We start from the raw sequence: 57,671 nt of genomic DNA, 5'->3' as shown, positions 1-57,671 counted from the left end.
CGTCAGCGGCGCGGAACACAGGGGACATAAATAATGCATAGTGGACTCTTATCGTTTAACTAAATTTTGGCAAGAAAGGTTTACGTTTCGTCTTCCATCAATCGATCAACCATCTGGATCAGTTCAGGTGGGGCAAGCAACTCATAACACTCTAATTTTCTTAATAACTTATCTGTGTTATCAACATCATTAGCGGCGCGGTTGTAATTAGGACGCTCAAACATATGGGTATAGGTTCTAAATAACCATTGTTGTTTCTGAAGTAACAAGGGATCGAGCCTTAATACCTCATCGGTAAGGCTAGCGTGACATTGGCCAAGCTCCCCGCATAAAAATGCTTGTAATTCTAACCTAACTTGCTCGATTTCGGTCATGTAAATGGCAAGGGATTCTGACGATGCGGCATAGTCGTATTGTCTTGCTAACAGCGCTTTGGCGACCATCAGCGCTTTAGGCTCATGTAAAACACGTAAATCGGCTTCTAAAGGTACTAACTCAAACTTTGAATCTGCTTGTAAGGCAAAGGTTAAGCAATTCTCTGCGCCTAAACGATTAGTCATATCTAAAGTAAAAGATACGCCCCGTCGCAATTCTGCTGCGCAAAATTTTGCAGCAGTGCCCATACGCGTATAAAGCCGAAAACCTTGCCCAAGGCTCCGAGTAATCGGTGTATTAAAGGCCTGTGCACTTTGCGGTAATGATTCAACCTTAAGACCCATAAACGGTTGAAAGCGGATAGCAATATTTTGCGGGGTTCCGGCTTCAGCAATAACGACGACCTCTAGCAAAGGCGCACTGATCGCCTGTAACACAATAAAATCACTGATATCGTCGGGTAACCGCAACGTGAGTATCGACGCCTTTTCAGCATCAAGCACCATAGGCTCATTTAGAAATTGATGATACATAAGACATTATTCCCCTGTTCAGCCGCGATTGTACCGTCGAATCTTAATGAAGATCACCTATTAAGCCGTTATATTTTCAAGATAATGGCTTAATTGCTTTAATGGTGTAAATGTTCATTCGGGGAATTTCGGTGTTAAGATGTTATTATTCGACAAACTGTCATTTGAATTTAATTTATGTCTAATCATTCTCAGCCAAGCATATTTTGGCACGACTACGAAACCTTTGGGGCTAACCCGGCGAAAGACAGACCCTCGCAATTTGCCGGTATTCGCACGGATTTAGATCTCAATATTATCGGCGAGCCTGAGACATTTTATTGCAAGCAAGCCCCTGATTATTTGCCGTCACCAGAAGCGATATTGATCACAGGGATCACTCCGCAGTTAGCCAATTTAAAAGGCATCCCTGAAACTGAGTTTATGGGGCGTATTCAAGCACTGTTTAGCCAGCCAAACACCTGTGTCGCGGGCTACAACTCACTGCGTTTTGATGATGAAGTGACCCGTTATGGCTTTTATAGAAACTTTATCGATCCCTATGCCCGTGAATGGCAAAATGGCAACTCTCGTTGGGATATCATTGATTTAGTACGCGCGTGTTACGCATTTAGACCCGAAGGGATCAATTGGCCAACCAAGGAAGATGGATCTCCTAGTTTTAAGCTAGAACATTTGACCCAAGCGAATGGTTTAAGCCATGAGAAAGCCCATGATGCCATGTCTGATGTGTATGCAACCATCGCTATGGCAAAACTCATTCGCGAGAAACAACCTAAGTTATATCAGTACTATTTTGACCTGCGCCGTAAGCAAGCGGTGAGCGATCAAATCGATGTGCTCAATATGCAGCCGTTAGTACACGTGAGCTCTAAGATCAGTGCTCGCAATGGCTGTACGACGTTGATTTCCCCCGTGGCGCACCATCCAACCAATAAAAATGCGGTTATTTGCGTTAATTTAGCCATGGATTTAACGCCACTCTTTGAGCTAGATATCGAGCAAATTAAAACGCGTATGTATACGCCAAGAGCCGATCTTGCCGAAGACGAATTACCGATCGCGGTAAAACAAATTCATTTAAATAAGTGCCCTTTTATCACTTCGGCTAAAATCCTCAGCGATGAACATGCCACTCGTTTAGGCATAGATAAAGCATTTGCCAGAGAGCAATATAAACGCCTTAAACTTCACCCAGAACTACGTGAAAAACTGGCGCTATTATTTGAGCACGATGACAGCAGAGCGACCACAGATCCCGATTTGATGCTCTATTCAGGTGGTTTCTTTAGCCAAGCTGATAAAGCGAAAATGGAAATCATCCGTCATACCCTACCGCAAAATTTAGCGGCGCTAGACTTGCAGTTTGATGATCCACGTATCCCTGAAATGCTGTTTCGTTACCGCGCCCGTAATTACCCTGAACTACTCGATTACGAAGAGTCGCAGCGCTGGCGTGAATTCTGTCAAAGTCGCTTAGCCGATCAAGACTACGTACTTAAATTAGAAAATCTGCTGCAAGATACGCAAGCGGATGAGACTAAGCAGAAGTTACTGGCTGCCCTTTGTCATTATTTGCGTGAACTTTAAGTTTAATCAATTCAAGCTTAAGTCTTTTATTTAATAGTCTTAAGCTTGTTTATATTCGTGAATAGACTCACTCTATTAGGCGCATAACTTAAATTGTTTACTATCGAACACACACATTTGCAGCGTATAAACGCGAGCTAACTCGCATTTATGCTGTAACAAAATTACTAGAATGTTCTTCCATGAACTTAACAAATAAGGAATCGGGAAATGCAAGATAGATTTATTCGTAGCATAACCCAACTGCCAACGCCGTTAGCCGATGCTCTCATTCCGATGTTGCACCAGAATTTTGCTGGACACTTAGATGCGCAGCAACTTGCCACACTCACAAGTGCAAGCAAGATGACCGAAGCAGAAGTGTTACTGGCACTGCTGCCGATAGCCGCTGCACTGGCGAAACCGCCTATCAGTGAGTTTTATGTCGGTGCGATTGCCAAAGGAAAAAGTGGCGATATCTACATGGGTGCCAACTTAGAATTACCCGGTGAAGCGCTGTTTCATTCTGTGCATGCAGAACAAAGCGCTATCAGCCATGCATGGCTCAGCGGTGAAAGCCAAATTGTTGATATCATAGTCAATGCCAGCCCTTGCGGCCATTGCCGTCAATTTATGAATGAGCTGGTTGAAGGAAGTAAGATCAGCATTCATCTACCCGCACAGGAAAGCCATCCACTGGCTTATTATTTACCCTATGCCTTTGGCCCAAAAGACTTAAATGTCACTTCACCTTTAATGGCAAAGCAACAAACTGAATTTGCTTTAGATAGTGCCGATCCTATGATCATCGAAGGTTTAGATCATGCCGGTTTAAGCTACGCGCCTTACACTCAGAGTTTTGCTGCCGTGGTTTTAGAAACACGCGATGGCGCAACCTATTGTGGTCGCTATGCAGAGAACGCGGCATTCAATCCTTCTATGCTGCCGATGCAGATGGCTTTGTCGAATCTCGTTCGCCATAATCGCGAGTTTAGCGATATCAGCCGCGCGGTGTTAATTGAATCATCTCAAGGAAAAATCAGTTTAGTCGGCGCGACTATGGATGCACTCCATACCGTTGCCGCCATCGAACTTGAACACATAGTCATCGATCCCGTGTAACTTCTGCTTCAAATGCCAAGGGTGCTTCAAAATGCCAACGGCGAAATACGTTAATGCGTATTTCGCCGTTGGATTATTCGATTAATACTTCAACATCAAGTGTTCACCCGCTAATGCTGACGGCTAAAACGTCGAAATAGCAGTCCTAAGCTTTAATGTCCAATCCTCAAACGTGACGCATAGTGTTCAAACCTAACTGCCAGTGCTCAAACGCAAACGCTAGTTCTTAAACGTAACGCTGAGTATTCAAACGTGGAAGCTAACTCGGCATAGATGGTTAACATGAACACGATTCTGCAAGGCTACTCACTATCCAGAGTTCTATTTACGCCACTTCTTTTGGCCTGAAGCTCAGCTTTACGCTGCGCCATTCTGGCAAAACAAGCTTGCCGCTCCACATTTGACATAGCGCGCCAGGCTAAAATCTCATCGAGATGCCTAAAGCAACCTAAGCAAATATCTTGCTGATCTAAACAACAATTGCGGATACAGGGATTGGCATTAGGATCATTCTGACCAGACGGCATATTCATTGCCACAGGGTTCAGTGAAGTGGAATCGGCGACCACCGGGGAAACTAAAGATGTCTGCCGTGATTGCGCCGCCAGCGGTCACGACAGCCGTCAGAGTCAATTCTAAGTTCTGGCTGTAGATCACAATCAGCGGACAGCCTTTTGCGAGGGTAAAATCCACCTCGGCTTGATAGAAGCCACCTGTGATCCCAACATCCATAAAGCAGCTGTATTCAGGACCATAATCAACATAGGTCCAGCCAAACACTTGGCTAAAAAAGGCCTTAGAACTCGCAATATCGCGGCTCGGGATTTCCAAATAATTGATGCTGTGTTGAAGGTTCATAGACTTCCTTGCTATTTAATGAGGGACAAAATGATGGGCACAAAATGCATGAATAAAAAATGGGAGCCAAGCTCCCATTCTATTCGCTGCTTTAACTCAGGTTAACCTTGGATTAAGGCTGCGACAAGTCCAATCAGACCACCAAACACCCCGCCCCAGATCACTAACCAACCTAAATGCGTTTGGATCATGTCCTGAACGATTTGTTTCACCATTTGCGGTGTCAGCTCGTTTAACCTTTGTTCCACTATATTGGCAATTTTAGTTTGCAGATCGGCCATCACATTTGGCTGTTCGATTTCTTGTTTCAACAGCTCGTGGAATGCATCACTTTGTGCCATTTCAACTAAAGAGGCTTTCATCTTCACAATAAACGGCTCTTTTAACGGTAATAACGCATCCGTGCCACCAAACATAGACAACATGCCGCCAAAGGAAGATTGCGCGACTGTGCTAATTAAGGCATCGAAAGAAGGCGCTAAATCGACCTTTTCAATCACGGGCGCCAAATCCATTTTGCTGATGCCTTCTTTTTCCGATAGGAATCGTTCGATATTTTCTGTGGTAAAAAACTGCTTCATCATCAGATGAGCAATGCCCGCCTTAAACTCTTCGAAACGAGAAGGCACGACTCCCGAGCCATAGAGTCCGGGGACTTTCTCAAACAACATATAAACCGCAACCCAGTTGGTAATCGCACCCGATAAGGCAAATAATCCGACATTCAGGACAATTGCCGAATGCATCAGGTAACCCACAACCACTAAAGCAGCCGCCAATAAATTTGTTACTAAACTCTTATTCAATCTCGTATCCCCTAAGGTGGCATCGATAAGATGCAAAACTGGCCTATATTAACAAGTTAACGGGAGTCAGGTCTAACACTCAAACCACAGTAAACGAACCCATTTTCAAATCTGTTTTCAGTACTAAGTCTTGGCGCGACAAGCTGCATCCAGCTCATCGCTAAAGCCGCAACGTCACAGAGCCGCTAACGGCCGATAGTCATATGCAAAATAAGTGAATCTCCTTGTAGAACATTAAGTTAATTTAATGCTCACCAAGCTCAAAAATGCAGAAATTTTAATTTACCGCCTGTGAATTATCAATGGGCCTCAACTACACTCAATTTGGATCAGAAACCCGAAATAGGGTTTCCAAATGCAAGCTCAGAATTCAGAGCTTAAACACAAGCCTTAAATACGGGCCTTAAACACAGCCACTGAACATCGGCTCAAATACAAAAGTTAACCACAATAAATTAGGGATGCGCTTATGGAATCGGCTTTTAATACTGCAGGGGCGTTAAGTTGGCATGAACTCACAACCAATAATACCGAAGAGGCCATGTGCTTCTATGCTGAGATTTTTGGCTGGCACTTTAAAACCGTCAAAATGCCCCACGGTCACTATCACATTATTGAAAACGAGGGGATCAGCATTGGCGGAATTACCGACAGTTTAATCCCCACCCTTCCCTCACATTGGACTGGCTATATTACCGTTAACGATGTGGATCAAGTGGCTATCAGTGCCAAAAAACTCGGCGGTGACATTCTGTTTGGCCCTGAAGACATTCCAGAGGTGGGCCGTTTTTGTTGGATAAAAGACCCACAGGGCGCCATTATTGCGGCCATTAGCTATTTAAAACGCTGATGTAAAAACTGACCTAAACATGATGAGTGACTACTCAAGGATACGCCACAGGTTGATACAGATGTAGCTATCAATGTAGGAGATTGGTTGTCATTCAGCAACGACAGGGTTCGGAATAAGTTGTCGTCGGGTAATGCCAAGATTTCATTGATAAAATATAAATAATATCTGGAAACATTAGCGTTAATCGCTAGAATGTTCGCACTTATGGCAGTTTTCCCCTGTCTTATGCATTGGAGCCTTGATATTAATGCTGACCCAGCTATCGCAATTCAAACACACTTTTTTTGCTCTCCCAAGGTACCTGCGTGTGCTTGTTTACCTCACCGCCGTCTACCTTAGCTATGTCTGCACATTAGGTTTAATCCTGCCCTATGCAATAACCACGCTGGCACCCGAAAAACTCTCTGCTTTACTCGGCCGTCCCGTCACCCTCGGGGATATCCGCATCAATCCCTTTAATTTCAAAGTCGAAATCGACCAACTGGCCATTAAAGAAAAAGACGAAAAACCGTTTGCAGGCTTAGCGCAAGTCCAATTCGAAGTGAACTTTTGGCAATCTGTTTTTAATCGCGCCGCCGTTATCGAAAATATACACATACAAGCGCCCTACGCACACATCATCCGCGTGGAGAAAAAAGGCAAAGCTGGATTCAACTTCGACGATATTCTGCAGACCTTGAACGAGCATTCATCCGCGAGCACAGAAACAACACCCGCAGAAGCCAGCGCCCCCGTTCGTGTCCTGCTCAGCCAATTTGTATTAGATGCAGGGCAATTTAACTTCGATGACAAAATTACCCATGCTCAGGTTAATTATCCCAATATCAATTTAAAACTCAGTCAGCTCGATACTGAATATTTGATGTCGGCATTGTCGGCCTCAGTAGCACCAGCCACAAAAGCAAATAAGACTGAAGCCAACCCGACACCAAACGCCCAATCAGCCTCTGACACTGGCTCTGGCTCCCAAGTTATGCCAATTCAGCACAATCACTATGCGATACAACTCAGTGATGATCATGCTGGTGAAATCAGTTTGCAGGGGCAATTCCAACTGTTCCCATTAAAAGTTGCGGGTGACGTCCACATCGCTAAACTGAAACTGACACCCCTGTGGCGATTTATCGACGATCAATTTAAGCCAGCACTTACCGATGGCGAGATCACTGCCAAGACTCAGTATCAAGTGGATCTTGCCGAGAATGGCGAGTTGCAAATCACCAGCAACAATGGCCAGTTTATTGTTGAAAAACTGAACTTTAACGACCAAGAGCGCTCAGTGGTCAAGCTGCCAATCTTTGCCCTCGACGGTATTTCGATGAATCTAAATCAGCAGCAAGTGCACATCAATAAGCTTCACAGTGATGGCCTCACTGTAAACGCCATTTTGAATCAAGGTGGACTCGATCTCGCGAGCTTGTTCATGCCTAAATCCGCCAATTCCATCGATGCTAAGTCGATAGAAACTAAACCGGCAGATGCTAAGCCACTAGAGGCCAAAAATGTTGAGAGCGTACAAGTCACGCAAGTGGAAGAAAAGCCTCAAATAGCTGAGACGGCAACTAATGCAAGCGATACCACAGACAAGCCAACAGAAAGCGAATTAGCCACAGCAAGCGAGAACAATAAAACGGAGCAAAATACTGAGGCCGCCGCAAACATCACAGCTGATGCCACTCATGAAGCCACTGCAGAAGTCGCTTCTGAGGCAGATCCACAACAGACAATCAAGCAAGCGCCAGTAACGGCGTCAACAGACACTTGGTTCGTGCAACTCGATGCGCTCAATATTGAAAACTACGATCTTAATCTGTCGGAGCAAAAGTTAACTGAGACACCGCAGCAATGGCGTGTGTATCCGCTCAACTTTTCAACAAAAACTATCACCAGCACCTTGGCCGAGCCGATTGATTATGCACTGCAACTCAGCATTAATGACAAAGGTACTTTAAGCTCTCAAGGCCATGTCGATGTGACAAGCGAAGCGATAGATGCCGATATTCAACTCGATAAGCTCGCATTAATCCAATTCCAACCGTATCTTGCGCCCTACGTGAATATCCAGCTTAAGAGTGGTTTATTAAGCTCTGCAGGCAAGCTCACGGCTGATGCCAAGGGCAAAGCCATTTACGGCGGCAGTGTTGAGCTCGATGATTTAGCCATTCATGACAAATTGCGTAATGCCCCGCTGGTCAAATGGCAAAAGATGAATATCAATCAGCTCGATTTTGACCAACAAAAAAATCAAATCAAAATCGATCACTTAGCCTTTAGCCAACCCTACGCCAAAGTGGTGATCGCTAAAGATAGAAGCACCAATATCAGCGACCTTATCGTCGAAGCGCCTATTGCAGCTTCAGTAACGAATAGTGCGACAACGAACAGCGCGCCCCCTGCTAAGCAAACCGCAACCGAGCCACAAATGGCGAGCAAGTCAGCAACGCCTGAGCTGAGCCTAGATATTCAAAAAATTAGCTTTAGCCAAGGCTCGGCTTACTTTGCCGATAACTCACTGACTCCGAATTTTGCTTCGGGAATTGAGCTACTTGAAGGCAATATCACTCACCTGTCGTCAACGCCAGGCACTAAGGCCTCGGTCGATATCAAAGGTAAGATAGACAAGTACGCGCCTGTAACCCTAAAAGGCGATATTAACCCTTTGTTAGACATGCCATATTTAGATCTCGATTTGGTCTTCAAAAGTGTTGAACTCACCTCAGTCAATCCTTACTCAGGCACCTATGCGGGTTACTACATAGATAAGGGACAGTTATCACTGTCGCTGAACTACAAACTCGATCAGAACAAGCTCAAGGGCAATAACCATCTAGTCATAGATCAACTGAAACTCGGTAAACCCAGTAATAGTGACCTTGCCACTAGCTTACCTATCACGCTCGCCATTGCGCTGCTACAGGACCGTAACGGCGTGATTGATTTAGGCATGGAAGTCTCAGGCGATTTAGACTCACCCAGCTTTAGTGTCGGCAGCATCATAATGACGGCGATTACCAATGTGATCACTAAAGCCGTCACTGCGCCCTTCACTTTCTTAGCGGGGCTGATAGGTTCAGACGAAAGCTTAGACAAAATCAGCTTTGCCGCTGGTCAATTCAGCCTAAGTGAAGATGAGCAGAAAAGTTTAGACAAACTCGCCAGCGCCTTACTCGACAGACCTATGCTCAAGCTCAGCGTTGAAGGTGAAGTCGATGCCATCAATGACAGCCAAGCCATTGCTGAGCGTATCATGAAGCGTAAATTGGCTAAGTTAGCCAATATCGAGTTCAGTGCGTTACCTAATGATTTAAGTCCAAGCCAATTCCCGACCCAAGGGCCGCTAGCCGATGCGCTAGTGAAGCTCTATGAGCAGGAAGTTAAAGCCGATCCGGCACTAATAAAAGACACAGTTATCGCAGAGGCCAAAGACGCGCAGCTTTCCGATGACGAAATCACCACCCGCTGGCATATCGCTTTATATAATCTGTCGGTAAAAGCGCAGAATGTTAACGATGGCATGTTGGGTAATTTGGCCCAAGAAAGAGCTAAAGCCGTTAAAGCTTACCTTGTGGACGTGAAAGAGATTGCCCCTGAGCGGATCTTCTTGCTCGAAAGCAGAGTGAGTTTGACCCAGAATGTGGCCCAAGTGAGCCTTACCATAGATGTGCAATAGACGCGCAATAACTCAAGCAATGAGTTAATGTTGCTGTGTTTACGATAAAAGAAGCCCGCTAAAGTTTACCTTTAACGGGCTTCTTTCTTATGGTGAAGAGCATGCCTAAAGGTATAGCTAAGCGCATATCTAATTGTTACCGCTAAGCGAATGCGCAGTCTTTGCCACCAAAGAATCTTCTACCTGTTAATCCACACTAAAATGTTGGCCGCGCTTTGTGCCATAGGTTACACTCTGCGGCCTTTATGCAACTGGGATCGCACGCTCGAATCGCTAAATCTCAGTTTCGTCGCGCATTTGCGACGGCGCCATTGACACACGAATCACTTTTCAACACACATTATCATTGAGGTCACTGACATGTTTATCATTCGCTGGATTTTAGGCAGGATCATTCTGTTTTTAAACTTCGTATTTAGCCCTAAAAAGCGCCAACGTCCACTGGCAGAGCAACAACAGATTGATACTCAAACTCAAGCATTGGCCCTGTATCAATATCCAGCTTGCCCATTTTGCGTAAAAGTCCGCCGTGCAATGCGCCGTCAGGGACTCAACATAGTGACCCACGACGCTAAAAAAGCGCCACACAAAGATGAGCTCGTCGCCCAAGGTGGCAAACAGCAAGTGCCTTGTCTGCGTATTGAAGAAAACGGCCAAGTACAGTGGTTGTATGAATCTAAAGAAATCATTAACTACTTAGACCAACGCTTCGCCTAAATCGCGGTGCAACAGTCTGTGTAAATCTCCAAATAAGTGCGCCCAGTACCTTTTTTAATGAACTGTTCAATCGACTTTTCAATGAACTTCCCAATGAACTTTACAATGGGTTTTCCGTTGAAATATCGAGGTTTCGGGCGCAGTTCTTTTATTGCGTTGTTAATCACATCTACTTACGCCACAAATATTCTCGGTCAGAATAATCAAATAACCACTGGGGCTGATACACCACCAATAGCGTTACCGCCATACCATTAAGCAATGCCTCGGGGAACGCCAGCAAAGGGATTAGCATCAAGTAGTCATCCACTAACACATTCCAATCGTAATCCGCTGCAGACCATAACCACATCGCCCAACTCATTTGATGAAACACAGTTGAAAGGCCCGCATTGATAAAACCACCGACGAAGATAAACACGAAAATGTGTTTAGGAAATAAATGGTAACTGCGACTGTATAAAACAAAACACAGGAACAGCGGCACAGCCATGGCGAACAGACTAAAAGCCCCAAAATCAGCGGGCTGTTTCAACACAAAAAGACTAAAAAAAGCGCTCGGCAACAGTAATGCCACGGTCGCAAGACGCCAACCGAACATCAGCATACAGGTCACTATCCCCAGAAAATGCAGATGCAACCCAGTTTGAATACTGGCATTTAACGACCACAGCGCATTGACGCCCACCAGCGTCAGTAACAAGCGTAGCTGCAGGTTTTTATCCCGTCGGATCTGCGCTAACTCTTCTTTTGGCCATATCGCATAGAGCCATAACGCCAAGAGCATAAGGCATATGCCTTGAGTCAGGCTCATATCCCATTCGATTTGCGCCCATTTATTCGACCAAAACGCCAACATTAATCGCCCATCCTTAATCCATTGCGCCAATAGAGTCACACTCAGTCCATCAAGATGCCATAAATCCATGAACTTTAGGGTCATATTAAGGTATTCTGCTGTCAGTTAATAACCTAAGAGTTAAATTTGATTATGCCACTTCGATACCTCAGCCTTGCCATCTTAAGTTGTTTCTCGCTCATCGCCTGCAGCAGTGCCCCCATCGATCCTAGTGAACTTGCCGGAAAATTACGGGATAAGTTAACCACAGACATTAAAGCCGATGGCCTTAAACTCTTCAGCTACACAGCGCGGCTGGTCGATGATAAATCTAACATGGGTGATGCAGACCGCCCTTTCCCGCACGATGCCCGCGTACGTAGCATGCAAGATCCCCGTGAACAACGTCGCGCGATGCAAGATCTACAGGACTCATTAGAAGTTTGGGGACGACAAGTCGAATTAGGTTTAACGAAAACCCTTGAAATGACAGGTTATTGCCGCGAAGGTTATATCGAATTGAGTCGGATTATCGAACCCGGGCGAGGCGAAATTCGTGGTGAATGCCAAGAAGGCGCGACCAATGCCGATAAACAGAAATTTGTGAACTATTAGCGAAGGTTTGAGTAACTCAAATTTGCGTGGCTAAGGTCTGAGCATCGAAAAGACGCAAGATTGGATAAGCACTGTTAATCAGCTAAAAATAGCGAAAACAATAATAAGAGAAGCTCAAAAAGGTAAGCATGCGCGTATTAGACAATACGCGCATTCACATCAGACTAAACTGATTCAGTCAGTGGCACAGCACGATTTTCTAATAACACAGGGATACCTTCAGTGATCGGATAGGCCAGCTTATCTGCCTTACAAATCAACTGCTGCGTCGTTTTATCGTACTCAAGTTTTCCCTTACACACAGGGCAAGCCACTATATCTAACAATTTTTTATCGAATGCCATGGAAGTTTCCTTGTTTAGCTGCAGCCACCTCGCGAAGACGTGCGAGCAGCTGCTCATCAAATTGTGGGGATAGCTTGGCATTGACCGCCAAATACCACCAGTTCTCTTGTGCAAAATCGCGACATTTAACCGCATCTTTTTCTGTCATCAATAGCGGCAAGTCTTGGGCTAAATCACGTAATTGGGTTTTATCGTAGGGCTGATGGTCATCAAAACCCTGGCATAGCGCCAGTTGATAACCTTGAGCGCGCAGCGATTCAAAGAAACGCGCAGGGTTACCAATACCCGCCATCGCAACCAGCGGCTGAGATTTATCGAAACTGTACTCATCGGATATCACATCGCATTTAACGGGCTTCACTTCCGTAGGCGCCAGTTGCATTTCGAACTGCCCTTTTGCTGCTGGGCCACCATTATTGACGATAAAATCCACGGCATCGAGACGCCACGCGCCTTCACGTAGCGGACCTGCCGGCAACAGCAAGCCATTACCTAAACCGCGTTGACCATCAATCACCACCAGCTCAATATCGCGTCCCAGCGCATAGTGCTGCAGCCCATCGTCGCAGATGATGACATCGACACCAAACTCAGCAATAAGTGCATTGGCGGTATCGACGCGTTTAGCGCCAACCACCATAGGCACTTGAGTGCGCGCCACTATCATAGCAGGTTCATCACCCACCTCTGCTGCACTCGCCCCTAAATTAACCGTTTTAACGCCTTGAATATCAACGCCGTAACCTCGACTGATCACACCGGGTGTAAACCCATGCTGGCGCAATAATTCAATCAGATAAATCACGGTTGGCGTCTTACCGCTGCCGCCGACGGTAATATTACCGACAACGATGACAGGCACAGGCATTGCCGTTTGTGATTTGATCCCGAGGCGAAACAAGGCGCGGCGCACATAAGTGATAACCGCGAATAGCCAAGATAAAGGTAACAAGAGCCATCGCAGTGGATGACCCTGATACCAAATTTTATTCACTAAGGCCTGCATCTAGCTACCGAATTGCATTTGGTACAATTTGGCGTACATGCCATTTAATTCCAATAGTGATTGGTGCGTCCCGCGCTCGACGATACGTCCCTGATCCACTACTAAAATTTGATCGGCACTCTCGATAGTCGACAACCTGTGGGCGATCACTACTGAGGTACGGTTTTGTCTGAGGTTGTCTAACCCTTTTTGAATCGCTTTTTCTGACTCAGTATCCAGTGCAGAAGTCGCTTCATCGAGGATCAAGACAGGCGCATCACGCAACATGGCGCGCGCAATCGCAATCCGCTGTCTTTGACCACCGGACAATAACACGCCATTTTCACCCACTTGGGTATCAAGGCCTTGGGGCAGCTGATCAATAAACTCCATCGCATAGGCCAAGGTCGCCGCTTCAATAATCTGCTCGCGCGTCGCTTCACCCGGATAGGCGTAGGCTATGTTGTTAGCAATCGTATCGTTGAATAAGGTCACCTGCTGCGATACCAGAGCCACTTGATTACGCAGCGATTTTAGCGAGTAATCATAGATGCTGACATCATCAAGCAGAATATCACCGGATTCGAGCCCCGTATAAAAACGGGTCACTAGACTCGCGATAGTCGACTTGCCTGAACCAGAACGGCCTACTAAGGCTAAGGTTTGCCCCGGTTTAACTTCAAAATCAACATCTTCCAGCGCTCGGCGGTCTTGGCTGTCGTAGGTAAAACAGACCTTATCGAAACGTAAATGACCCTTAGCGCGCTCGACGGTATAAGTGCCGGTGTCGGATTCTGGCAGCGTATCCAGTAATTCAAACACTGTGGTACAAGCTGCAATACCCCGTTGGAATTCAGCGTTCACTCGGGTTAAGTTTTTGATGGGTTGCAACATGGCCATCATAGCGCCAAGAATTGTCGCGAAGGTACCGGCGGTAAGATCGGCTTTCATGCTGTCTAAGCTTGCCGCATAAAGCACAAAGGCTAAGGCGAATGAGCCGATAATCATGATCAACGGCTGGCTAATGGCTTGCGCCACAGCTAACTTCATATTTTGATGGCGGTTTTGATCGTTCACTTTAGCAAAACGGGTGGCTTCGGTTTCTTGTCCACCAAAGGCCAATACGTTTTTATGGCCCTTAATCATTTGCTCAGTCGTGGCACTCACGCCGCCCATGGCGGTTTGAATTTGCTTAGAAACCTTACGGAAACGACGGCTGACCACAGCAATGACCATGCCCATAATCGGCCCGATCACTAAGATACACAGGGATAACTTCCAAGAGTTATAGAACATCAGCGCCAGCATACCAAACACTGTCACACTGTCGCGGACGATAGAAATCAAAGCGCTACCCGATGCTCTGGCGATTTGCTCAGTATCGAAGGTGACTTTTGAAATCAAGTTACCGGTATTTTCCTTGTCCATGTAACTGACAGGCAGACTCAGATAATGCTCAAACACTTGCTGACGCATGTCCATGATCAAACGCGCACTCATGTATGAAATGCCGTAGGTCGAAACAAAGTTGGCAAAACCGCGCAGGGAAAACATGAGGATAACCACAAGTGGCGCCATCATTAGCACGTCGTTGTTCGCATGGAAACCTTCACTGGTTGGCAATGCTATGCCATTGGTGACCGCAGCGGGTGCGCCGCCGGAAAAACCCTTATCGATAAAGGGGCCGATGAAAGCGATAAAGGCGGCATCGACGAGACCATAAATAATTAATCCCGCAACTGAAAGCATAAACATGCCTTTCATCTGTTTTATATAGCCCAGTAATCGTTTGAAAACTGTCCACATTTCGTCTTTAGGAGATGTTGTCATTGATAACACTAAATTATGGCAAAGTAGGCATTCTACTCTGGATTAATCAAGTCACCAAATCTAAACAGAGAGTTGTACCAAAATGGCGCTAAATCACCACGATAGGTCTTTACCTCTAACTCAGACTGCTGAAAAATCACACTAATCTGCCCTTCTGACCCTGTGGTCAGGCTCCTAATCTCTCGTCGCTGATACCGCTCAACCACTGTGGATTTAGGAAAACCATAGCGATTAGCAAAACCCGCAGGGAAAAGCACTAACTTAGGGGCTACGGCATCGATAAAGGCCTCTGTCGACGAGGTTTTGCTGCCATGGTGCGGCGCCACCAGCACGTCGCTTTGTAACTCGTTTAGGCCACTTAGATCACCGCTCACACTTAGCTCACGGCTTACACCTAATTCACTACGTAATAGTGCTGCTTCGGTTTGTTTTTCAATGTCCCCGGTGAGCAGCAGACTCTGCAGGCCATCATCAATGCGCACCACACAAGAGCCATTATTGCCCGCCAGCACTTGAGGCGGCGAGAGTAAGTTAAGGCGCAATCCTTGCCATTGAATCTGCCTTGGACGGCAATCTTGGCCGCTAAAGCCAGCCACATCTGTGATCACCAAAGCCTTGGGATAAGCCTCCATCAAGACAGGCGCACCGCCTGAATGATCGTTATCGCTATGGCTGATAACAATATAATCAATCTCTTGGATGCCTTTGGCTTTTAAGAAGGGCAATATCACCCGCTCCGCATAACTGAAATCTTCACCAAAGGCGGCGCCCGTGTCATAGATGAAACCCCTGCCATTCTTTTCAATCACCACGGCTAAACCTTGGCCCACATCAAGTAAATGCATGGCCCATCGATGGGTTTGCACGGGAGACCATAGCGTCATACAAAAAAGTAATGCGGGAATAAACAACAAACTCAATAGGCTTAACCAAGCAATATAGTTTTTATGCTTAGGCACATAGCGCCATAACACACCACCAACGAGCGCGTAGAATCCTAAGGCTAATAAGCTGTCAGAGAGTGCTAACCAATGGGCAGGTAATTGCTGGCTGATGTCGAGCAACTGCGCATAGGGCGATAAACTCCAATCACTGAGGCGCAGTACTCCAAGCGAAGAGAGTCCGAAGTGAGATAATCCCAAGGCCGTCCCAAGCCACCAGCAGACAAATCCCGCTATGGCTAAGGGGATCACTACAAAGCTAAACCAAGGCACGGCCAAGATGTTCATCCACAGACTGTGTACGCTCACGCCGCCAAAGAGTGCCGCTTGCAGTAATCCAAGCCCGAGACTTAAGCGCCATTGGATAGCCCAAAACTGCATCATCCCAGTGCGTAAACGCGCCCTTCGAGTCGACGCAGGGGTAAATTCCCTTGGTTGGATTTCTAAGGTGTATAAGATGATACCTAAGGCACAAAACGACAGCCAAAATCCCGCACTTAAACAAGCGAGCGGATCAAGCAGCAATACAATGAACAGGGCGAATAATAAGCGCTCCCACGCCGTAGAAAAGCGCTTTAATAAACTCAACAGCATTAACAGCAGAATCATCACTAATGCACGCTGCGTCGAAATGCCAAAGCCAGCAAGATAGGCATAAAATGCGGCGCCTATGCCAGCGGCGACTAAGGCAAGGGTGATATTACGCCGACTCTGATGTGGCACTAAGCGACTTAAGCCAAACAAAAGGCATGTGTAAATCCATGCTGCTATGACCGAAAGATGCAAGCCAGATATCGCCACTAAATGACCCGTACCTGTCTGTCGTAATGCTTGCCAACGCACTTTTGAGATCAACTGCTTATCACCCAAAAGTAAGGCGAGTAGAATATCACCTTGCGGCAAAGAGGCTAATTCAGGCGTCAATGCGCTTATTAGCTCGTTACGCAGTGAAGGTAAAACCGCAAGTAAATGTGCCTCTATCACTCGCCCTTTACCGACAACATGTTGGCTGATTAATTGTTTCTGCTCGTTATAACCACCTTGATTTAACACGCTAGCAATACTCTTAGGCATCAAGGTAAACTGCCAAACCTGACCGACATCGACTTCTGGCGGATCTTTCCACGTGAGTCGCAATTTTGCATTTGGCCCTAAGATTAAATTTGGTTTAATGACCGATATATCCAAACTTAGCCAGTCGCTGTTTCGACTAACTAGTGATATGATTTCGCCCCTAACCTGTATAGGTTGTTGTAACACTGGAAGATCCTGCCTAGATAATCCTAAGCAAAAACCAGTTAGCCATGCCATTGCAAAGAGTCCACCTGCGCAGACAGGGATTTTTCGGTATAAAATTAACGCCCCAACAGCAAGGTAGGGTATATAACTGACTGGCGGCAGCGAAGGCCACAACATCGCTGATAACAAGATGGCACTAAAGCCAAACATGAATCGATTCATAGTGAATTAAGTTAAGACAGCAATTTCAGCCTATGCCAAAAAAATTAATCAAAAGATTTATGCCTAAGCCTGAAACCTTGCGTGAGCATAAACACTTACGCATGTTCGGACGCTTATTACATAATCCCAATTTGTGGGCGCTAAATCGGAAATCCGCCCCTGGCGCATTCGCCGTGGGATTATTTGTCGCCTGGATCCCTATGCCATTTCAGATGGTAGTGGCTGCGGCTTTTGCCATTCTATTTAACGTTAATATTCCCGTTTCTGTCGCATTAGTCTGGATAACCAATCCCTTAACTATGCCAGTGATGTTTTATGGCGCGTATTTACTCGGCGCTAAGATACTCGGCCATGCGCCGCAAGATTTTGCCTTCGAAGCAAGTTGGCAATGGATTGAAGCCTCCCTTGCCACCATAGGTCCGGCGTTTTTACTGGGATGCCTTGTTCTTGGGGTAATTTTTTCCGCAGTGGGCTATTTGCTGATTAACAATCTGTGGAAATATTCCATTATGTTTAAGTGGCAAAAACGTAAGAATAAATAAGCTCGCCTTTCCTACCGCTTATGCTGATGCAGTTTTAGCCGAAGGCTAGTTAACCTAAGTAACAGCATAAGCGGATCAATGACTTAGCTTATCCTTCATGGCCTAATGTGCATTGCAATCTATTGGCTTCCCTTGCTTTACATCCTGTCGTTTCAATGTCCGCCACCTCACTCCTTTCACGCTTGAGTTTGTCGCTTTTCATGTAAAATTGTACCATCTGTGCAGACTAAGTTTGCGTCTTAAACAGATGCAGCACGAGGAATACTCATATCGAGATATATACATTCATTTTAATTGCAGCTTAAAATATCTGACAGATTTAGTCAGATACTCAAGAGCCAGTTATGTTGAACATTGATGAGCCCGCACATTTACAACCACGAATCGCCTTATTCAGATTAGGCTTTCGGCCTTTTTTCCTGTTTGCGAGTTTATTCAGCGTATTGGCATTAGGGATCTGGGGAGGATTCCTTTCAGGGATCAATCTGTTGCCGCAATCCGTTAATCCACTTTGGTGGCACGGTCACGAAATGATTTTCGGATTTGTCTGCGCCGTCGTCGCGGGCTTTTTATTAACTGCGGTGCAAAACTGGACGGGCCAAGCTGGGATTAAAGGTGTTGGGTTGTTGGGGTTATTCAGTGTGTGGTTATTGCCAAGGCTGTTATTGCTAATGCCGCTAGCGATTCCCTTTACACTTATCATGTTTATCGACTTACTATTTTTGCCGCTAACGGCGTTAATACTCGCCCAAGCAGTGATCCGCGTTCGTCAATGGCGAAACTTTGTGTTTATCCCCATTCTCACCTTGCTCACCCTAATGAATGCACTGAGTTACTACGGCGTTTTAACAAATCAATTTGAATGGATAAACATAGGCTTATATGGCGCAGTTGTGTTAATCAGCATCATAGTCGCACTTTTAGGCGGCCGTGTGATCCCTTTTTTCACCGAGCGCGCCACCCAATGGCAGCGTAAAACTGCGCTGCCAGTGCTCGAATGGCTGAGCTTTATCAGCCTCTTTGGATTAGTTATTAGCTTAATCCTGCAAGAGCAAATATTGCTTCGCAGTATGGCTGGGATTGCGAGTCTAGTTTTATTGCTGCGCTGGCATCGCTGGGGCTGGTATTCCTGCTGGCGCGTTCCCTTACTCTGGTCACTGCATCTCAGTTATGTGTGTATTCCACTCGGTTTAGCGCTTATTGCCTTTGGACTCCCCTTATCCGTTGGCATGCACGCGATAACGATTGGCGGTTTAGCGGGGATGATTTTAGCTATGATGGCGCGGGTTTCGTTAGGCCATACCGGCCGCACGCTGCAACCGCCAAGCATAATGAAGTATGCCTTTGGGTTAATCCTGCTCGCGGCAGTATTTAGAGTATTGGCAGGAGTCATCCCGCTATGGTCAGCATCATTATTACTTGCCGCCATTACATCTTGGGTCATCGCCTTTGGCTGTTTCTGCATCAGCTATGGGCCTATGTTGTGCCAAACCAGAATCGATGGTCGACCCGGTTAGAACATACTGACACTGAGCTTTGCGATGCATTTAGGATTAAACATATCTGTGAATTAAGTCACACAGCGGCGGCTAGCTTTTCCCTATAAGCTGATTTTTACTGTTACTATTTATAAAAACATCAAGTAGGGAATGCCCATGCCATTTTATCACCGATATGGTTCTAAGAGCCTTAAAGCCGTAGAACACTTAGTCCTGTTTGTTATTGCTATTGCCACTATCGTCGCGATAGGCCAAGAAATTGTGCATATTGTTTCTGTCCGTATGGTCGCACTAGCCGATTTACTCCTGTTATTCATTTTCTTAGAAGTCTTAGCCATGGTGGCGAACTACTACGAATCCGGTAAGTTACCCGTGCGTATGCCGCTTTATATCGCGATTGTGGCCTTGGCTCGTTACCTCATTTTAGATATGAAGAGTATGGAAGATTGGCGTATTGCCGCGATATCACTGTCGACGTTAATTTTAGCAGCAACTGTGATCGTCATTCGTTGGGGTCAGTTAAAAATGCCCTATCCTAAAAACCAAGAATACGACAATTAATCAAGCACCTGAGTTGGTGCTATTGAAGGCTTATTCAATAGCACCTGCTGTCCTCGTTTTAAAACTATTATCAAAGACCTAGCTTTCACATTGGTATTCTGCCAAAAAGCAATTATGCTAGTTTTACTGAGATCAATAATTTACGGGGCAATTGAGTTATGGGTGACCATACTACTGGTTTTGAAGAAAAACGCACATCACTGCGAGTGGACATGGAAGCGGAGCGTGTCGCCTTACATTGGGTCGACGCTCAAGGCATGAAGCAATCCGATGAAGGCGTGTGTATTGACTTAGCAAGACGCGGTATTTTATTCGATTATAAACGTCCCTTTGCACTGGGCGAACTCATCGAAGTGACCTTTAATCCCGATACCACACAACAAAACACCGTCAAAGGACAAGTTTGCCGCTGCGCAAAATGCCACGACCAAAGCTACCACATAGCCATGCAACTGCTTTAATTTAACTTAAATTTCGCAGGTTTAATGGGTCTGTTCTACACTCAATGAATTGAACGATTCATGAAGGGGCGTCACTATGATCTTGCTGGTAGGTGGTGAAAAAGGTGGTAGCGGAAAAAGTTGTCTCGCTCAAAATCTTGCCGTTTATATTAAGCAAAAATTTCAAGCAAACGTCCTCATGGTCGATTGTGATCCCCAGCGCACCACTTCAGATTGGATCCAAGCAAGAAATAATGATCCCAGTCTGCCCAGCATTAACTGCATTCAGCTTTATGGCAAAATTCGCAATGACTTACTCAGCCTCAATGAGCGTTTTGATTACGTGATTGTAGACTGTGGTGGCCAGGATAACTTAGCCATGCGCGCAGCCATGTCGGTAGCAACTTATGTTGTGATCCCTCTCAGGCCCAAAAGACGCGATCTTAAGACATTACCCCACATGGAAGACATGCTCAGCACTTGTAAGATGGTGAATCCTAAAATGATCGCCACCATAGTACTAACCCAATGCCCTGCGCTACCCACGCAATTTAAACGTATTTTAGAAGCCAAAGATGTAGTGCAGTCCTTTGGTTTAAGGGTGTTGAATTCTGTCACCTTTTGTCGAAACATTTATGATGACAGTGAAGAAAAAGGTTCCTCTGTGGTCGAAATCGAACCCGATGGAAAAGCAGCCGATGAGATCCGCGCCATAACGGATGAGTTATTCGCCATGCCACCAGAAAATAGCTATGAGCTTAACTGATCTTAAACGTAAGAAACCCAAGCAAATCATCAAGCCGGTTTCTGTCGATGATTTCATTGAAGATGCCAATAACTACGCCTTAGGTAAGGCGAGTTTATTAGCCGCGGCTCAGACTCAAGCGATAGTTAAGGGCTTAGATAAAAAATCGACTAAGATTTATCGCCACGCGACCTTTACCCTGACAGAGAAGAGTATTGCTCAGCTCGATTCACTATCGAAATCCACCAGCATTGCAAAATCTCGCTTACTGCGTATTTTGATCCATGAGTTTAGCCAACTCACACCCGCGCAGCAGGACCAAATTGCCAATAAACGCCACGACGAAACCTAAGTTTCAGGGATTCAAGGAATCAGGACTTCAAGAAACCTGAGTTTCAAGCTTCCTTAAACTCAAGCTAGCTGAACCTAAAGAAATCCAGGCTTAAATCTCATACTGGTACTTCTCGCTTAAGCCACTAAGGTGATGAACCCAATCAGTAAAATCAGTCTCGATAGATGTCGAACTATGGTCAAACGATTGCCACACTCTTATTACAATCTCGTATTACTACTGCGTTCTCGTATGACTGTTACTCCATCGCCAAAATATGTAGGGCCACAATAGGTTAGTGCTCACACTTTCTCCCAGCGGCTAGTTCAATGCCTTGGGGCGTTTCGTCAAACTTACCTTTACCTATCAGTAACTGAATCAATGCTTCAGCACTAAGATCGGCGGCACTACACGTATGATATCGAGCCGCAAAGCCAAACTTTTGTCCCATCAGGGATAATAATTCAGGCTTTATAATAGCGGCCCCTTGCGCTACCATCAGCGCCATAACATCATGACCGTGAACAGAATTGGACATATGTCCTCCTAAAGATGCAATATTATTGTTCTTTATATCCTAACGGTTAAATTTGAACCCTGATCTCGCGCACAGACTTTATAATTGATACCACTGCGCTGACATCTGTGACGATAATGTGAGCCATATATGTCTTTAATCCTATTATTGACCCAACAGATGTCGCTGTACTTAGTGATCGTTTACTTAGTCAGTAAAACGCCGCTGTTTAAACTGTTTGCCGAAACCTCACCGCGTCTGCCACATAAGATTTTTATGTATCTGATTTTTTCAAGTTTCTGCATCATGGCCACCTATTTTGGTGAGCAAACATCAGGCGCGATTGCCAACACCCGTGCTATGGGCGCTGTCTTAGGTGGATTACTAGGCGGACCGATTACCGGTTTTCTAGTTGGACTGACTGGCGGACTGCATCGCTACAGTATGGGCGGCTTTACGGAAATAGCCTGCGCCATTTCCACCACCTTAGAAGGCTTATCCGCTGGGATGATAAGCTTCTACTTAAGACGTGCGGGTAAAAGTGAGCTTATCTACAATCCATTACTCGTTTGCCTAGTGACTTTTTATGCCGAAATGATGCAAATGAGCATCATCTTACTGGTCGCCCGCCCCTTCGATGATGCGTGGGAGTTAGTGCGTCAAATCGCGCCGCCCATGTTGTTAGTCAATTCCGTGGGAGCGGCACTCTTTATGAGCATGATCCGCGACCAAAAAACTATGTTCGATAAACTTTCCTCCAGTTTTTCAACTAAAGCATTAAAGATAGCCGAACGCAGTGTCGGACTCCTATCCAAAGGATTTAACGAAGAAAGCAGCAGCCGTGTCGCCAAAATCGTCATAGAAGAAACCAATGTAGGCGCAGTAGCCATCACTGACAGGGAAAAACTGTTGGCTTTTATTGGCATAGGTGCCGATCATCATCTGCCTGGCACGCTGATTTCATCTAAGATCACCTTAGAGGCGATTAATCAAAATAAAGTCATGTTCGCAGATGGCGTTGAAATGCCTTACTCATGTTCTATTTCAAGTAATTGTCGTTTAGGTTCGAGTCTGGTAATCCCACTGCGCAGTGATACCGAAGTCATTGGCACCATTAAACTCTACGAGCCGAAAAATAAACTTTTTTTGAATATTAACCGCACCTTAGGTGAAGGTATTGCCCGTCTGTTATCAAACCAAATTCTTTATGGCCGATTTGAGCAACAACAAAATCTGCTAACTCAAGCCGAATTGAAATTACTGCAAGCGCAGGTTAATCCACACTTTCTATTCAATGCACTTAACACCATTAGCGCGATTATCAAGCGCGATCCCGATATGTCTAAGCAATTGCTGCAGCAGTTATCTCAATTTTTACGGATTAATTTAAAGCGAACGACAGGCTTAGTGACACTTGGGGATGAGCTAGATCACATCGCGTCCTATCTCACCATTGAAAAAGCGCGTTTTATTGATAAATTACAAGTCAGTATCGCGATACCTGAATCACTCTACCACTGCAAAGTACCGGCCTTTACCCTGCAGCCGATTATTGAGAATGCCGTAAAGCACGGCACTTCGCACATGATAGAGCAAGGGCAGATCAAAGTGACGGGCAAGCTTGAAAATCATGTGTTGGAATTAGAAGTCACAGACAATGCCGGATTATATCAGCCCGTTGAGGGCTCTGAAGGCCTAGGGATGAACTTAGTGCATAAACGCATTCAAAATATTTTTGGCGAACAATATGGTGTTACTGTGGAATGCGAAGCCGATGAATTGACTCGTGTCACCATAAGATTACCTATAGAAAACCCTGAGATATCCAATATGGACACCCGCACGTGATCACTTGTTTAATTGTTGATGATGAACTGTTTGCTCGTGAAGAATTAGCCGATCTTTTGGGGCAAGAACACGACATTGAAATTGTTGGTCAATGCGCTAATGCCATCGAGGCGTTGCAAAGCATAGCCAAAGAAAAACCTCAGTTAATTTTTCTCGATATCCAAATGCCGCGCATTTCGGGCATGGAACTTATCGCTATGCTCGACCCCGATAACATGCCAAAAATTGTGTTTGTTACCGCTTACGACGAATTTGCCGTCAAGGCCTTCGATAACCATGCCTTCGATTATTTGCTTAAACCGATAGATGCCGAGAGACTCAGTAAAACCCTCACTCGGGTGCGTAAAAATCTGACGCCTCAAATTATGGATCCCATTACCCCAAAGCGTCTGGAACATATTCCCTGTTACAGCGGCAATAAACTCAAGGTGATTGCAATCCAAGATGTGGAATATGTGTTCAGTGATTTGAGCGGCATCCATGTGGCCAGTACGAAAGGCAAAGTCCATACCCAATTGACCTTAAAAGTGTTTGAAGAAAAAACCCCACTGGTGCGCTGCCATCGGCAGTATTTGATTTCACCTAAGGCGATTGCCGAAATTGAGCTGTTAGACACGGGCGCCGAAGTCACCACCCACTCAGGGGATAAAGTGCCCGTCTCACGGCGTTATCTTAAGAGCCTTAAACAGCTGTTCGGCTTCCAATAACTCAAGCAAAAAGCCATCTTAGCGGGTATTTTTAGTCACAAGATGGCCAACAACACCCGTCGTTAACATACGATTGCAACCACTCAAGCCCACCTATTACCGCTCACCCTGCATTTTCGACCACTCATTGAGATTGCGAAGTTTTATATCAACAACTTGTTTACACTCGCCAGAACTCAAATGGGGAGATAACAAAAATGATGTGGTTCCTACTCTGTGTCGGTCTGCTGATCGGCGGCTACTTTATCTATGGCGCCTTTGTCGAGAAAGTCTTCGGCATTAACGCTAATCGTCAAACACCCGCTTTCGCTCAAACTGATGGCGTCGACTTTGTGCCTATGTCTAAAGGCAAAGTCTATTTAATTCAATTATTGAACATCGCAGGCGTAGGCCCAATCTTTGGTCCTATCTTAGGTGCACTCTATGGTCCTGCGGCCATGTTGTGGATTGTGGTTGGCTGTATCTTTGCGGGCGCAGTGCATGACTACTTCTCTGGCATGTTGTCAGTGCGCAACGGCGGCCAATCTGTGCCAAACCTTGCGGGTAAATATTTAGGAAAGAGTGCCAAACACTTCATGAACGTGTTTGCTATCGTGCTGTTATTGCTGGTTGGTGTGGTCTTTATCTCTGCGCCTGCAGGTTTACTGGGCAAGCTTACCGGTTGGGACGTCAGTATCTTCGTCGGCATTATCTTCGTCTACTACCTGATCGCAACTGTGGTGCCAGTCGATAAAATTATCGGTCGTCTGTACCCCTTCTTTGGCGCTTTACTGTTCTTCATGTCGTTCGGTCTGGCTTTCGCGATTATCCTATCAAGCGAGCACACCTTACTGCCTAACGTACAAGCGGGCGATTTCTTCCAAAACTTAAATCCAAATGACATGCCACTTTGGCCTGCGCTATTCATCACCATCGCCTGTGGCGCGGTATCAGGTTTCCATGCAACGCAATCACCATTAATGGCACGCTGCGTTGAAAACGAAACCAATGGTCGCTTCGTCTTCTTCGGCGCCATGATTGGCGAAGGCATTATTGCGCTGCTTTGGTGTGCGATTGCATTGTCATACTTCGGCGGTGTTGAAGGCTTAAGTGCGGGCATGTCAGGCAACCCTGCCAACGTGGTCTATGAGGCTTCTACTGGTCTGTTAGGCGCTGTCGGTGGCTTTATGGCTATCCTAGGTGTGATTATCCTGCCGATTACTTCAGGTGATACTGCTTTCCGCTCTGCGCGTTTGATTCTGGCTGAATTTTTCAACATGCCACAAATCTCACTGCCAAAACGCTTAGTGTTAGCTCTCCCACTGTTTGTTATCGGCGGTATGTTGACTCAAGTGGATTTTGGTGTCATTTGGCGCTACTTCGGTGTGGCAAACCAAACCACCGCGGTATTAATGCTGTGGACGGCTTCGGCTTACCTGTTACGCCATAACAAACTGCATTGGATTGCGACTATTCCAGCGATGTTTATGACCACAGTGGTCATCACCTTCCTGCTGAACTCGTCAACCTTAGGTGCAGGCTTACCTATGACGGTATCAACCATAGCGGGCGTGGTCACCACCTTAGTGATTACAGCGCTGTTGATTGTTAAAACCAAAGGTAAAGGTGAGATTGACTTACCAGTAGAAACTGAGCTTAAAGAAATAGTCAAAGACTAACAAAATAGTCCAAATGACCAAGCTAAAACAGGCGCTTTATTGCGCCTGTTTTGCTCATACTGCTCCATCAATAACTGCAGACTCTGGTGTGAGCGAGCAAGGTATTCAGGCTTGACTCGATACCATTGCACACTGTATCAGGCATACAAAACTGTTATACTCACGCCATAGCACACTGCAACATGCATAATATGAATCAATCGAATAACCCGCTCCACGGCATTAAACTGGAAACGATCATCACTTACTTAGTCGAGAAATACGGCTGGGAAGAATTAGGTGAGAGAATTAATATCCGCTGTTTTACTCACGATCCCAGCATCAAATCCAGTTTACGTTTTTTAAGAAAAACAGAGTGGGCGCGGGATAAAGTCGAATATCTTTATTTAAGAGCCAACAAATTACCGTTACCGCCACCTAAAGCCGAAGCGAGCCAAGCCGCTAAAAAGCCTGCGGCAAAAATCGCGACTAAAAAGCCAACTCAAACCGCTCCCGAAAAGCCGGCTAAAAGCGATAAACCCAGCTCAGATGGCACAGTAAATAGCCATATTTGGGGCAATAATTAATCCTCGCCTCTGCTGCCATAAAACGTAAACAGCCCTAGCATAAGGGCTGTACTATCGTGATTAACCTGCTGTGAATCAATTTTCACTAACCTATTTGTACTCACCTACAGCCTTAATCTATTTGTGCTAATCTATTGGCGGCTAATAGCGCTAACAAATAGTTTGTGAACCAATAGCTTGTACTCTTTTTAGCTGAGCAACCAAAATTGACTTCAGTTTTCAAATCGATGGCCGATACTGATTGTGATAGTGACTTGAGTATCAACGCAGTTTGCATCAATGGAGTGTTAAATGAACATTAATGGAATAAACAGTAGCGCAACTAGCTCAGCTTTCACCGCCATATCAAGCGCATATATCGCAGCGACGCCAACCGCAACACAAACAGCAAATAGTGAGCCCTCTGACTCACAAGATAGCCAAGACACTGTCTCCATTTCTAATGCGGGCCGCGCAGCTTTATCCGCAGATGTGGGCGCAACCTTAAGAGACAAAGCCTCAGCCAAAAAGAATGAAGTCGACAATGCCTCATCAGAAGAACCCATGACGTTAATTGATCAGCAGATCCAAAAAATAAAAGAGCAAATCAAGGCACTCCAAGAAATGTTGGCCAAGCTTGAAAATGATGACTCAGAGACCGCAGATCAGCAACGTAAGATGATCCAAGAACAAATAATGCAGCTGAGTAGTCAGATAGCAACCTTGACTGAGAAGAAGATGCGCGAAGCCCAAAAAAAGGAATCGGCTTAAATTAAGCGGTGATAATACTGTGCTAAGTTAACCCATGTTCACAACATCGACATGTTCAAGCGGTTTATATATTCAAGCCGTCTAGTTGACCCTACTTAGATGGGAAAGCTGAACATCAAACGCCAAATGTTCAATCCATCACCACGGCGATAGCTGAATCCAATACGATCAACACCCAGCAATTCGCCCCCAAGGGGCTTAGAAAACGCGAGGGAAAAACCAGCCTCATAACTGCCTGAAACTATGGTATCTTGCTCTATCTCGCTGATAAATCTGAGCTCATTGAAATACCAATAACCCACAGCAAAGATCCTTGGTTGCACCTGCAGATCCCACCATTGCCAGCGCGGCGCTAATCCTAAATCAACGCCAGTTTGTAACACCGCAAATTGATCGGCAAACTTGCCATAGTGCTCACTGTACCCAGCGAAACGTAATCTCGACACCCATACCGCATCTTGCCCAGCTAGGGTGAAATCATACAAGCTACTGATCCCTGAGGCGATAATGGCAACGTTATCGTTTTTATCGAAGTTAGTACCAAAACCGATATCTAAATACCCTTCCATTCGAGTGTTTTCGCTCGCCTGCCAGTGATGCTCAAAACCTGGGGTAATGGTCATAGTGCCTATCGACGACGGTAACTCGCCTTCAGTGATATCTTTGGCTAAATAATCAAAAAAGCCAAAGGAGATAGGTAAACGTAACCAAGTCTGGCTTCCGCTATCTTTCTTTAAATCAAAACTTAACGGAATACTGACCACGGTCGCATTTTGGTTAGCGGCGCGATACACACCAGTGCCGAGATAACTGCCAAAGGCATAAACAGAATTGGGATTACTGCTCGACTCAATCGGATTGCTGCCATTGGCATTACTGCTAGGCACGTGACTGATAGAAACAGGATCGACAGGCAAACCAGCATCATTCGCTTGAGACGCAGATGTAAGTGTCGCAGGTGTAAACGTATTGGCGGGGGATGCACTATTGGCGAAAACGGCAGGAACAATGCTCAGAAATACTAAGCAAGTTAACGACAAACATAATGGCAACCGACTGAAAAAATGGCTCAATTGACTTAAACCTTACTCATTTCTGACTCAATCGGTCGACCCATCATAAATACAAAGCTACTTATTTTCATCCATAAAATGATATTCAGACATCATGTGTCCAAGCTCAGTGGATTTGGTTTTTAAGTAGGCTTCGTTGTAACGATTCTTACCAACTTGCAGCGGTACGCGCTCAACCACTTCGATGCCAAACTCCTTCATTGCTTTCACTTTACGAGGGTTATTGGTCATCAAACGCACATGCTTCACGCCTATCTGTTCCAGCATAGGTTTGATCATGTCGTATTTACGCATATCGGCTTCGAAGCCCAGTTGCTCGTTGGCTTCAACTGTGTTGGCACCTTTATCTTGCAGCTCGTAGGCGCGGATTTTATTCAACAAACCAATGCCACGGCCTTCTTGGCGCAAATAGAGGATAAAGCCACTGCCCGTTTCCGCAATATTTTGCATCGCCGCTTGTAACTGAAAACCACAGTCACAACGCAAGCTAAATAACGCATCGCCAGTTAAACACTCGGAATGAATTCGACCCAACACAGGTTCATCCGCACTGAGCGTACCGAATGTGAGCGCAACATGCTCTTTGCCTGATTCTGTATCTTCAAAACCATGCATGGCAAACACGCCCCAAGGAGTGGGTAACTTTGACGTCGCGACATATTTTATCGACATACTTAACCTTAACGACAACTCTCATTCCATGAGACGAATAAGATCCCTAGAAACAAACGAGGATTAGGCACTTAGCCAACTAAGCGCACTATTCTAAAGTGTTTTTGAACAATCAAGAAATACTTTAGTGTTTTAATCAACTAAACCAAACATGAATGTCATTTTCGATGGGCAGCACGAAGGAATGGATTAAAACGAAGCTGTGCTTAAAGTACTAGGCGCACCAACACGCGATCGACACTCGATCCCGTGTCAGTGACAGCCTAACCCACATTAAAATTTTGCGGGCGCGTATCCAGTGACTTCCTTTAGCCCCATTTCACGGCCGATAGCCGTCATAGGGTGGATCACCACAAGACCTTTGACAGACTTTTTCAGTTTGCCCATGTCCGCTTGTTCATCTTTAGTCAAAGCGCGATGGAAAGACAAACCTTTGATATCTGAACCTTGCTTATTCAATAAGCGGGTTTGTTGGCCTTTCACACTGCCAATTTGCTTAGTGACTGCAGCGATTTCGCGCTTGAACTGGGCAATAATGACGTCATCGCCTCTTTGTTCAGCCGCAGCAAGTTTACGACGAAATTTATCTAATTTATCGTTAAGCTGCTGCAGTTCTTGCTTTAAATTCATTCTGTTACCTTAAATTACCTAAGTTAGCCACAGTAAAATCTTAGCCTGATTATGCTAGCGTCTGTGTCAAGGCCTGAGATTATAGCAGCAAGTTACAGATCCTCGTTACCGCTTTTATAACAAACGAATGATCTGATTGCTGCTACCGCGAAATACGAGACTTGGATCGGCAAGACTTTGTTCAAATTTGCCATCCACCAGCACATCAATATAGGCCAACACGGCGCGCTGTTCATCACTCAACTCATCGATCACATAACCCGTCCACAGCCAAATATCTTTCCCCTTACACTCTGCCTTGACTCGTTTGACGAGCGCCAAAATGGCACTGAGATTGACGGGCAATAAAGGATCGCCCCCCGAGAGCGACAAACCACGGCGTACAATCCGCTTGTCATTGAGATCGGCAATCATCCTATCTTCCATCGTTCTATCAAAAACATGCCCAGAACGGGGATCCCAAGTACTTTGATTGTAACAACCACGGCACTGGTGCTCGCAGCCAGAGACAAACAAGGTCGCACGGGTACCAGGGCCATTGACCACATCGATAGGGAAATATTGATGGTAATTCATTGATAGTACTTCATAGTGCATTTCATCTTTTAACATTGGGACTTATCCCATGCCACGATTTATGCCACGTGATGCCACGGAATAAGTCTAACAAGCAGGATAAAATATTAGTGTTACAAGTGTTTGATCCTACGTTTTACTTCTTCCTGTTTACCATAATTAAAGGGCCGCGCATCTGGGCTGCCTAAGTAACCGCAGACTCGGCGCGTCACTGACACCCGACTTGGCTCATGGTTGCCGCACTTAGGGCAAGTGAACCCTTTACTGGTACAGCTAAATTCGCCAGTAAAGCCACAGTCGTAGCATTCATCAATTGGCGTGTTAGTGCCATAGTAAGGCACGCGGCTATAACTATAATCCCACACATTTTCCAGCGCTTCGAGGTTATGCTGCATGTTGGGATATTCGCCATAACAAATAAAGCCGCCGTTCGCGATTGCGGGATATGGCTGTTCAAAATCAATTTTATCGTAGGGGTTAACGCTTTTTTCCACATCAAGGTGGAAACTATTAGTGTAATAGCCCTTGTCTGTCACGCCTGTGACTAGGCCAAATTGCTTCGCATCCAGTTTACAAAAACGGCTGCAGAGACTCTCACTTGGCGTGCTATACAGACTAAAGCCATAACCTGTTTCAGCCTTCCACGCATCCGTGGCGGCTTTAAGATAGGCAACAATAGCGACGGCTTTGTCCCTTAATTGTGCATCGTCAAATACATGGGTTTGGGTGCCATAGAGTGCATTCATGGTTTCATGCAGGCCAATGTAACCGAGTGAAATCGAAGCGCGACCATTTTTAAAAATTTGAGATACATCATCATCGGCGCGCAAGCGCACACCACAGGCGCCTTCCATATAGAGGATTGGTGCCACGCGGGCTTTGACGCCATTGAGTCGCTCAATGCGGGTATCCAGCGCTTTACGAGCTAAGACTAATCTGTCATCTAAAATACGATAAAATTCAGCGTCATCACCCTTGGCTTCTAAAGCAATCCGCGGCAAGTTTAAGCTCACTACCCCGAGATTATTGCGCCCTTCATGCACGAGCTCGCCATTTTCCTCATAGGTGCCTAAAAAGCTGCGGCAACCCATTGGGGTTTTAAATGATCCAGTGACTTTCTCGACTTGCTCGTAATTGAGAATATCGGGATACATGCGCATAGTCGCGCACTTGAGCGCCATCTGTTTGACATCATAATTGCAATCGCCAGCTTTGTGATTAATGCCATCGCGAATCGCAAACACTAACTTAGGAAAAACTGCCGTCTTGCGATTTTTACCTAATCCCGCCATCCGTACTTTAAGCATAGATTGCTGAATTAAGCGGGATTCCCACGAGGTACCTAAACCAAAGCCAAAGGTCACGAACGGTGTTTGGCCATTTGCAGTGTGTAAGGTATTAACCTCATATTCCAAAGACTGAAATGCATCGTGACATTCTTTTTCAGTTTGCGCCGTGGCAAAAGCTTTGGCGTCGGTGATCTTCCAATTCAAGGCGATTTGGTAGTGCTTGTCGTAGCTCTTAGCGACAAATGGCGCCAACACTTCGTCGATACGATTGATGGTCGTGCCGCCATAAATATGGCTCGCCACTTGGGCAATGATCTGTGCGGTGACGGCTGTCGCCGTTGAAATAGACTTAGGGGTTTCGATTTCGGCATTGCCCATTTTAAAGCCATGGGTCAACATGCCAGCCAAATCAATCAGCATGCAGTTAAACATCGGGAAAAATGGCGAGTAATCTAAGTCGTGGTAGTGGATCTCCCCCGCTTCATGGGCAGCAACCACATCCTTTGGCAAAATATGACTCTTGGCATAATGTTTGGCGACTATGCCCGCGAGTAAATCTCGCTGAGTTGGGATAACTTTCGAATCTTTATTGGCATTTTCATTGAGTAACGCCGCATTACTTTGCTCGACTAAACCACGGATTTCGAGGTTTAATTTACTGGTCGCTTCACGGCACACATCTCGGTCGTGACGGTATTCGATATAAACCCGCGCCAAGGACTTATACGGCCCTTCCATCAGTAAATTCTCAACCGCATCCTGCAGATGATGGATATCGACTTCGGTTAAGGTCGCAACGCTTTGACTGATACACGCTGCCACTGTCGCTGCATAGTCGCCATCCTCTATTCCAACTGAGTTTGCAGCGGCATTCACTGCATCCCGTATCCTTGTTTCATCAAAAGGTGTGCGGCAACCATCACGCTTAATTACGACTGGCATTGTTCAGTTCCTCTCCATCTCGCCTAAAAATTAACACTACATCTAGTGATTTTAAAAGCATAAAACACAATATGTAGAGCATTAGGCTACAACGATGGTTAGGCGTCCATGATCCAGATCATAGTTTTTAGGATGAAATAAAAGAACAAACCAGAACTGCAGCTAGGCCCAATTATCTGAAAATTGCGCCTTGACCTGCTGATTAAACCCAGCTAGTTGATGCCTGAAATCAGTGATGATCAAACACCATAACTCAAGATTAACGCTTAGCGAGTGCGAGATAACTACTGAGTTGGCCCGATGCCGACTGATGCGAGCCCATAGACGAAGCGAGTTGCATCATAGATTTAAGCCCCTGCCATTGCTGTTTTTGGGCATCTGTTAGCGGTGGCTCGGAATTCAGATAATCCGTTAATTGGCCAAGGACTTTGGTGGCTTTTTGGGCAAGCACCGGCGACTGAGCATCATCCATATTGGTCAAAACGTTTTTCGCATCGACCAAGGTATTGATCAGGGGGTCATTCGGTGATTTTTTGGCTAATGATTTGAGCTCATCATCTAAGAAATCTTGCAGCGACTGCTTACTCGGCGTGGTTGTGCTCGGAACTGTAATACCGTTTTTTGATAAACGGTCGAGTTGCACGTCCGATAAAATGCCGTCTTTTTGTAAACGTGACACTAATGCAGGAATATCGGCGACACCAAATTTGCCATCGGCAAAAAAATCCTTCGCCATCGACTGAATTTTCTGTGCACGTTGCGCCCGTGGCGACAGCGCTATCTCATCGGCTTTACCAGTGTCGGGTTTAGCGGCATCCGTCTGAGTTTTCTTGGTCTCAGTGGTCGCATCGGTTTTAGCCGTACTCGTCTTTTGGCTATTGGCACCATAGGCATCGGCGATACTGGTACTGCTGCGATTAAGATTGAAGGCATTTAAAATAGAATTCATCGTCAAAAATTCGGCGTCTAAGACTCAATGACGGTTTTAAAGCAAAAACTAAGCCAATCAAGTATTAATCTGTGCAGAGCCTGAATTCTCGGGTAGCGAACAGCACCAGTAGCTTTATCTCTAGGAATGTAAATCTTCAATAAGGGCAAGACATTGCCGCCTCAGTAAATCGAGTGCCTCGGCGTCCATCTGCACTTTATTTAGCAAAGTTTGTTTCAAGGCTAGGGCTTCATGCTTAATCGCCTCTCCCTGAGCCGTCAGAGTGATCAATTTTTTCCGCTCATCTACAACGCAGGCCAAACGCGTGATCAAGCCTTTTACCTCTAACCGCTTAACAATAGGCGTTAGCGTCCCCATATCGAGCTTAGTCGCCGCCGATAGCTGGGTTTGACTGCAGCCATTTTGACGCCACAGGGTTTGCATCACCAGATATTGAGGAAAAGTTAACTCGTATGCCTCGAGTAAAGGCCGATAAGCGCGCACTAAGGCATTGCTCGCAGAATATAACGCGAAGCACACATTATCAGATAAACACAGTGCATCCTTTGGCTCGGGATTCTGTACCTCTGTGTTATGTGGCCCTGGGTTCTGCGGCTCTGGGTTTTGACTCTGCTCTGTAGATCCGAGCTCTGGGTGAGATAAACAATTTTGCACGTTTAAGCGCCTGTCATTCAAACATAGCGCTATCTTATCCGATCCGCCCCATCGCATCTAGTTTGCGCGCAAAGTATTTGCATTGTGTCATGAAGCCACGTACAGTTGACGCAGTTAGTTTGTGCACAAACAAAAGGTTAATTTTCTATGAATAGCACTATTACTGAAACCCGTGAAATCCATTTAGCCAGTCGCCCTGAAGGCATGCCTACGGCTGAGAATTTTGCTTTAGTAAATCAATCCTTAGCACCGCTCGCCGATGGCCAAGTGTTGATTAAAAACCTGTGGATGTCGGTCGACCCTTATATGCGCGGCCGCATGGTAGATCGTAAGAGTTATGTTCCGCCCTTCGCCTTAAATCAAGTCTTAGAAGGCGGCGCGATTGGTGAAGTTATCGCGTCTAAAAACAGTGATTTCCCAGTAGGCACTAAAGTCAGCAGCATGTTAGGTTGGCGCGAGCACGCTGTCACCGACACGGCTGGACTGACCGCTCTGCCGCAAACCGAATTAGACAGTTCACATTTCCTCGGCGTGCTGGGTATGCCCGGCATGACAGCGTGGACGGGACTCACTCGCATCACAGATTTAAAAGCGGGTGAAACCCTGTTTGTTTCTGCCGCATCAGGCGCCGTCGGCAGTGTTGCTTGCCAGATTGGTAAACTGATGGGTGCTCGCGTAATCGCCTCAGTGGGTTCAGACGAAAAAGCGGAATTGCTGCGAAGCTATGGTGTTGATGCCATCATTAATTACAAAACCTGTGGCAATCTCACCCAAGCGCTCACAAAAGCCGCGCCAGAAGGGATTGATGTGTACTTTGAAAACGTCGGTGGCGAGCATTTAGCCGCAGCGCTGAGCAATATGAAAGATCATGGTCGTATCGCCGTTTGCGGTATGATTTCGCAGTATAACGACACAGCGCCAACACCTGGTCCAGACAACTTGGCCCTGATAGTGATGCGTAAACTTAAGTTAGAAGGTTTTATCGTATCCGAACATTGGGCGCATTATCCTGAGTTTGCCGTGAAAATGGCTCAATGGTTAGCTGAAGGTAAAGTCAAAGCTGAACAAACCATTTATCAAGGGCTTGAACAAGCACCTGATGCCTTTATCGGTCTGTTTGAAGGTAAGAATCGCGGTAAAATGTTGGTGAAATTAGCGTAACTCGCCATCAAAGCGACATAAATGTTCAGTTTTAGATAGCAAGACTCAGTTTTAGATAGGAAAAAAGTCGGTATAACGCGAGTTGTACCGACTTTTTCTATTTGATAGTCAACTGTTTATCTTTTAACGTTTTAGCCCTTCCACAGTGCAGCTTCAATCAAGTGAGCCACCTTCTCCACAGCAGCTTCACCAGCGGCAATCGCCTCATCAGCACGGTGAAACTCCATAGTGCCGATATTGCCAACCTCAGGCACAATACAAATATCTGGCGGATCGCCCATCAAGCGCGCCCGTTTATGTCTTTGCTCTAAAATGCCCATAGATTGCGACATTACAGCAATCATGCCTGGATTCGATTTAGTGCCAAGTGAAAACTTATCGGTCAGATTGCTGACATAATCTCGGCCACGGGCAAACAAATCCATAAATCCCGTTTCTTGTCGCGCTGACATATCCATTTCAGCTTCAACGTTTTTTTGGCTCGTCATGCTCACCGGCAATACTTGGATGCGACCAGAATGATAACCATATAAATCCACGGCTATCACTACATCGACACCCATGGCACGGCTAACAGAAACAGGCACTGGATTCACCACAGCACCATCGACAAGCCAGCGGTCACCTTGTCTCACAGGCGCCAAAATCCCCGGCATAGAGCAAGAAGCGCGCACCGCTTGACGTAAATCCCCTTCAGTAAACCAAATCTCCTGCCCAGAGTACAAGTCGGTCGCAACCGCCGCAAAAGGACGGTTGAGGTTCTCAATATTCACATCCCCTATTCGAGCTTGCAGCACATCAAATACCTTATCACCGCCGATAAGGCCGCCTTTACGCCATCGAATATCCATCAAGCCAAGTACGTCCCAGCTAGAGAAACTCCGAACCCATTCTTCTAATTCAGGTAAATGGTCATGGGCGTACGCGGCGCCCACTAAAGCGCCCACCGAACATCCCGCAACTTTATCGGGTTTGATCCCCATGGCGGCAAGACCATTCAACACGCCAATGTGCGCCCAACCTTTCGCAGCGCCACTGCCCAAGGCAATACCTACCGAAGGGGTTGTTCCGTTAGCCATAAATCATTCTCCTGTTACTCAATCCACTACACGATAACGTAAAATCCTTTCATATCCACTGTCAATTGGTGAAACCAAGGCAATTAAGTACTTGTAACATCGATGTAAACAAATGCAGGCAACTAAGTGTAAATGGTACACTTTCGCGATAAATCCATGCGTGAAGCAGAGATAATCACCGATGTGGATAGCTGAGTTAGGGCGATTAAGGCTATAATCTGCCCTTACTAAGATTTAGGGGATATACCTTTGCAATTTACCGATTTTTCTCTGGACCAGCGTCTGCTTCAAAGCATAAAACATATGGGGATCACAGAACCCACCGCCATCCAGGAACAAGCACTGCCTATCGCATTGGCAGGTAAAGATTTAATGGCGTCATCAAAAACAGGCTCAGGTAAAACCCTAGCGTTTTTGTTACCCGCATTGCAAAGAGTCATTTCTACCCGCTCACTGTCAAAACGCGATCCTAGAGTATTGATTTTATTACCGACCCGCGAACTAGCACATCAAGTGTATAGTCAGCTTCGCCTGCTGGTCGCCAACACCCAATACAAGGCAATCAGCGTTCTGGGCGGTGAAAACTTTAACGATCAAGCTAAAGCCCTAGCGAAAGAACCGCATTTTATTGTCGCGACGCCGGGCCGTATCGCCGATCATTTAGAGCAAAAACATTTATTCCTGAATGGGTTAGAGTTACTCGTGCTCGATGAAGCCGACCGCATGTTAGATTTAGGCTTTGCCCCGCAGTTGAAAGCCATCAACGATGCTGCCGATCATAAACGTCGTCAAACGCTGATGTTTTCTGCCACGTTAGATCATGACGAAATCAATGATATCGCGGCAACGCTGCTAAAAAATCCAGCGCACGTGGCGATTGGCGCGGCTCACTCTGAGCATAACGACATTCACCAACGCATCTTCTTATGTGACCACTTAGACCATAAAGAAGCGTTATTAGCCAGTTTACTTAAAGATGAAACCCACAAGCAAGTGATCATCTTTACTGCGACGCGCCCAGATACAGAACGCTTAGCCGCTAAATTAATTGAGCAAGGTTTTGCAACCGCCGCACTCAGCGGTGATTTAAAGCAAGCCGCACGAAACCAAATCATGGACCAATTTGCCCGTGGCCAACAACAAGTCCTAGTGACAACCGATGTTGCCTCTCGTGGTTTGGATTTGCTCAATGTGTCTTTGGTCGTCAACTTCGACATGCCTAAATTTGCCGAAGAATACGTGCATCGTATCGGTCGTACTGGCCGTGCTGGCGCGAAAGGTGATGCGATATCGCTCGTCGGACCTAAAGATTGGGACAACTTTAAGAAAGTCCAAGTGTTCCTTAGAAAGACCTTTGAGATCAGTACGATTCCAGGTCTAGAAGCTAAATTTAGTGGTCTAAAAAGCAAAGCCAAACAGACACCAGCAAAACGTGTTGCTAAAGCCGAGCTTGCTAAAGGTAAGAGCAAAAGAACTAAAGCAGCCACACCGGCGCCTTCACGGGATAAGCGTTTTATCACGGGCGTGGACATTGGCGATGCACCAATGCGTAAAAAGCCTGCTGCGGCGAAATTACTGCAAGACAATGATACAGAAGAAGTTTAGAACAAATTAAAGCATATATGCCGGTGGATTTAACATCAGATTTTATTTCTGATACACAACACATTGGCTGATCGAATACTGGGAATTGACGCACTAAGCGCATCAGTCTGTCGCCAAGCGAATCAAAAGCGCAGGGTAAACACTGATCCTCACGTCATTTCCAGCTACAATAGCGCTATTATCGATATTTTGAAGGTGTAACATGAGAGTTTGTGGTGTTGAATTAAAAGGTGGCGAAGCCATTATCAGTTTATTGAGCTATGAAGGTGAAACCTTCAATGTGCCAGAATGCCGTAAGGTGTCTTTCACCGTTTCCCAATCTGCTACCACAGAAGCTATTCGTGAGTTTCACTTCGCTTTTCATAAGCTTATGCAAGATTATCGTGTTGATGAAGTTGTCATCATTGAACGTGAACAAAAAGGTAAATTGGCGGGCTCAGCCACAAGTTTTAAACTTGAAGCAGCGATTCAATTAGGTGAATTACCTGTCAGCTTACTGTCTCCTGTCACTATCAAAGAGCAAAACAAGCGCAATCCACCACAGGTTGATTTCGATAGTTTAGATCTTAAAAAAGTGCAGCAGTTAGCTTTTGAAGCCGCTTACGCCCAGCAAAACCGCCGTATTTTCGGCAAAGTTTAAGTAATGCGATGACTCAGGCTCCGAATTCATTCGGAGCCCAATCCCCTATGAATCCATTAAAATACTTAAGCGGTTACAGCCCAGATATCCAACAGCAGGTACAGCAACATCTCGATGCTGGCACATTACCCAAGCTACTGCTGAAACGACATCCTGTCATACATAGCGTTCGCAGCGATAAAGCGCTGTACGACTACACCCAAGCGATTAAGAACCAATTTTTACGCCAGTCGTCCCCGCTCTCAAAAGTGATCTTTGATGACAAAATTAACATTAGTCATCATGCACTTGGCTTACATTCCTACGTCGCGCGAGTTCAAGGCAATAAAATCAAAGCTAAGAACGAAATTCGCATATCTTCACGTTTGAAGCGTGTACCTGAACCCTTATTACGTATGGTTGTCGTACACGAATTAGCCCATTTAAAAGAAAAAGATCACAACAAGGCTTTCTATAATTTGTGTACTCATATGGAGCCGGATTATCACCAGTTTGAATTTGATTTACGCTTATTATTGACCTGTATCGACGCCAACATATCCCCTTATTCCGCAGATAAAGCCGACACTTGACCTTAGTATATTTTTCGCTCACAACTTGACTGATAATAGTTTTCATTTAGAATATTGAAGTATCTCACGCTGCAGAATTCAGTAACGACAATGACGAAACAGAATATCGATAAACTTTTGAGCAAGTGGTGTAAAAAACAAGCTAAAAAGTTACTCAAAACACAGGCAAGATCTGTTTCAAGTTCAGGAAAAGCGATTCCATCCTTATCTCATCTGAACAGCCTGACTGATAAATCTTTGACGAATAAAAAAGCTCAGCGCAAACACCTCACCAAATTACTCACGAAGCACATTTCACAACAAGAATTTACCCATAGCGATAAATCCGCACTCAAGAAACAGTTAAAACTGGTAAAGGCTACGTTTATTGCAGCGAATGATGCAACATTTTCATCGACTATGATTACTCGGCTCACTCCTTTACCCACAGAACACAGCTTTGCATTACGTCCTTTTAAAAAGTCTCCCTGCGGTGGCTGTCCCGCTCTAAAAGGTAAACTGTGTAAGTGTGCATTAAAAGTGATGCAAAGACGCCAAGCAAGCTGATAGACGCTATTTAACGCTAGGTATTTAGTTCTGTTCAGTCCCTAATAAAGAGTGCTAGTTAGCTTTAAAGGTCATCAGCTGCCAAATTGAGTCTCTTATTGTCCAAGAGAATAACTTGCTAACAGAAACTCCTCAGAACCGCTCCATTTATCCCCCGAGTTTTTATCGCCACAACTACGAATCGAATAAATTTTAAAGCTTCCTTACAACTCGAAGAATACTTGTGATAGCAGAAAAATATCTACAAGAAGAATGATGGAAACAAAAATGCCGATGAAATTTACATTTCATCGGCATTAATAAAATCTTAGAACGCTTATTCAAACTTGGCGAGACTTAGTTCTATTAGCCAAGGTTCATCATAGCTTCACGACTCTTCACCATATTGGTAAATGTGCGTAAGTCTTGATTCGCTAATTTGCTAGACATAGGGATATCCGCTTTCAACGGGTCAACAGGTTTACCATTGATATGGAATTCATAATGTAAGTGTGGACCCGTTGAGCGACCAGTATTACCTGATAAAGCAATCACTTGGCCTCGAGTCACTCGCTGACCTTTACGTACAAGCGCCTTAGATAAATGCAGGTAACGGGTACGATACTTACCACCGTGGTCAATCACAATATACTTACCAGCGAACTGGTGATCAGTCACTAAACTAACAACACCATCACCAGGAGCAATCACTTTAGTGCCTATTGGCACTGAAAAGTCGGTTCCGTTATGGGGTGAAATACGGCCAGTAATTGGATGTTTACGATATGGATTAAAACGAGAACTCATGCGGGGTTGTTTAGCTAATGGATAACGCTGGAACGCACGTACTAAACTCTGGCCCTTGGCATCGTAATAACTGCCGTCAGTATATTGAAATGCACTAATTTCAGAACGACCGGTTTTAATACTCACGCCTAAAATTTGGCTACTACCCGTCGCTTCACCTTCAACATATTGATCATTTACCAAAACAGAGAATTTATCGCCAACGCGTAAATCACGGGCGAAATTCAATTTTTCTTTGAGTAAATCTTCAATCCGCTGAATGTCAGCCGCAGCTAAACCCATTTTTTGTGCAGAGACGTAAAATGAACCTTTAATATCGCCAGATATAATACGATTTTGCCAAACGCCTTCAACGTTGACTTCTTCAACATTAAAACTGCCGTCTTCATAGCGTGTAAACACCACTTGGCGAGCAGCGTTAAAATAAAGTTCTAATTTCTGTAATTGGCCTTCGTTATCGAGCCAAAATTGCATTCTGTTACCAGGCAATAAGGTATCAAGTGCCAAAATATTTAAATCAGCTTCTAACACCTTATACATGGTCTGCTGATCAACACCCGCTTTCGAAAATAACCCACTTAAGGTATCACCAGAAACGATAATTCGCTCAAACTGTGGAGCGTTATTAATAAGGGTTGCTTGATCTTGGACTTCAGGTTCAGAAACTTGGGGGAGAATATTTTCAATATCGAGGACAACAGGGATACGCTGAGCAGTTGGCACAACATGACCATTATTCGGCATTAACATAGCAGCGCCAATCAACAAACCACCCATTAATAGAATGTTTTTTTGGGTCGATGATAAGTTCTGCAAACGGGTTTGCGATAAGTTGATAAAGTTGGGTTTGCCTGTCTGCAACGCTTTTCACCTTTCGTTAACTTTGCGTTTTATTTTTGAACCAGTCCCTATGAGGGAAGCCCGAATTTTTTCCAACTTATCCCAAAAATCCCATTATGACAAATGCTATTTCGTACTTTTACCTGACTATTAACAAGAAACATGCGCCAGTTGGCATTTTCAACTCAGTTTGCGCACATTATCCTAATGTTAAACACGCAAGAGTCACAATAAATAACATATACAAAACAGCAGGTTATTTATTTGACTCTGAGAGAACGAGCGACTAAGGCAAAACTATCGTCATTTCGCTCCCATGTGAGGTTTTATTGATGTCGATGCGAGTATTTATCTGCTCTTTCATCTCAGAAACGTGCGAGATCACCCCTATCATGCGGCCCGAAGACTGCAGATCCATCAAGGTTCGAATCGCCAATTCCAATGAATCTTGGTCTAAACTGCCAAAGCCTTCATCGATAAATAAGGTGTCGAGTTTGATCCCCCCAGCATAAGCTTGCACCACATCGGATAGCCCTAACGCCATGGACAAGGCCGCCATAAAACTTTCGCCGCCGCTTAAGGTTGCCACAGGGCGCACTTTTGAGGTGTAGGCATCTTCCACTTCTAACTCGAGCCCAGACGCCTTGTTGCCCTTTGCTCTATCTTCCTTGCGCAGCAAGCGATAACGTCCCTTACTCATCAGATGCAGCCTATGGCTCGCTTCGAGTAACACATCGTCGAGCAGTACGCTTAATACAAAACGCTGCAAACTGATCTTATTGCCTGTTTTCCCATTCGCCACATCGGCAAGCGTGCCGATAACTGCATATTCATCGTCTAACGCCTTAGCTTTCGTATCTGCAATACTGAGCTGGGTTTGAGTTTGGGTCAGTAGTACTGTGCGAGTGTGAAGCAGCTGCCATGCCTGCTCTGCTGCGTATAATGCTTGCTGTGCCGACTCAAGCTCGGCTGCGAGCTTAATGCTATCGGGTGGCACTTTATCTTTGAGCCTCAGCGCTAACTGCTCGCACTGCGCCTTGGTCAAAGCACTGCGCTGCTGGTAAGCCTCAATCTCGCTGGCTAATGCATGCAGTTGCTCTTCATCCAGCATGGCCGCAAATAAGGCCTGTTGGTCGGTAAATCCCGCTGCGACTAATTGCTGATTGAGTTGCTGCTGGGCACGCGTTTGCTGAACTAATGCCGCCTCAGCGGTATTTTCGGCACCATTCAATGCAGCTTTAGCTGCAACAAAGGTTTGCCCTGTTTGTTGCTGAAGCGCCCTCACGTCAGCAATCTGCTGTTTAATCTGGCTTATCTGTTGCTGGTTTTGCGTGATTGCTGCGGTTAATGCCTCAAGCGTTCCAAGCGCAGGTGGGACGCTTTGCTGCATGTGCGCCAACTGCCCCTGCAATAAATCCACTTTAGATTGCAGCGCACTATCGTGTGTTTGTCCTTGCTCCAGCTTTTGTTGCAGATGCGTTTCCTGCGCGTGCAACAAGACAATTTCTTGCTGTAACTGCTGCAAATCTTGATGAGCTTGCTCAGCTTGCGTGAGTGAGAAAGCATATTGCGACAAGGTATGCGCATGTTCATCTTGAGAAATATCAACCGCTGTGCCCAATTGGGCCGCGAGATCTTGCGCTTGTTGCTGCAAGGTTTCTAACTGTGTCTGTAATCCGCGATATTCCGCTCTGGCTTTGCTCAGGACTTCTTGGGCCATCGTTTCAGCGTCTTGGGCCAATTGCAGCACTTCATCACTTGGGAGCGGCTCTTGGCTCTGTGCTGGCTGTGGATGGGTTTGGCTGCCACAGACAGGACAAGGTTCATCTTGCTGTAATTGCCGCGCTAAAATGGCTGCCTGTCCTTGGTGCCAAGTCAATAATAGGGCTTTATGCGCAACCTGTGCTTGCTGATGCTCGGCATTGAGTTGTTGCCCTTGCGCTTTCGCATTGGCAAGTTTTGCCTGTGTCGACGATACCCTTGCCGCCACTTGTTGCCATTGCTGATAAGTCGACAATAACTGCTGTTGCTGCTGGTGCGCCTGTTGCAATGAGAGGCGAGTGTCGCTATTAGCCTGCAATGGTGGCAAAGCCGATTCCAGTTCACGGCGTTTTTGGGTTGCGGCGGTTAACTCATTTTTACTGATCTGAAGCTGTGCTTTAGCCCTAACTAACTGCGCTTGCTCTTGATCGAGAGTTTTATTGAGTCTATCCAGTTCCCTAAGCTGCGGCCCCAGCGCATTCAGTTGCTGTTTGGCTTGTTCCTGTTCCAGTAGCGACGCTTCCAATACGGGCAAGTCTTGCGCTTTGAGCTCGGCATCATCAAAGGCTTGCTTGGCCTGAGTCAGTGCCGTTTGCGCATGACTAAAGGCGAGATTGGCGGCTTGTGCTTCTTGTTCACGGGCTAAAAACACCTCAACCATAGGCGCTAAACGCTGCGCTTGTTTAGCTAAGTTCAGTTTGTGGGTTTGCGCGACTATGCTTTCTTGCTGCGCCTCGAGCGCTGCTGCGGTTTGAGTTAAGGTATCAAACTGCGCAAATTCAGCCAGTAGATGCTGGGCGGCATCGCTGGCTTTAATGATTAATTGTTGCTGCTGTAATGCTTGTTCCTTGGCACTTTGAGCGAGCGCAAGTTCAGGTGTTAGCTTGGCTAATTCATTGCTTAGCTCGTCATCGGATGCTAAGCCCGCACTTTGTAAAATACCATCGCGGCGGCTGCGTTGTTCTTTCACTAAGGCGCTGATATCGGCAGCCTTATTTTTTAAGGTATCTTCAATCCGACGATAAATATGCGTTTGAAATAACTGACTAAATATCAGCTCGCGCGCTTTAGAGTCCGCCATTAATAATTCGCGAAACTTACCCTGAGGTAATACCATCACTTGGCGAAACTGCTCCACATCGAGCCCAGTCAAAGCTTCAATCTCAGCGGTGGCCTCGGACACTTTGCTGGCAACTAATAAGCTTTCATTGCCATCGGCGTCAATTTTATAGAGCTGCGCTTCGGGCTTTTGCACTGTCGAGCCGTCACCGCTTTTCTTAACTCTGTCTTGCTCTGGCACCCGGCGAATACGATAGCTGTTACTGCCGAGCTGAAAACTGAAAGTGACTTCTGTTAGTAAACTATCGTCGGCCATATCGCAGCGCATTTGGCTGCCTTCACGCTCATTACCTGTGGTTTTGCCATAGAGCGCAAAACAAATGCCATCGAGCAAGGTCGTCTTACCCGCGCCTGTGGGCCCGTTGATGAGAAATAACGGATTGCTTCCAAGGGCTGTAAAATCAAGTACCTGAGTCGATGCAAAGGGACCAAAGGCTGACATTGAAAGGTTAAGGGGTCTCATGCTTGGCGCTCCTCATTGTGTAGCTTAGTCAGCAGGTCATCCATCACAGCTTGCTGTGCCTGCGTCAATGACTCGCCAGACACCTGGGAGAAAAAGTCACAAAACATGTCCATCTCGCCTTTTTTGATATGATCCCGGCTCAAAGCAACTTGCTGCTGCCCCGCCATCAAGCCTGTCCGCTCTAAATGCAGCACATTAGGGTAGACGGCCCTAAGTTTGCCCATAGCGTCTAAAATAGCATGTTTATCGAGGAGCCTGACCATAAGGTAATCCTCACGCTTTGCATCCGTTTTACCTTGGGCGAGTAAAGTGTCTAACTCCCCTTCTAAGATGCGGACATCACGCATCGACGTTAACGGCAATAAACGGATATCAATCGGCGTTTGCGTGCCCAGTTCGACTAAGGTCACCGACTTGTGTTGATGTTGTTCGCTAAAGGAATACTTCAAAATCGATCCTGAGTAACGCACATGCTCGGCGCCTTTATATTGCGGTCCGTGTAAATGTCCAAGGGCGACATAATCAAACTCAGTAAAGAGCTTTGGCGATATTTTATCGGCGCCACCAATACTGAGCGGTCGCTCTGATTCTGACTCACTGCCACCATCCAAAAAGCAATGGCTGATCACCACCTTGGGTAAGCCTTGGCTATCGTGCTGACGCACTTTTTCCAGCAACACATCCATGGCCATTTCGTGGCTCGATGCCTCACACTCAAACACTTGGCGAACTGTTGCAGGTTCAGCGTAAGGCAAGGGATAAAAAACCACATCACCGCTTGTACTCGACAAAGTAATAGGATGAATATCAGCACTCAAAGGTCCAATAATATGTAACCCGCTTGTCGCCATTTGTTTTGCCGCAAATCCTAAGCGCTCATGGCCATCGTGGTTACCGGCAATCATAATCACTTGCAGGCCTAAATCTTGTACTAAGCGGTTGAGCACATCATCTAACAACGCAACCGCGTTTGCTGGCGGAATCGATCTGTCATAAATATCCCCCGCCACAATCACAGCATCCACCTTATGCTCATCTGCTAATGCAATAATTTGCTCGAGCACAAAGGCTTGATCATCCAGTAATGACTGATTGTGTAACTGACGACCTATGTGCCAGTCCGAGGTGTGGATAAATTTCATAATCGCTCTTTTAAAAAAGTGGTAGCGCTAAACCTGAGCGCATGTGCCGGCACATCAACGCAAAAATAAGGCAGACGAGATAGACACTGCACGCATGCAAATCGGGTTAAATCGTATTAAATAAAGACATAGCGTTTAAATGCACATAGAAAAATGAGAAGCCTAAAAAGTGCATTAAAATTGACAGGTTATACTATTCAAAAACCTTGAAAGAGTATACCTATTGCAAAGTAGGAAGAGACGTTGCGATCATCTTTAGAGGATATTCTGAGCGATATCCACCTCAGCTAAACTTATGAGCCAAGGTGAACGTCACTCAGATAAGATAAGATAAAAATAAAATAACTTAAGCTTACGCGCGAAGATTAACTAATCCGCCGTTTAAGGCTGCGCTTATTGATAAGAAACAATCAATTAGAATAAGTGATATTGCGTCGCGAGGAGTTTAAAGCTCATGGCAAGAGACATAGTCACCACGAGCGGCTTGATGATCTTCGTGCCTTTAGTCACAACCAGACGAGAACCCAAAGTTGCGCCAATCGCTTGTCCTGCGAGCATGACTAAACCCAATAACCAAATCACTTTGCCGCCCAAGGCGAAGAAGATCAGCGAAGCTATATTGGTTGAGAAATTAAGTAGTTTCGCGTGAGCCGTAGCCTTAGCCAGACCAAAACCTGCTAACGATACAAAAGCCAGCGCAAAAAAGCTGCCAGTGCCAGGACCAAAAAAACCATCGTACAATCCCACACCTAACGCGGCAGTGAACGCAAACGCGGTAGGTGTCAGCACTTGATGCTTATCGTCTTCAGAAATCTTTTTCGAAAATAAGAAGTAACAACCAATTGCCAAAATCAAAAATGGCAACATTAATTCCAGCACTTTGGTATCGACAAGTTGAACGAGAATAGTGCCCAATGCCGCGCCGATAAACGCACAGATCAAAGCTAACTTTACGGATTTAAGATCCACGAGTCCTTTACGGACAAAGTACAAGCTCGCAAAAAAACTGCCGCCACAGGCCTGCAGCTTATTTGTGCCTAAGGCAACCGCAGGCGGCAAGCCAGCCCACATGAGTGCAGGAATCGTCAACAAGCCACCGCCACCGGCGATAGCGTCGATAAAACCTGCCACCATAGCGACGGCAAAAAGTATCGCAGCGATTTGTAGCGTCAGTTCAAATTCCATAATGATTTATTATTCTTCTGATAAAAAAAGGGAGTGATTGCTAGGCATTAGACTGCGTTTGCCAAATAAACGCAAAGGAGTTATTGTCGTCACTGCGTGAGTTAAACTCACACAAAATCTGTAATCCTGTTCTAATTCCCCAACTGTAGGACATCAAATGTTGACCGAACTGCCGCCACTCAATTCCCTCCGTGCTTTTGAAGCGGCTGCACGCTTGCAGAGCATGACATTAGCCAGCAAGGAGCTGCATGTCACCCATGGTGCGGTCAGTAAACAAATCCGAGTGTTAGAGGATTATTTGGGTTTTGCGCTTTTTGTGCGCTTACATAAAAAAGTCAGTTTAACCGATGAAGCCAAGCGCTATTTGCCCCATGTCCAAGCCGCGCTGCAAACCCTGTCAAGTGCAACGAGTGACCTACGTCGCCAGCCTTCTAAGCCACAAACCTTAGCCATCAATGTGCTGCCAAGCTTAACCATTAATTGGCTCATCCCGAGAATGGAGCAGTTTAAGTCCCGCCATCCGCACCTTTATGTCGATTTATCGATTGGTGACTTTGCAGTGGACTTTAGCCAAGGCCGTTATGATATTGCGATTCGCAGCTGCACTGCTATTCCTAAGGGCGCGAATTATATCAAGCTGATGGATGAGGATTTGTGTTTGGTTTGCGCGCCTTCGTTAGCGCCAAAACTGCAAAATATCGAAGATATCAATCACGTCACCTTACTGAAACACACTACAAGACCCGAACTGTGGGAATATTGGGCAGAAAAAGTGGGCTTAACACTCACTCAAGCACAAACCTTTGGCGTCGAGCATTTCTACATGCTGAGCCAAGCCGCCGCCAGTGGCATGGGTGCAGCGCTTATTCCGCGATTTTTTATCGAAGAGCAATTGGCAAACGGCAGCTTAGTCATCCCCTTCGACGCCCCTTTCACCAGCCCCTATCGCTATTATCTGCTCACACCCAAATCTCCTAGCTTGCCGTTAAAAGCCCAAGCCTTTATCGACTGGTTATTAGAAGTGTTTGCCCCTTATCGCCACTAAACAACATTTGGAATTTCACAGTTTCAGCAAGCTGCGATAACGCTCTATGTGACAAATGAGACTATGAAGTGCTGAAAAAAATGCAGCAAATGATCGCAGAAAAACGGCAATAAAAAACCACCAAGAAGGTGGTTTTTTAGACTCAAAGGTCAAAGCAAATCAGCATCAGTGATTGCAATGAGCACCGTGAACATGCTCATGGTCATCATCTTCCATAAACTCGTCATCACCGTCTTGGTGTTGCATTACGCCCCAACCGTCGGTCATACCACCGAATTCGGCGGCAAAATCATTCAACATGACTTCTTGCTCAACCAAAGTATCGTAATCAGGTACCATATTGAGGCAAACAATGATTTCCCACTTGCCCAGCTCATCATTCAGATTCAGCTCAAGCTCGCCTTGCAAGTCAGAATTTGTGAGTTCTTCTAACGCCGTTTCAGCATCACGTTGGTCATCAAAAACCAAAAAGAAATCAACATCTAACTCTTTTGTTAAATCGATTCCTGCTTCAGCCATTGCGGCCAGCATTTTACCATTGTCATCATCTGGAAATTGCATATCTTGCTCCACTGTTTCAGGCTTATTCTGCCGCAATGATTTGAACTGATTCACCATTAAAGCTGACGATATCGCCCGCAATAATTTTTTTACGTTTACGAGTTTCAACTTCACCGTTCACTGTGACTTGACCTTCCTCGATAAAATGCTTGGCTTCGCCGCCGGCATTGCTCATGCCCTGCACTTTTAATACTTTGTACAATTCAATGAAATCTTCGCCAGAATGCAAAGCCAATTGATTAATTTGCGCCACTTAATACACGCCTTCTAAAAATAAACCTGCGGCATTATACCAGCACCGCACAAAATCCGCTGAAGATAATTTGGCTAGAGACGTCTTTCATCGGCGAGTAAACCGAAGACCGATTCATCGAGCCAGTTTTTACCCATTTTGAATTGCTGCCTGAGTAAACCTTCAAGCCTGAAGCCACACTTTTCAAGAACCCGCGCCGATGCATGATTATCTTTGGCGCAATGACCAACAAATTTATGCACATTAAAACTTAAGCAGGCCCAATCAATGACCGCCATTAAGCTCTCAGTCGCATAACCTTTGCCGTGGCCCTCTGCGGCCAGCAAGTAACCCACTTCTGCACGCTGCTCATCAAGGCTTTGACAATAAAGGCCTGTTAACCCGACAAATTGCCCTGTATCGACGGTCTCAATCACTAAGGTGAGCCAATCGCCAGAACCGTAAAACCAAGTATCGGAGCGCTGCTGAAACTTACTGCGGATCACCTCTTGCGACTCAGGAACTCGCACATAGCGATTAATCTCAGGATCGCTGTGCAACGCATAAAAATGTTCCCAGTCACTATCTTGTAAGCTTCTGAGTTTCAATCTATCGGTATAGAGTTCCAGCATAGTGACTCCGTGATGAGCAGATAAAACAAAAACGGCAGCAAACGCTGCCGTATCAAACAAGCTGTATCAAATAAGCCGTAAAACTTATGCGCGGCTGGTCACTTCAAGTAAATGAAAACCAAACTGCGTTTTAACTGGACCTTGCACTTCGTTTAATGGCGCGCTGAAGACGACTTCATCAAACTCTCTCACCATCATACCAGGACCGAATGAACCCAATTCGCCGCCTTGGGCGCCTGATGGGCAAGAAGAGTGCGCGCGAGCAATTTGAGCGAAATCTGCGCCTTCCAATATTTGCTGTTTCAGCGCTTGGCATTGCTCTTCGCTGCTGACTAACAAATGTCTTGCTGTTGCCTGGACCATAGTAAAACTCCTGTGAGGATCATGAGACATTTGCCCCAAATATCATTGAATTCCCATTAAAACAGCCGTTTTAACAGGTTTTGAATCAACAGTATAAAAACTTTCTGTTGAATAAAAAAGTCTTAAAATGCCGTCATTCACATCAAAGTCAAATAACGGCATATTACGGGCTAAGCCTGTTTAGACGCTATCCAACGATCGATTTTGTTCTCCATGACCGCCATAGGTAATGAACCTGATGTGAGGATTTGATCGTGGAACGCTTTTAAATCAAATTTATCACCCAAGGCTTTTTCAGCGCGGGCGCGCAGTGCCAGGATCTTCAGCTGACCGACTTTGTAAGACAAAGCTTGACCAGGGATCGCCATATAGCGCTCCACTTCAGCGACTATGTCACTTTCAGCCATCGGCGAGTTGTCTTTCATGTACTGAATAGCTTGTTCACGACTCCAGCCTTTTGAATGAAGACCAGTATCCACCACTAAGCGCATCGCACGCAGCATTTCATCGGAAAGCTTGCCAAAATACTGGTAAGGATCCGTAAACAAGCCCATCTCAATACCTAAGTACTCAGCATAAAGTGCCCAACCTTCCTCGAAAGCCGTATAACCACTGAAACGCTGGAACTCAGGCACACCGGTTAGCTCTTGCTTGATCGCAATTTGGAAATGATGCCCAGGAGCAGCCTCGTGTAAAGATAAGGTCGTCATTCCCCACTTTGGCTGCGCCTTGAGGTTATAAGTGTTGATATAGAACACGCCAGGACGACTGCCATCCACCGCTGGCGATTCGTAAGAAGCACCCGCCGCAGATTGTTCTCTGAAGCTTTCAACCGGCTTGACCACGTAATCAGCTTTTGGCATCACATTAAAGTAGTTAGGCAGCACTTGATTGATTTTATCTTTCAACACCATATAACCATCAATCAAACCTTGACGATCACTGTAGAAATACTGAGGTTCGGAAGATAAAGACCCGAAAAATGCTTTCAAATCGCCCTTAAAACCGACTTGCTCACGTACCTTATCCATCTCAGATAAAATTCGCGCCACTTCACTTAAGCCAATTTGATGAATTTCATCCACAGACATAGTGGTGGTCGTATGTGAGTTAGCCAGATGCTGATACCAAGCTTTGCCGTTAGGTAAACCAGACCAACCATCAGTCGCCCGCGATTTAGGTAAATAGGTTTGCTTAAAGTAATCACGCAAGTCCGTCAACGCTGGCACGATACGTTCGGCTATCATGGCTTGATAACGAGCTGTCAATTCCGCTTTATCTTGCTCAGAAAAACTCTCAGGGAAATGCTGAATGGGCGAGTAGAAAATGCTCTGAGTCGCATCAGTCGTTAGCATAGCGTCTAACTGGGGAATAATGCGCTCTACCAACACCCGAGGTAGCACCACTTTACTTTCAATGCCTTGATTCATCCGATTTTCAGCAAGTGCTACCCACTTGATGAAACCATCGACTCTCTGTTCCCAATTACGATAATCTTGAACAGTATTAAAAGGTTGTGCACTCTCGCCACTTCCCAACTGCACCATGGTAATAACAGTACTATAGAACTGGCTTATCGGCATAAAGCGAGATGGGAAAGTTTCGTCCACTAACGCCATATCACGGTCATAGACAAACAGGTCATAACTTAACTGCAAATCAGCGGGCAGTTGCTTTGGATCTATCGCGCGCACCTGAGCTAAATAGTGAGTATTAAGATCATGGCGAGCCTTGAGGTAATCTTCGGTCAGATCCCCGCCAAAATCGGCGTTATAGTCATTAACGCCGACAAAAGTGGCGTAGATGGGCTCAAGCTTTAGGTAATCTTTAAAATAAGCATCCACAAGCGCTAAATAACGCTGCTCGGCCGTTTGTGTTTCGCCCTGCTCTGCAACTGCATTAGCTTGGCTGTTTTCTTGAACTGCAGTGGCTTCAGGCTTAGAACAGCCTTGAAGGGTGAAGATTAACGCTATCGATCCTGCCAATAAACCCAATTTCATTTTAATATTTCTCCTTTTTGGCCCGCTATTGCAGAACTGTTTCTATACTTAGTTCAAGGTCTGCTATCGGAGTTAATCTATGATCTACTCGTTCCGCAACTCAGGTTTCAGGGATCCAGAAACTGGAGTCTATAACCAAACCTATTTCATGGAAGTATTCAACCGAGAATGGCATCGTCACATGAGAGAACACCAAAGCTTGGTACTATTGTATCTGTGCCCTCACATTCATGAAACCGTCAAACAACCCCATTTACTCGAATTCTTTACCAAACAAGTGCAGGAAGCACTATTAAGAGCAACAGATATGATTGCTAGGCTTGATCATAATCACTTTGCGCTGGGTTTATTCAACATAGATGAGGTGGGAACTGAGGTAGTATTAAAGCGAATAGAACAACAAATATCTGACTTTAACCAAGATTTTGGTAAAAATCATAAGCTGACAATCGATTATAAACTTGCCGCCTGCATTTGCTTACCGACGCAAGAAAACAAAATCGAGTCACTCTTCAGTAATGTCAGCCAACTCTCACAAGATCTTGAAAAAAGCCATGATCAATCACAAGCTTTAATCCGCTTGCAGTAAGCTTGTGTTGTAAATTAGTACCAAAGAAAAAGCCCCTTTCGGGGCTTTCAAATTCAAACGCTAAACTGCCAAGCGATTACAGTGTGATGTTATGCATACGTGCTTTCTCTTTGATATAAGAGATATAGCTATTTGCACTCTTCTCAGTCTTCTTATCATTAGCAGCTAATACTGCACGGTTATAAGCTGACTTGTACTGTTTCAAACTTAAATGAGCCAAAGCTAATTCGAAGTTTGCTTCGCCAGGATGATCAATGCCCATGGATATGGCTTTTTCAAGCACAGGGATCGCAGCAGTGTATTGTTCATCCAAGTTTAGTAAGCGACCTTGTTTCAGGTAAGTCTTACCATCCTTGCTTATAGCGGCAGCTTTACCATAATAATCAGCTGCTTGCTTAAACTCTTTAGCATTTTGATAGAAACCAGCCAAAATCTCTAAGGACTTAGCATCCTCAGCAATCAAGCCTGATTTCATGTGTTTCTGATACACTTTAGCAGCTTGATATGGAGCACCTTTCTGTGCCATCAATTGTGCTAAACGGGTAATGTTACCTGCGCTATCTAAGAAACCATTTCTATAAGCTAAATCGTAAGTAGCAAGAGACTTATCATAGTCTTCAACCATCAAATAAAACTGCGCTAATTGAACCCACAGTCTGCCATCTTCAGGGAATAATGGCACCATGACTTCTAACACGCCAACAGCTTTCTTATACTTCTTCTGGTTGAAGTACGCTGTCAGTTTCATCTGATACAGACCTTTATCAGGAGCTTCAGCTAATGAAAGACCTTTATCGGCCACTTCAATCACTTTATCCCACTGTTTTAGCTCTGAATGCGCAATACCAATACGGCGGTACATTTGAGAATCCGCTTTACAAGTGAATTCCATCCACTTGTAATAGTAAGGAATCGCTTCCTTAAACTTCTTCTCTTGTAACAGCAAATCAGCATAAAGACGCATAGTTGCAGCATGATCAGTTCCACCCAAAATATCAGCTTCAACAGCTTGTTTTAGGTACTTGATCGCGGTATCCATTTTGCCTTTCTCGGCATAAAAGTTACCTAACATGCGTGCAACATAAGCCTTATCGAAGTCGTTCTTAGCATTAGCTTCGAGCAAAATCGCAATAGCTTCATCTAACTGGCCATTAGTATAAGCTTCGAACGACTTTTGAACTTTCTTCGCTGCTCCTTCGCCTACCGCTTTAGATTGTCGTTTGTCGATAGGACACTTTTCTTCCGCAACCGCAGAAGAAAGCGTTAATGTCCCGCCACTAACAGAAAGCAATAATAGAGCTGCGATTTTATTAACATTACGCATCGTTATTTGCCTCCCTTATCTAAGGTAAAGTCCAGTTGCACTGTCTGACCAGGTTGTTTCAGTGGCTTGCCATCAACAATCTTTGGCTTGTACTTCCACTTCTTCAGTGCGCGAATCGCTTCTTTATCAAATAAACGCTTTGGCTCTGCTTGAATAACTTCAACGTCATCGATACCACCGAGTTCGTTGATGGTGAAACGAAGTTGTACCCAACCTTCTTTACCATCACGCGCCGCAGCAATTGGATACTGAGGTTCGATACGAACGATAGGCGTTGCATCACCATCGCGAGTCATCATATTGCCTAATTTAAAACCAGTACTTGCACCGCCAGCTTCTACACCACCCATATTGAACGACATTGCCGTATCAATATTACTTGAAGATTCTGGTGGCGTTGCATCAGGCTTCTGTGGCTGCTCTGGTGGTGGTGGTGGCTTAGGCACTACCCTTGGCTTATTCTGTGCTTTTGAATCCTGTCTATCCATAGTGATTTCAATTACAGGGGTCTCGGCTGATGTTTCGCCGCGCTGTGCGCCGCCACCAACCAAGAACGCCATAAAAGCGAACAGACCAAAAGTCACAGCAGCACCAATAATGATCGATACTAGTGCTCTTAGCATATTAATCGTTCCCCGCAGATACCGAAATTTTATCTATACCAGCCGCTTTCACTTGGTCTAGAACTTTAACAACTAAGCCGTGTAGTGCGTCTTTATCTGCCTGAATCAATACAGCAGCTTCAGGAGCTTCAGCCAGCATACGCTCAACGTTTGCTGTTACACGTTCGATATCAACCTGACGGTTTTCCATCATGATCACGCCCGTTTTACTGACGCCGATAAAGATGTTCGCCGAAGGCTTTGAAGTCGCTTGTGAAGCTTTTGGTTTGTTATAGTCCAAACCAGATGGTTTCACGAATGACGTTGTTACAATGAAGAAGATTAGCATGATGAACACGATGTCGAGCATCGGTGTCATATCAATTTGCGCTTCCTCATCTATACTGGAATGCTTTTTACGTGCCATGTTCAATCTCTCTCTAGTGGTGCGGCATGCTGTCTTTTAGCTTTTCTAAGCTGATCTTCATTTTGGCATCAAGGCGAGTACTGAAGAATACTCCCGATAATGCTGCAACCATACCTGCCATCGTAGGCATAGTCGCCATTGAAATACCAGCCGCCATCAAACGAGCATTACTCGTCCCCTGAACTGCCATCACATCGAACACTGAAATCATACCCGTTACGGTACCTAACAAACCTATCATTGGGCAAATTGCCACTAAGGTTTTAATAATCAGCATACGTGCATTCAAATCTTGCTTCGCTTGGGACATCCAAGCTTCACGGATACGGTGTGCATACCAAGAGGTGGTTTCCTCTCTGGCGTCCCATGCAGCTATGATTGCTTTATGTTGCTTTGGTGATATCCAATTAAGATACCAATAACGCTCAAGCATCAAGACCCACATTAAGAACAGAACAGCCGCTACAAGCCAGAGGACGTCGCCTCCGGAGGCCATGAAGCCCCTGACGGAATCCCAAATGTCCATCAGGTATAGCATCATTAGTCAGCCCTCTTCTCAGCATGTGCTGCGATGATACCAGCACTTTGCTCTTCAAGGATCTGAACGATTGACTTGCTACGCGCAACAACAATTGCATGCATCAACATTAACGGCAGAGCAGCAACCAGACCTTGAACTGTAGTGATAAGCGCCATAGAAATACCGCCAGCCATCAGTTTTGGATCGCCAGTACCAAATAATTGGATACTTTGGAAGGTTGCAATCATACCCGTTACTGTACCTAACAGACCCATCATAGGTGCGATAGCGGCCAGTACTTTAATGATTGAAATACGCGCTTCTAATGCTGGAGTTTCTTTCAGAATCGCTTCATCAAGTTTTAACTCTAACGTTTCAACATCAACGTCTTTATTTTCTTGGTAAACTTTTAAGATACGACCTAAAGCGTTATTACCAGGCTTATCGACGTTCTTACGTTGGCTATTAACACGAGCGCCAATGATAGTCATAGTGACTAGACGTTCGATAGAGATTAATAAACCTAGTGCTAATAGAGCAATAATGATGTAACCGATAGAACCACCGGCTTCTAAACGGTCTTCAAAACTAGCTTTGTTAGTGAAGATGTTTAGCAATACACCGCGAGCAGGGTCAACATAAAATGGTGCAGTACCTGAAGTGATTTTTTCCCAGTCAGCAACCGCGCTAACTTGGTAACCTTCTGGTTGTTGAGATAACTGCTGAATTAAACCTAACTCAGGGTTATAAACAACGTACTTGCCATCAGCAGTTAAGTTGTAAGCACCAACACGATGGATAGTCGTTGTTTTAACGCTTCCGTCGATACCAGTAACAGAACCTTCAAACTTAACAACCTTGCCAGACTCAGCCATTTCAAACAGCTGTTCTTGCCAGAATTGCTCTAGTTCTTCAATTTTAGGTAATTGTTTACGAGCACCTAAATCAGCGATGAATTTATCACGATTTGGGTATTGAGCGCTGATGTTTGAGCTTGCCAGTTTACCCGCGAAATCACCGGCTTCACCTTTTACCACACCAAACATTTCACCCAAGTCACCTTGAGCAGTTTTCAGGTCTTCTTCTAACTGAGCAATTTTACGCTCGTTATCCAAGAACGCTTGGTTTAAATCTTTGCCACGTTGTTTTTCAGCAGCTAAAGCATCTTTTTCACGCTTTAACAGTGCAGCTTTATCACCACGTTCTGCTTGGAATTCTTGCTCGCGTTTGCTGTTGATTTTGCCTTCTGCAGCGCGTTCAACTTTAACTTGTTGCAATAATTGGTCAATCGACTTAGGCGCATCTGCAGCGCTAGCCATACCAGCAGTTAAAGAGAAACTTGCAGCCAACACAGCTGTAGTAATTAACTTCTTCATTATTGTGCAGTCTCCGCAGCAGGAATTGGTAACGCAAATAGATCTAGAGCACCTTGTTTACGGGCAATGCGGATACCTTTAGTCAGTTCACGCAAATAGCTGTCATCTAACTTGTCCCAACCCTTAGATTCTGGGTTGTACATCCAGCCAGTCTTTTGATCTAAACTCTGTGCATAAAGAGCAACACGACCTAAGTTAAAAAAGTCAACTAACACTTCTTTGCCATCTAGGTTTAACTTACCTTGGTTAACAGCAACCGCACTACCATATTCACGCTCGATGCTATAAGCATCAAGAATTAAACGGTATTTTTCGGCTAAGGTCACTTCAGCAGTGTTAAGAAGGTTTTTCAGCTCATTAACACGATTAGTACGTACTTCAGAGTTGAAAGGTAAATCTAATTGAACAAACTGTTCTAACGACTCAACCATTTTAAACATTAATGGCACTACGCCTTGGCGAAGTTTATCAACACCATTGATGTCACCTTGCACTGAGTCCATTGTCTTTTGTTGATCAGCGACTAAGCTGGCAACGTAATCGTTATATGATTTCAGTGATTCGCGCTCATCAGCGACAGAACCATACTCAAAGAGCATGTCTTGTGCTTGATCGAAATACTTATCAACGTTCTT

At 45.4% G+C, this 57,671-nt stretch carries 58 protein-coding genes (2 of these 58 only partly in view); 24 read left to right on the top strand and 34 right to left on the bottom strand.

Features of this window, described 5'->3' with window-relative positions:
- A protein-coding gene (gene rlmA, locus BM607_RS03000; RefSeq protein WP_071938958.1) for a 23S rRNA (guanine(745)-N(1))-methyltransferase crosses the window boundary here: on the bottom strand, positions 1–39 show its 5' portion. 777 nt of this gene lie to the left of the window's left edge; 39 of the gene's 816 nt are visible here — the first part of the coding sequence; the start codon lies at positions 37–39; its stop codon lies beyond the left edge, outside the window.
- A gap of 41 nt (positions 40–80) precedes the next feature.
- On the bottom strand, positions 81–908 hold the full coding sequence (locus BM607_RS02995; protein WP_071938959.1) for a hypothetical protein: 828 nt from the start codon (positions 906–908) through the stop codon (positions 81–83).
- Positions 909–1,085: 177 nt separating this feature from the next.
- Here BM607_RS02995 and sbcB point away from each other — a divergent pair, with 177 nt between their 5' ends.
- Together sbcB and cdd are read left to right on the top strand one after the other, a co-directional pair.
- On the top strand, positions 1,086–2,498 hold the full coding sequence (gene sbcB, locus BM607_RS02990; RefSeq protein WP_071938960.1) for an exodeoxyribonuclease I: 1,413 nt from the start codon (positions 1,086–1,088) through the stop codon (positions 2,496–2,498).
- Between the two features lie 210 nt (positions 2,499–2,708).
- Entirely contained in the window at positions 2,709–3,599 is an 891-nt protein-coding gene (gene cdd / locus BM607_RS02985) for a cytidine deaminase (RefSeq protein ID WP_006087443.1), read from the top strand.
- 302 nt (positions 3,600–3,901) lie between these two features.
- On the opposite strand, the gene BM607_RS02980 is transcribed toward cdd, so the two are convergent.
- The 3 genes from BM607_RS02980 to BM607_RS02970 all read right to left on the bottom strand — a co-directional run bounded on the left by BM607_RS02980 (position 3,902) and on the right by BM607_RS02970 (position 5,263).
- Positions 3,902–4,132, bottom strand: a complete 231-nt coding sequence (locus BM607_RS02980) for a DUF1289 domain-containing protein (RefSeq protein ID WP_071938961.1) — start codon at positions 4,130–4,132, stop codon at positions 3,902–3,904.
- Positions 4,107–4,457, bottom strand: a complete 351-nt coding sequence (locus tag BM607_RS02975) for a VOC family protein (RefSeq protein WP_071938962.1) — start codon at positions 4,455–4,457, stop codon at positions 4,107–4,109. Before BM607_RS02975 ends, BM607_RS02980 begins: the two co-directional genes overlap by 26 nt.
- A gap of 101 nt (positions 4,458–4,558) precedes the next feature.
- Positions 4,559–5,263 carry a hypothetical protein gene (locus BM607_RS02970; RefSeq protein WP_041408515.1) on the bottom strand — a complete coding sequence of 235 codons (705 nt, stop codon included), beginning with the start codon at positions 5,261–5,263 and terminating at the stop codon, positions 4,559–4,561.
- 469 nt (positions 5,264–5,732) lie between these two features.
- Between BM607_RS02970 and BM607_RS02965 the strand changes: the two genes are divergently transcribed.
- The 3 genes from BM607_RS02965 to BM607_RS02955 all read left to right on the top strand — a co-directional run bounded on the left by BM607_RS02965 (position 5,733) and on the right by BM607_RS02955 (position 10,503).
- Positions 5,733–6,113 (top strand): VOC family protein, encoded by a 381-nt coding sequence (locus tag BM607_RS02965; protein WP_071938963.1) that lies wholly within the window; start codon positions 5,733–5,735, stop codon positions 6,111–6,113.
- 250 nt (positions 6,114–6,363) lie between these two features.
- Positions 6,364–9,786 carry a DUF748 domain-containing protein gene (locus BM607_RS02960; protein WP_071938964.1) on the top strand — a complete coding sequence of 1,141 codons (3,423 nt, stop codon included), beginning with the start codon at positions 6,364–6,366 and terminating at the stop codon, positions 9,784–9,786.
- Positions 9,787–10,146: 360 nt separating this feature from the next.
- Positions 10,147–10,503 carry a glutathione S-transferase N-terminal domain-containing protein gene (locus tag BM607_RS02955; RefSeq protein WP_006081203.1) on the top strand — a complete coding sequence of 119 codons (357 nt, stop codon included), beginning with the start codon at positions 10,147–10,149 and terminating at the stop codon, positions 10,501–10,503.
- 169 nt (positions 10,504–10,672) lie between these two features.
- Here the strand turns inward: BM607_RS02955 and BM607_RS02950 are convergent, their stop codons facing one another.
- On the bottom strand, positions 10,673–11,362 hold the full coding sequence (locus BM607_RS02950) for an energy-coupling factor ABC transporter permease (RefSeq protein ID WP_071938965.1): 690 nt from the start codon (positions 11,360–11,362) through the stop codon (positions 10,673–10,675).
- A gap of 132 nt (positions 11,363–11,494) precedes the next feature.
- On the opposite strand from BM607_RS02950, the gene BM607_RS02945 reads away from it, so the two are divergent.
- Positions 11,495–11,956 (top strand): hypothetical protein, encoded by a 462-nt coding sequence (locus BM607_RS02945; RefSeq protein ID WP_011846514.1) that lies wholly within the window; start codon positions 11,495–11,497, stop codon positions 11,954–11,956.
- 164 nt (positions 11,957–12,120) lie between these two features.
- Here the strand turns inward: BM607_RS02945 and BM607_RS02940 are convergent, their stop codons facing one another.
- Genes BM607_RS02940 through BM607_RS02925 form a run of 4 tightly spaced genes read right to left on the bottom strand, consistent with a single transcriptional unit; the run spans position 12,121 to position 17,517 of the window.
- Positions 12,121–12,300 carry a Trm112 family protein gene (locus BM607_RS02940; protein WP_006081200.1) on the bottom strand — a complete coding sequence of 60 codons (180 nt, stop codon included), beginning with the start codon at positions 12,298–12,300 and terminating at the stop codon, positions 12,121–12,123.
- Positions 12,287–13,306 carry a tetraacyldisaccharide 4'-kinase gene (gene lpxK, locus BM607_RS02935; RefSeq protein WP_071938966.1) on the bottom strand — a complete coding sequence of 340 codons (1,020 nt, stop codon included), beginning with the start codon at positions 13,304–13,306 and terminating at the stop codon, positions 12,287–12,289. The genes BM607_RS02940 and lpxK overlap by 14 nt, the downstream gene beginning before the upstream one ends.
- Complete coding sequence (gene msbA, locus BM607_RS02930; protein ID WP_071938967.1) at positions 13,307–15,115, bottom strand: lipid A export permease/ATP-binding protein MsbA; 1,809 nt, start codon at positions 15,113–15,115, stop codon at positions 13,307–13,309.
- Positions 15,116–15,147: 32 nt separating this feature from the next.
- Positions 15,148–17,517, bottom strand: a complete 2,370-nt coding sequence (locus BM607_RS02925; protein WP_071938968.1) for a DNA internalization-related competence protein ComEC/Rec2 — start codon at positions 17,515–17,517, stop codon at positions 15,148–15,150.
- Positions 17,518–17,549: 32 nt separating this feature from the next.
- Between BM607_RS02925 and BM607_RS02920 the strand changes: the two genes are divergently transcribed.
- The 6 genes from BM607_RS02920 to BM607_RS02895 all read left to right on the top strand — a co-directional run bounded on the left by BM607_RS02920 (position 17,550) and on the right by BM607_RS02895 (position 21,656).
- Positions 17,550–18,059 carry a DUF2062 domain-containing protein gene (locus BM607_RS02920; RefSeq protein ID WP_006087434.1) on the top strand — a complete coding sequence of 170 codons (510 nt, stop codon included), beginning with the start codon at positions 17,550–17,552 and terminating at the stop codon, positions 18,057–18,059.
- A gap of 344 nt (positions 18,060–18,403) precedes the next feature.
- Positions 18,404–19,576, top strand: coding sequence for an NnrS family protein (locus tag BM607_RS02915; RefSeq protein WP_071938969.1), 1,173 nt, complete (start codon positions 18,404–18,406; stop codon positions 19,574–19,576).
- 138 nt (positions 19,577–19,714) lie between these two features.
- Complete coding sequence (locus BM607_RS02910; RefSeq protein ID WP_011846509.1) at positions 19,715–20,119, top strand: phosphate-starvation-inducible PsiE family protein; 405 nt, start codon at positions 19,715–19,717, stop codon at positions 20,117–20,119.
- 158 nt (positions 20,120–20,277) lie between these two features.
- Entirely contained in the window at positions 20,278–20,580 is a 303-nt protein-coding gene (locus BM607_RS02905) for a PilZ domain-containing protein (RefSeq protein WP_071938970.1), read from the top strand.
- A 76-nt stretch (positions 20,581–20,656) separates the two neighbouring features.
- Entirely contained in the window at positions 20,657–21,325 is a 669-nt protein-coding gene (locus BM607_RS02900) for an AAA family ATPase (protein WP_006087431.1), read from the top strand.
- Complete coding sequence (locus BM607_RS02895; protein WP_006081191.1) at positions 21,312–21,656, top strand: hypothetical protein; 345 nt, start codon at positions 21,312–21,314, stop codon at positions 21,654–21,656. The genes BM607_RS02900 and BM607_RS02895 overlap by 14 nt, the downstream gene beginning before the upstream one ends.
- Before the next feature lie 274 nt (positions 21,657–21,930).
- Here the strand turns inward: BM607_RS02895 and BM607_RS02890 are convergent, their stop codons facing one another.
- On the bottom strand, positions 21,931–22,173 hold the full coding sequence (locus BM607_RS02890; RefSeq protein ID WP_071938971.1) for a YecH family metal-binding protein: 243 nt from the start codon (positions 22,171–22,173) through the stop codon (positions 21,931–21,933).
- A gap of 129 nt (positions 22,174–22,302) precedes the next feature.
- Between BM607_RS02890 and BM607_RS02885 the strand changes: the two genes are divergently transcribed.
- The 5 genes from BM607_RS02885 to BM607_RS02865 all read left to right on the top strand — a co-directional run bounded on the left by BM607_RS02885 (position 22,303) and on the right by BM607_RS02865 (position 27,681).
- On the top strand, positions 22,303–24,000 hold the full coding sequence (locus BM607_RS02885) for a sensor histidine kinase (RefSeq protein ID WP_071938972.1): 1,698 nt from the start codon (positions 22,303–22,305) through the stop codon (positions 23,998–24,000).
- Entirely contained in the window at positions 23,997–24,707 is a 711-nt protein-coding gene (gene btsR / locus BM607_RS02880) for a two-component system response regulator BtsR (RefSeq protein WP_006081188.1), read from the top strand. The genes BM607_RS02885 and btsR overlap by 4 nt, the downstream gene beginning before the upstream one ends.
- A gap of 197 nt (positions 24,708–24,904) precedes the next feature.
- Positions 24,905–26,365, top strand: coding sequence for a carbon starvation protein A (locus tag BM607_RS02875; protein WP_071938973.1), 1,461 nt, complete (start codon positions 24,905–24,907; stop codon positions 26,363–26,365).
- Positions 26,366–26,547: 182 nt separating this feature from the next.
- Complete coding sequence (locus BM607_RS02870) at positions 26,548–26,931, top strand: VF530 family protein (RefSeq protein ID WP_011846505.1); 384 nt, start codon at positions 26,548–26,550, stop codon at positions 26,929–26,931.
- A gap of 291 nt (positions 26,932–27,222) precedes the next feature.
- Positions 27,223–27,681: a FlxA-like family protein gene (locus BM607_RS02865; protein ID WP_071938974.1), complete on the top strand. Its 459-nt coding sequence runs from the start codon at positions 27,223–27,225 to the stop codon at positions 27,679–27,681.
- Between the two features lie 95 nt (positions 27,682–27,776).
- Here BM607_RS02865 and BM607_RS02860 read toward each other — a convergent pair whose 3' ends face one another.
- The 7 genes from BM607_RS02860 to BM607_RS02830 form a co-directional block, all read right to left on the bottom strand.
- On the bottom strand, positions 27,777–28,754 hold the full coding sequence (locus tag BM607_RS02860; protein WP_071938975.1) for a hypothetical protein: 978 nt from the start codon (positions 28,752–28,754) through the stop codon (positions 27,777–27,779).
- Positions 28,755–28,811: 57 nt separating this feature from the next.
- Positions 28,812–29,426, bottom strand: a complete 615-nt coding sequence (ribA, locus tag BM607_RS02855; protein ID WP_006087423.1) for a GTP cyclohydrolase II — start codon at positions 29,424–29,426, stop codon at positions 28,812–28,814.
- A gap of 273 nt (positions 29,427–29,699) precedes the next feature.
- On the bottom strand, positions 29,700–30,056 hold the full coding sequence (locus BM607_RS02850; protein ID WP_006081182.1) for a YibL family ribosome-associated protein: 357 nt from the start codon (positions 30,054–30,056) through the stop codon (positions 29,700–29,702).
- Positions 30,057–30,170: 114 nt separating this feature from the next.
- Positions 30,171–30,632 carry an anaerobic ribonucleoside-triphosphate reductase-activating protein gene (gene nrdG, locus BM607_RS02845; RefSeq protein ID WP_071939283.1) on the bottom strand — a complete coding sequence of 154 codons (462 nt, stop codon included), beginning with the start codon at positions 30,630–30,632 and terminating at the stop codon, positions 30,171–30,173.
- A 113-nt stretch (positions 30,633–30,745) separates the two neighbouring features.
- Complete coding sequence (gene nrdD / locus BM607_RS02840) at positions 30,746–32,863, bottom strand: anaerobic ribonucleoside-triphosphate reductase (RefSeq protein WP_087486467.1); 2,118 nt, start codon at positions 32,861–32,863, stop codon at positions 30,746–30,748.
- Between the two features lie 259 nt (positions 32,864–33,122).
- On the bottom strand, positions 33,123–33,812 hold the full coding sequence (locus BM607_RS02835; protein ID WP_071938976.1) for a hypothetical protein: 690 nt from the start codon (positions 33,810–33,812) through the stop codon (positions 33,123–33,125).
- Positions 33,813–33,932: 120 nt separating this feature from the next.
- On the bottom strand, positions 33,933–34,466 hold the full coding sequence (locus BM607_RS02830) for a MarR family transcriptional regulator (RefSeq protein ID WP_071938977.1): 534 nt from the start codon (positions 34,464–34,466) through the stop codon (positions 33,933–33,935).
- Positions 34,467–34,613: 147 nt separating this feature from the next.
- Here BM607_RS02830 and BM607_RS02825 point away from each other — a divergent pair, with 147 nt between their 5' ends.
- Positions 34,614–35,627, top strand: a complete 1,014-nt coding sequence (locus tag BM607_RS02825; protein ID WP_011846498.1) for an NADP-dependent oxidoreductase — start codon at positions 34,614–34,616, stop codon at positions 35,625–35,627.
- A gap of 131 nt (positions 35,628–35,758) precedes the next feature.
- Here BM607_RS02825 and rssA read toward each other — a convergent pair whose 3' ends face one another.
- Positions 35,759–36,706, bottom strand: coding sequence for a patatin-like phospholipase RssA (gene rssA / locus BM607_RS02820; protein ID WP_006081176.1), 948 nt, complete (start codon positions 36,704–36,706; stop codon positions 35,759–35,761).
- A gap of 249 nt (positions 36,707–36,955) precedes the next feature.
- Here rssA and BM607_RS02815 point away from each other — a divergent pair, with 249 nt between their 5' ends.
- From BM607_RS02815 to BM607_RS02800, 4 genes are all read left to right on the top strand, one after another.
- Positions 36,956–38,311, top strand: a complete 1,356-nt coding sequence (locus BM607_RS02815; protein WP_071938978.1) for a DEAD/DEAH box helicase — start codon at positions 36,956–36,958, stop codon at positions 38,309–38,311.
- A 202-nt stretch (positions 38,312–38,513) separates the two neighbouring features.
- Complete coding sequence (locus BM607_RS02810) at positions 38,514–38,951, top strand: DUF3010 family protein (protein WP_006081174.1); 438 nt, start codon at positions 38,514–38,516, stop codon at positions 38,949–38,951.
- A gap of 47 nt (positions 38,952–38,998) precedes the next feature.
- Positions 38,999–39,523: a M48 family metallopeptidase gene (locus BM607_RS02805; RefSeq protein ID WP_006081173.1), complete on the top strand. Its 525-nt coding sequence runs from the start codon at positions 38,999–39,001 to the stop codon at positions 39,521–39,523.
- A gap of 90 nt (positions 39,524–39,613) precedes the next feature.
- Positions 39,614–40,069 (top strand): hypothetical protein, encoded by a 456-nt coding sequence (locus BM607_RS02800; RefSeq protein ID WP_071938979.1) that lies wholly within the window; start codon positions 39,614–39,616, stop codon positions 40,067–40,069.
- Positions 40,070–40,414: 345 nt separating this feature from the next.
- On the opposite strand, the gene BM607_RS02795 is transcribed toward BM607_RS02800, so the two are convergent.
- The 4 genes from BM607_RS02795 to BM607_RS02780 all read right to left on the bottom strand — a co-directional run bounded on the left by BM607_RS02795 (position 40,415) and on the right by BM607_RS02780 (position 47,365).
- Entirely contained in the window at positions 40,415–41,716 is a 1,302-nt protein-coding gene (locus BM607_RS02795) for a peptidoglycan DD-metalloendopeptidase family protein (protein ID WP_006081171.1), read from the bottom strand.
- Between the two features lie 265 nt (positions 41,717–41,981).
- Complete coding sequence (locus BM607_RS02790; protein WP_071938980.1) at positions 41,982–45,038, bottom strand: SbcC/MukB-like Walker B domain-containing protein; 3,057 nt, start codon at positions 45,036–45,038, stop codon at positions 41,982–41,984.
- Entirely contained in the window at positions 45,035–46,180 is a 1,146-nt protein-coding gene (locus BM607_RS02785) for an exonuclease SbcCD subunit D (RefSeq protein ID WP_071938981.1), read from the bottom strand. Before BM607_RS02785 ends, BM607_RS02790 begins: the two co-directional genes overlap by 4 nt.
- Positions 46,181–46,594: 414 nt before the next feature.
- On the bottom strand, positions 46,595–47,365 hold the full coding sequence (locus BM607_RS02780; protein ID WP_006081168.1) for a TSUP family transporter: 771 nt from the start codon (positions 47,363–47,365) through the stop codon (positions 46,595–46,597).
- 157 nt (positions 47,366–47,522) lie between these two features.
- Between BM607_RS02780 and BM607_RS02775 the strand changes: the two genes are divergently transcribed.
- Positions 47,523–48,410 carry a LysR family transcriptional regulator gene (locus tag BM607_RS02775; RefSeq protein ID WP_012088834.1) on the top strand — a complete coding sequence of 296 codons (888 nt, stop codon included), beginning with the start codon at positions 47,523–47,525 and terminating at the stop codon, positions 48,408–48,410.
- A gap of 165 nt (positions 48,411–48,575) precedes the next feature.
- Here BM607_RS02775 and BM607_RS02770 read toward each other — a convergent pair whose 3' ends face one another.
- The 5 genes from BM607_RS02770 to BM607_RS02750 form a co-directional block, all read right to left on the bottom strand.
- On the bottom strand, positions 48,576–48,971 hold the full coding sequence (locus BM607_RS02770) for a ribonuclease E inhibitor RraB (RefSeq protein WP_011846490.1): 396 nt from the start codon (positions 48,969–48,971) through the stop codon (positions 48,576–48,578).
- Between the two features lie 22 nt (positions 48,972–48,993).
- Complete coding sequence (locus tag BM607_RS02765) at positions 48,994–49,224, bottom strand: RNA-binding S4 domain-containing protein (RefSeq protein ID WP_006081165.1); 231 nt, start codon at positions 49,222–49,224, stop codon at positions 48,994–48,996.
- Positions 49,225–49,298: 74 nt separating this feature from the next.
- The gene (locus BM607_RS02760) at positions 49,299–49,835 is read right to left on the bottom strand and encodes a GNAT family N-acetyltransferase (RefSeq protein WP_071938982.1); all 537 of its coding nucleotides are present in this window, start codon (positions 49,833–49,835) and stop codon (positions 49,299–49,301) included.
- Positions 49,836–49,919: 84 nt separating this feature from the next.
- Positions 49,920–50,198 (bottom strand): peptidylprolyl isomerase, encoded by a 279-nt coding sequence (locus BM607_RS02755; protein ID WP_006081163.1) that lies wholly within the window; start codon positions 50,196–50,198, stop codon positions 49,920–49,922.
- Between the two features lie 170 nt (positions 50,199–50,368).
- Entirely contained in the window at positions 50,369–52,198 is a 1,830-nt protein-coding gene (locus tag BM607_RS02750; protein ID WP_071938983.1) for a DUF885 domain-containing protein, read from the bottom strand.
- A gap of 79 nt (positions 52,199–52,277) precedes the next feature.
- Between BM607_RS02750 and BM607_RS02745 the strand changes: the two genes are divergently transcribed.
- A complete protein-coding gene (locus BM607_RS02745; RefSeq protein ID WP_071938984.1) occupies positions 52,278–52,787 on the top strand; it encodes a diguanylate cyclase in 510 nt (169 codons plus the stop codon).
- Positions 52,788–52,863: 76 nt separating this feature from the next.
- Here the strand turns inward: BM607_RS02745 and BM607_RS02740 are convergent, their stop codons facing one another.
- The 6 genes in view from BM607_RS02740 to BM607_RS02715 are tightly spaced (at most 13 nt apart) and all read right to left on the bottom strand, a layout consistent with a single transcriptional unit that may run on beyond the window.
- A complete protein-coding gene (locus tag BM607_RS02740) occupies positions 52,864–54,111 on the bottom strand; it encodes a tetratricopeptide repeat protein (protein ID WP_071938985.1) in 1,248 nt (415 codons plus the stop codon).
- Between the two features lie 2 nt (positions 54,112–54,113).
- Positions 54,114–54,734: an energy transducer TonB gene (locus BM607_RS02735; RefSeq protein WP_012588011.1), complete on the bottom strand. Its 621-nt coding sequence runs from the start codon at positions 54,732–54,734 to the stop codon at positions 54,114–54,116.
- Between the two features lies 1 nt (position 54,735).
- Positions 54,736–55,140: a biopolymer transporter ExbD gene (locus BM607_RS02730; RefSeq protein WP_012588012.1), complete on the bottom strand. Its 405-nt coding sequence runs from the start codon at positions 55,138–55,140 to the stop codon at positions 54,736–54,738.
- Positions 55,141–55,153: 13 nt separating this feature from the next.
- Positions 55,154–55,681: a MotA/TolQ/ExbB proton channel family protein gene (locus BM607_RS02725; RefSeq protein ID WP_006081157.1), complete on the bottom strand. Its 528-nt coding sequence runs from the start codon at positions 55,679–55,681 to the stop codon at positions 55,154–55,156.
- Complete coding sequence (locus BM607_RS02720) at positions 55,681–57,036, bottom strand: MotA/TolQ/ExbB proton channel family protein (RefSeq protein ID WP_012588013.1); 1,356 nt, start codon at positions 57,034–57,036, stop codon at positions 55,681–55,683. Before BM607_RS02720 ends, BM607_RS02725 begins: the two co-directional genes overlap by 1 nt.
- Positions 57,036–57,671, bottom strand: the 3' portion of a protein-coding gene (locus BM607_RS02715) for a DUF3450 domain-containing protein (RefSeq protein WP_006087403.1). The gene runs 147 nt beyond the window's last position; 636 of the gene's 783 nt are visible here — the last part of the coding sequence; its start codon lies beyond the right edge, outside the window; its stop codon occupies positions 57,036–57,038. The genes BM607_RS02720 and BM607_RS02715 overlap by 1 nt, the downstream gene beginning before the upstream one ends.

The sequence above is a fragment of the Shewanella sp. SACH genome, from assembly GCF_001887095.2.
GTDB lineage: Bacteria > Pseudomonadota > Gammaproteobacteria > Enterobacterales > Shewanellaceae > Shewanella > Shewanella baltica.
Note: the sequence above shows the minus strand (reverse complement) of the source record. Positions and strands in the feature narration are given on the sequence as shown.

Bases quoted from the DNA above. Each gene is read 5' to 3' on its own strand.
- BM607_RS02980 (WP_071938961.1), bottom strand. From the start codon at position 4,132: ATGAATATGCCGTCTGGTCAGAATGATCCTAATGCCAATCCCTGTATC.
- BM607_RS02910 (WP_011846509.1), top strand. From the start codon at position 19,715: ATGCCATTTTATCACCGATATGGTTCTAAGAGCCTTAAAGCCGTAGAA.
- BM607_RS02975 (WP_071938962.1), bottom strand. From the start codon at position 4,457: ATGAACCTTCAACACAGCATCAATTATTTGGAAATCCCGAGCCGCGAT.
- BM607_RS02945 (WP_011846514.1), top strand. From the start codon at position 11,495: ATGCCACTTCGATACCTCAGCCTTGCCATCTTAAGTTGTTTCTCGCTC.
- BM607_RS02955 (WP_006081203.1), top strand. From the start codon at position 10,147: ATGTTTATCATTCGCTGGATTTTAGGCAGGATCATTCTGTTTTTAAAC.
- BM607_RS02725 (WP_006081157.1), bottom strand. From the start codon at position 55,681: ATGATGCTATACCTGATGGACATTTGGGATTCCGTCAGGGGCTTCATG.
- BM607_RS02780 (WP_006081168.1), bottom strand. From the start codon at position 47,365: ATGGAATTTGAACTGACGCTACAAATCGCTGCGATACTTTTTGCCGTC.
- BM607_RS02960 (WP_071938964.1), top strand. From the start codon at position 6,364: ATGCTGACCCAGCTATCGCAATTCAAACACACTTTTTTTGCTCTCCCA.
- BM607_RS02775 (WP_012088834.1), top strand. From the start codon at position 47,523: ATGTTGACCGAACTGCCGCCACTCAATTCCCTCCGTGCTTTTGAAGCG.
- sbcB (WP_071938960.1), top strand. From the start codon at position 1,086: ATGTCTAATCATTCTCAGCCAAGCATATTTTGGCACGACTACGAAACC.
- BM607_RS02720 (WP_012588013.1), bottom strand. From the start codon at position 57,036: ATGAAGAAGTTAATTACTACAGCTGTGTTGGCTGCAAGTTTCTCTTTA.
- msbA (WP_071938967.1), bottom strand. From the start codon at position 15,115: ATGACAACATCTCCTAAAGACGAAATGTGGACAGTTTTCAAACGATTA.
- BM607_RS02885 (WP_071938972.1), top strand. From the start codon at position 22,303: ATGTCTTTAATCCTATTATTGACCCAACAGATGTCGCTGTACTTAGTG.
- BM607_RS02835 (WP_071938976.1), bottom strand. From the start codon at position 33,812: ATGAATTCTATTTTAAATGCCTTCAATCTTAATCGCAGCAGTACCAGT.
- rssA (WP_006081176.1), bottom strand. From the start codon at position 36,706: ATGGCTAACGGAACAACCCCTTCGGTAGGTATTGCCTTGGGCAGTGGC.
- BM607_RS02740 (WP_071938985.1), bottom strand. From the start codon at position 54,111: ATGCGTAATGTTAATAAAATCGCAGCTCTATTATTGCTTTCTGTTAGT.
- BM607_RS02730 (WP_012588012.1), bottom strand. From the start codon at position 55,140: ATGGCACGTAAAAAGCATTCCAGTATAGATGAGGAAGCGCAAATTGAT.
- BM607_RS02800 (WP_071938979.1), top strand. From the start codon at position 39,614: ATGACGAAACAGAATATCGATAAACTTTTGAGCAAGTGGTGTAAAAAA.
- BM607_RS02805 (WP_006081173.1), top strand. From the start codon at position 38,999: ATGAATCCATTAAAATACTTAAGCGGTTACAGCCCAGATATCCAACAG.
- BM607_RS02920 (WP_006087434.1), top strand. From the start codon at position 17,550: ATGCCAAAAAAATTAATCAAAAGATTTATGCCTAAGCCTGAAACCTTG.
- BM607_RS02950 (WP_071938965.1), bottom strand. From the start codon at position 11,362: ATGTTGGCGTTTTGGTCGAATAAATGGGCGCAAATCGAATGGGATATG.
- BM607_RS02810 (WP_006081174.1), top strand. From the start codon at position 38,514: ATGAGAGTTTGTGGTGTTGAATTAAAAGGTGGCGAAGCCATTATCAGT.
- BM607_RS02760 (WP_071938982.1), bottom strand. From the start codon at position 49,835: ATGCTGGAACTCTATACCGATAGATTGAAACTCAGAAGCTTACAAGAT.
- BM607_RS02745 (WP_071938984.1), top strand. From the start codon at position 52,278: ATGATCTACTCGTTCCGCAACTCAGGTTTCAGGGATCCAGAAACTGGA.
- BM607_RS02850 (WP_006081182.1), bottom strand. From the start codon at position 30,056: ATGAATTTAAAGCAAGAACTGCAGCAGCTTAACGATAAATTAGATAAA.
- BM607_RS02905 (WP_071938970.1), top strand. From the start codon at position 20,278: ATGGGTGACCATACTACTGGTTTTGAAGAAAAACGCACATCACTGCGA.
- BM607_RS02755 (WP_006081163.1), bottom strand. From the start codon at position 50,198: ATGGTCCAGGCAACAGCAAGACATTTGTTAGTCAGCAGCGAAGAGCAA.
- BM607_RS02900 (WP_006087431.1), top strand. From the start codon at position 20,657: ATGATCTTGCTGGTAGGTGGTGAAAAAGGTGGTAGCGGAAAAAGTTGT.
- BM607_RS02870 (WP_011846505.1), top strand. From the start codon at position 26,548: ATGCATAATATGAATCAATCGAATAACCCGCTCCACGGCATTAAACTG.
- BM607_RS02750 (WP_071938983.1), bottom strand. From the start codon at position 52,198: ATGAAATTGGGTTTATTGGCAGGATCGATAGCGTTAATCTTCACCCTT.
- BM607_RS02865 (WP_071938974.1), top strand. From the start codon at position 27,223: ATGAACATTAATGGAATAAACAGTAGCGCAACTAGCTCAGCTTTCACC.
- BM607_RS02965 (WP_071938963.1), top strand. From the start codon at position 5,733: ATGGAATCGGCTTTTAATACTGCAGGGGCGTTAAGTTGGCATGAACTC.
- BM607_RS02770 (WP_011846490.1), bottom strand. From the start codon at position 48,971: ATGCAATTTCCAGATGATGACAATGGTAAAATGCTGGCCGCAATGGCT.
- ribA (WP_006087423.1), bottom strand. From the start codon at position 29,426: ATGTCGATAAAATATGTCGCGACGTCAAAGTTACCCACTCCTTGGGGC.
- BM607_RS02890 (WP_071938971.1), bottom strand. From the start codon at position 22,173: ATGTCCAATTCTGTTCACGGTCATGATGTTATGGCGCTGATGGTAGCG.
- cdd (WP_006087443.1), top strand. From the start codon at position 2,709: ATGCAAGATAGATTTATTCGTAGCATAACCCAACTGCCAACGCCGTTA.
- BM607_RS02875 (WP_071938973.1), top strand. From the start codon at position 24,905: ATGATGTGGTTCCTACTCTGTGTCGGTCTGCTGATCGGCGGCTACTTT.
- lpxK (WP_071938966.1), bottom strand. From the start codon at position 13,306: ATGCAGGCCTTAGTGAATAAAATTTGGTATCAGGGTCATCCACTGCGA.
- BM607_RS02895 (WP_006081191.1), top strand. From the start codon at position 21,312: ATGAGCTTAACTGATCTTAAACGTAAGAAACCCAAGCAAATCATCAAG.
- BM607_RS02995 (WP_071938959.1), bottom strand. From the start codon at position 908: ATGTATCATCAATTTCTAAATGAGCCTATGGTGCTTGATGCTGAAAAG.
- BM607_RS02915 (WP_071938969.1), top strand. From the start codon at position 18,404: ATGTTGAACATTGATGAGCCCGCACATTTACAACCACGAATCGCCTTA.
- BM607_RS02825 (WP_011846498.1), top strand. From the start codon at position 34,614: ATGAATAGCACTATTACTGAAACCCGTGAAATCCATTTAGCCAGTCGC.
- BM607_RS02785 (WP_071938981.1), bottom strand. From the start codon at position 46,180: ATGAAATTTATCCACACCTCGGACTGGCACATAGGTCGTCAGTTACAC.
- BM607_RS02940 (WP_006081200.1), bottom strand. From the start codon at position 12,300: ATGGCATTCGATAAAAAATTGTTAGATATAGTGGCTTGCCCTGTGTGT.
- BM607_RS02925 (WP_071938968.1), bottom strand. From the start codon at position 17,517: ATGAATCGATTCATGTTTGGCTTTAGTGCCATCTTGTTATCAGCGATG.
- nrdD (WP_087486467.1), bottom strand. From the start codon at position 32,863: ATGCCAGTCGTAATTAAGCGTGATGGTTGCCGCACACCTTTTGATGAA.
- BM607_RS02735 (WP_012588011.1), bottom strand. From the start codon at position 54,734: ATGCTAAGAGCACTAGTATCGATCATTATTGGTGCTGCTGTGACTTTT.
- BM607_RS02790 (WP_071938980.1), bottom strand. From the start codon at position 45,038: ATGAGACCCCTTAACCTTTCAATGTCAGCCTTTGGTCCCTTTGCATCG.
- nrdG (WP_071939283.1), bottom strand. From the start codon at position 30,632: ATGAATTACCATCAATATTTCCCTATCGATGTGGTCAATGGCCCTGGT.